Below are 55,843 nucleotides of genomic sequence, written 5' to 3' on the forward strand. Positions count from 1 at the left end.
TCCTCAAGGCCTGTGTGTCCTATCGCCTTCCCCTCGTTGGCCTGATGCTCTATCTCCGCTACGACAGCATCGGGGATGACGACCTTGACCTTCTCGTTGAACGTTGAGAGGAACTGCGTCAGGCGACCGTCAACTATCACGCTAGTATCAGCAACGAACACTCTCATTCTTCTCACCCCTTCATCCGGACAGCCCTCTGACTAAAGGTTCATAAAGGTTTATGCCGTAGGATTTAGAGGGAGATACGAATGGGCAGGCTCATATCGGTTGCCTCAGGCAAAGGGGGGACCGGAAAGACGACCACCACCGCAAACCTCTCAATAGCTCTCGGGAAGATGGGCCACAAGGTCTGCGCCGTCGATGCCGACCTCACCATGGCCAACCTGAGCCTCGTAATGGGAATAGACGACGCCTACACAACGATACATGATGTACTAGCAGGAAAGGCCGGGATAAACGACGCAATTTACGCGACCACCTACGAGAACGTTTATCTGATCCCAGCGGCAATAGACTGGGAGCACGTCATAAGGGCCGACCCGAGGGGCCTGCCCGGGACGATAAAGGCTCTCAAGGACGCCTTTGACTTCGTGATAATCGACTGCCCTGCCGGCCTACAGATGGACGCGATGAACGCTATGCTGAGCGGAGAGGAGGTTCTGCTCGTCACCAACCCGGAGATCTCGTGCATAACGGACACGATGAAGGTCGGAATAGTCCTAAAGAGGGCCGGATTAGCTGTTCTCGGATTCATCCTGAACCGCTACGGGAGGAGCGACAACGACATACCGCCGGATGTGGCGGAGGAGGTTATGGAGGTTCCCCTTCTAGAGGTCATCCCCGAGGATCCGTCCGTCAGAGAAGCGACCCTTGAGGGTGTTCCAGTCGTTGAATACAGGTCAAACTCCGATGGAGCAAAGGCCTTCATGGAGCTGGCCGAGAGGATAACGCGCATAGCCGGCTTCAAGGCAAGAGTGATGGGTTAGTGTTCCGAGGGATAGGGGAGGGTTCAGGAGTCCAATCCTCTCCAGCTCATCTGAACAAACGTTCAGAGAAACCCCCTTTCTCTCGTAACCACACCATCGCGAAAGGGAGAAGTCTTTTCTTCCCCGAGGCAAAGCCCTATCGGTGAAAAGGATGTGTCTTATAGCGGGAGGAATCGGCTCAAATCTCAGGGAAAAATTCATCACCATGATTAACGCCGGAAAACATCGCGGCCCTGATAGCTTCGGTGTTTGGACTGATAAAGGTGTGCTCAAATCAGATGACTTTTCAGAGGTTTCTGAGATACCCAAGGGGGGTATTGGCCTTATCCAGTGCAGGTTGGCCATGACAGGTTCGAAGACCTTCACACAGCCCTTCATCAACGAGTTCGCCCTTACTCACAACGGAGAGGTATACAACCACCGTGAGCTTCGTGACTGGCTAGAGGGTAGGGGGGTCTCCTTTGAGAGTGACGTGGACAGTGAGGTGATTCTCGGACTCATAGAGCACCTCCTCGGGGAGGGCCTCAAGATTGAGGAGGCAGTGAGAAGAGCTATGTCGATGCTTGAGGGCGACTACGCGGTCGCTCTCTCGGACGGGGAAAGTATATACCTCTTCCGCGACCCAGTTGGGGTCAGGCCGCTCTACTACTCCCCCAGCGGTTTTTTTGCGAGCGAGAAGAAAGTTCTATGGGCGATAGGGGAGGACGCCATACCTGTAAACCCGGGAGAACTAGTCACATTATCCAAAGAAGGGGTTAAGATCAGGAGGGTCTTCTCGCTTGAGAATCTGAGGAGGAAGCCCTTAACGGGAGAGCGCGCCGTCAATGCAGTTCTTAGGGCTTTGAACTGCACTGTTAAACACCGCATTGGGAGGAAAACAGGAATCCTCTTCTCGGGTGGACTCGACAGCTCACTCGTTGCACTTCTCGCATCAAAGTACTCCCAAGTTATCCTCTACACTGCCGGAGCAGAGGGAAGCCCTGACCTTGAGTGGGCGAGGAAGGCCGCCGAGACCCTCGGACTGCCCCTCAGGGAGTATATCTTCGACCTTGAGGAAGTTAAAGAGGTCGTTCCAAAGGTAACCTTTGCCATGGAAGAACCAAACCCAATGAACCTCGCAATAGGCATCCCACTCTACTTCGCCACTAGAACTGCGGGAGGAGAAGGGACAAAGGTTCTCCTAAGTGGCCAGGGAGCGGACGAGCTCTTCGGCGGCTACGCAAAGTACCTTGAAAGGCCGGAGCTGATGGACGAAGATCTGCGGGAGCTTGCCGAGAGGAATCTTGCAAGGGACGATAAGATAGAGATGCTCAACTCGGTCGAGGGACGCTTTCCATTCCTGGGTCTTCCGGTCGTTTCGGCCGCAATCAACATCCCGGTAGAACGTAAAATCGAAGATGGCGTTAAGAAGATGATCCTTAGAAAAGCCGCTGTCAAAGCCGGTCTGCCGGAAGATCTCGCCATGAGGGAGAAGAAGGCCGCACAGTATGGGAGTAACAGCCAGAAGCTTCTCAAAAAGCTCGCAAGGAGGGAAGGACTGACCTTGCGTGAATACGCTGAAAAGGCCTTTCAGGAGGTATTTAAACGGGACTAAACTCTCCTGAACATTGTTTAATGATCCGGCCCTCCAAGGAGGTTTCCAACATTTTCTGCTGACCAGGCAGGGAACGAAGACAAACGGTTTCGTGAAAAAGGCTTAAATGGACTCCTTCCAAGAGAGAAACGGTGGAAGAGATGTGGAGGTGGATCATAGTAGGATTTATAATGTTCATCATGCTCACCCCGGTTCTCGGTTCACAGACCTACGTGGGAGCAACAAGCGATGGACTGGTCATTCTAACCACGAACAATGAGGCCGATCTGGCGGTTGCCTACAATGTGGCTGCCCTTCTAAATGCGAAGGTTATCGTCAGTCCCTGGGGGACCTACGACCCGAAGGTGAGCGCTGAAATCCTGAGCGCTAGACCGGATAGGGTGATAATAATTGGCGGCCCAGTGGCGGTTCCGGAGGACTACACCGCGGATCTGAGTGGTTTCGGAATCTCCTACGAACGCTGGTATGGTGAAACAAGATATGGGACGAACCTACAAGTGGTCGAACATCTCCGGGAGGAGTTTCCAGAGGTTCTCAACGACGTTAGAACGGTTGTCGTGATAAACGGACGCGACGGACTCGCACTCAAGAGTTACACAGATGAGTTGCTGATCGGAACAGGAGCACCATCCCTCCTCATCCTAACGGGCTCAGGAAAAGTTGAGGAGACGATGAAAGCCCTTGATGAACTTGGAAAAATCGAGAAACTAGTCTATCTAGGCACCACGAAAAATGGAAAACCCCTCCTCCCTCTGAACAAAGAATGGCTGAGCGACTTCGCGAGGGGTCGCTTTGGAAGCCAGTTAGCGGTTGAGGAGAAAGCCATCTCACCCGGCCCCATCGAACTGGGGGAGCTGATTGAGGAGGTCAGCAACAAAACCTCGGAGGCCGGGAAACTCCTGGACGGTCTTCAGATTCCATCCGCCCGGAAGAGGCTTCAGGATGCAAAGAGCTTTTTGAAGATGGCCATGGACGCCTACAGCTTGGGTGACTACTACCGCGCCTACGAAATGATAATGAGAGCTAGCTGGAACGCCGACTTCGTTATAGCCAGCGCTTATAGGGAGATGATGACCGTTTACCAGGGCTCGGCAGCACTGATGCTCAGGAGAAAGCTCACCCGCTTCCAGGTTATGGTCGAGTTTCTGAAGATGCAGGGTTACAACGTGAGCGATGCGGAGGCACTCCTTCAGCAGGCACTCAACGCCCTCAACCAGGGAAACTACTCGGAGGTTCTCAACGATCTGCTGCCACAGATAAAAAGAGAATTGGCCATGGAAGTACGCATGGGGCGTGTAAAGTTAAGGCACGCTGAGAACGGAGTCCCCAGTGGATCAAACGGCCATGGATCCTCACACGGGGGACGGAACGGGAGGCCGTAACCCTTTTTAATGCCCTTCCCTATTTTTCCCGGTGAAAATGAGGATTCTCATGGTTGGACACTACCCCCCGCACAGAGGGGGCGTTGCAAATCACCTTGATAGCCTTGTGAGGGAGCTCAGGAGGAGGCATGAGGTTCACGTCCTGACCTACGGGCCTATCAAACCGAGGGGCTTCGAGAGGGAACTCGTTCATCAGGTTCGCGTCCCCCCTGTTTACGGCCTCAGGGGGACAAGCTTCGCGTTCTTGGGTTCAAGAGAGATAGTAAAACTACACCACGAGTTCAACTTTGACCTCATCCACACCCACTTCGTTGGAACTACTAGTTTCACGGGCGTTCTTGCAAAGGAAAGAACAGGACTACCGCTCGTCGTCACGGCTCATGGGAGTGACCTTGAGCATACCGCAAAGCTAACCTTGGGGAGGGTCTACGTCAAAAAGAGCCTGAGTGAGGCGGATGCCGTTATAACAGTCAGCCACTGGCTAGCGAAGAAAGTGATGTCTCTGGGAGCGAGCGCGGTTAGGGTGATACCAAACGGCGTGAGGGAACTCGAAGAGGTTGATTCCGGAAAACGGGAGGTGATAACATTTATCGGTGCCCTCAGGAACTACAAGAGTCCGGAAACCTTCATCGAGCTTGCAAAGCGCTTTCCCGAGCGGAAGTTCATAGTGGCCGGAGATGGACCGCTTAGGGAAAGGCTGGAGAGGAGCGCGCCGCCAAACGTCCGCTTCCTTGGATACCGGGGTGATGTGGAGAGTATCCTCTCACAAAGCGCCCTTCTTGTTCTTCCATCAAGGAGAGAGGGCTTTGGCCTCGTAATCCTTGAGGCGAACTCGCTAGGTGTTCCCGCCGTGGGAAGAAGGGTGAGCGCGATACCCGAGCTTATCAGAGAGGGCAAGAACGGGTTAACCTTTAAGAGCTTTGAGGAACTAGTGGAGGCAGTAAGAACCCTCCTGAAGCCAAAAGAAAACAGAAAAAGCGGAAAAATCGGAAGAAGAGTCGCCTCCACATATTCTTGGGAAGATGTCGCGGAAGAAGTTGAGAGGGTATACCTCTCGGTCCTGGAATAGTTTTTTTAACCGCTTTTCAGAGCTATCTCCGGTGAGAGCATGACGATAGTAATAAACATGCGCGACGGGTTGGACGAGATGAAGATTAGCGTGGCGGCGAAGCTCATACTCGATGGAAAGCTCGTCGCCTTTCCGACCGAAACTGTTTACGGCCTCGGAGCCGATGCACTCAACGGGGAAGCCGTTAAGAGGATATTCGAGGCGAAGGGGAGGCCCGCAGACAACCCACTCATAATCCACATAGCCGATTTCAGCGACCTCAAGATACTCGCTAGGGAAATCCCAAAGGAGGCGAAGCTTTTAGCGGAAAAGTTCTGGCCCGGGCCGCTCACGATGGTTCTCCCGAGGAGGGAAGAGGTCCCCCACGTCACCACCGGTGGATTGGATACCGTTGCAGTTAGAATGCCCGCTCACCCCATAGCACTCGCCCTTATAAGGGCCAGCACCATGATAGCCGCCCCCTCAGCCAACATAAGCGGGAAACCCAGCCCAACCCTCGCGGAGCACGTTGTTGACGACTTCTACGGCAGGATCGAAGCCATAATAGACGGTGGAGAGACGAAGGTGGGTGTTGAGTCGACGGTGCTGGATTTGACCTCGGAGAGACCGACCCTCCTCAGGCCCGGTGGCCTGCCGCTCGAGGATATAGAAAGGGTCATCGGTGAAGTAGAGATACACCCTGCGGTGAGAGGCAAGCTCGTCAACGTTGCAAAGGCACCCGGGATGAAGTACAAGCACTACTCTCCGAACGCTCAGGTTGTGGTGGTGGAAGGACCGAGGGAGCGCGTTAGAGCGGGGATAGCTGAGCTTGTGGAGCAATACCACTCAAAGGGGCTCCACGTTGGAGTTATGGCAACTGAAGAGACGGAAGCAGACGAATTCTTTTACCTGGGAAACACCACTGAGGAAGTAGCCAGAAACATCTTCAGGGCACTCAGAGAGCTTGACAAGAGGGGAGTTGATGTCATCATCGCCGAGGGAATTGAGGAGAGGGGCCTTGGTCTTGCAGTGATGAACAGGCTGAGAAAAGCGGCGGGATACAGGATAGTTCGGGCATAGACAACGCTTAAATAGTAAGGGAACGAAGATGGCCAAGAGGGGCTTGAATCACAGGGGTGAGCGGTTTGGTCGCGCTGACAGGTTTTGAGGGGCCGGAGGAGCTTGAGGAGCTTGCATTCCAGAAGATAAAGGAAGGTAAGATAAAGGATGGGTTAAAACTGATTCTTCGGGCGGCTAAAAAGTATGAAGAAATAGGGAAGAGGGAGGACGCCGCAAGACTCTACAAGTATCTAGGCTTCGTGCTCATCGAGAGGACAGGCTCCCCCGAGAAGGCACGTCCATCCCTCCTAAAGAGCGCATACTTTTACATAGACCTCATCGAGGAGGAGATTGACAGGCCGGAGGTGGACGTTAACCGCCTCGATGATTTCTGCTTCAGTGTGCTAGAGATATTCCTGGCGGTAAACGATGTCAAAAATCTGAAAAAATACGCCGAGGAGTTCGCTGCAATATATGAGGATCTCGGCTCCGCCTACGAGGAAGGCGACGATGTAACCATGGCCATCAGGGCTTACGAGTCAGCCTACCACTACAGCGTTATCATAGATGAAAAGGGGAGAATGCGCGCCATGGCAGAGAAGCTCATCACACTCTACGGTCAGGTGGCAGAGGAAAAGCTCCAGAGGGGGGACATAGCCGGGGCGGCTGAGGAGTTCTACAGACTCGCGTGGTACATACAGGCCATCTTCGGCTATGACATTCACTTCATGGAGATGATGGACACCGCCGCCAAGAACTTCGAGAAGGCCAGCAAGGTCTCTTACTCACAGGGTGACCTTGACGGAACAACAACATACCTCGTCAGGGCCGAGTACTCTTACCTCCTCGCGAAGAACACGAACAGAGCTAAACTCATAGGTATAAACACGGCCAGGATGCTCAACCAGGTTATAGGAACCCATAGGGCTAAGGGAAATGATGAATCAACCGCCGTGAAGATAATAGAGCTTGCCGAGGCTCTTGTTGGAATAGGTAAAATCGAAGAGGCCCTACGAGCGTACCGAGCGGCACTCGAGACGAAGAGCGATATCAAACTTCGGGTGAGGTTCAGACTGGCGCTTCTGAAGAGGTACTGTTCTGAAAAAGGGAGTCCGGAACTCCTCCGTGAGGTTCACTCCATCGAATATTACATGAGAAAAGATAACTATGTACGTGCACTCAACCTCGCGGAAAAGGCAATAGAGAAGAGGAAAGAACTCGCAGAAGTCCTCCAAGGCGTCTACGAGGCAGAGGGCATTTACCAAGAAACCCAGTGAGCAAAAGAGAGAACGGACATCAGCCCTCCCTTTTAACTTCAACCCTCGGAATGGGAACGTGGTACGGAAGGCGAAGCTCTTTAGCGAGGATCATCAAGAGGGGTGCCACCTCACTCGTTATGAAATTGACGACCTCGGCGAAGGTTATGGAGTCGACCTTCTTCTCATCCTCCCAAAGGTTCAGTATCTCATCTACCTGCTCCTTGTTAGATGGCAGGTAAAGAACTGCACCGTCAATGACACCTTGGGCTATCTTGGGGTTATATTCGATCTCGTAACTGAAGATGACCTCGACCCCGTTTATCTTGCCCGTTGGTGTCCTCATCTCACCCAGTCTAACTTCCTGTATAGTGGGTGAAAGTCTGACCTCAATCTGACCCGATGGAACGAAGGGAGAGGTCTTCTTAAGCTCCACCCTTGAGATGTTGAACCCAAGCACCGGCATTCCTATCACCACCTCCACTAACCAGCGCCACGTATAAAACTATCGGTAGGGCTTTAAGATTTCCGGCGAGGTTTCACCGATGGTGAGAGAAAAGACCGTTAGGATATGGGATGATAGGGAAGTCGTTTATACTCCAAGAAGATGGCGCTACCTCCGGGAGAAGCGCGAGAAAGCGCTCAGGATAATGGAGCGTTTGACCCAATTCGATCCAATCCTCTACGGCAGCGTCGCGCGAGGGGACGTCAGGAAGGACAGCGATGTGGACATATTCATCCCGGTGAAGGCCCCGAGCTACCTCATTGAGTTGGCTTTAGAGGATCTCACACGGCGAAGAAAGATCGTCATGGCAACGCCCTGGCACCTCATCAAGGGCGTCATCGAGATAGACGAGGAGACGACGGTTACCTTCCCGCTGATCGACCCCACTGACAGGGAGCTAGAGTTCTATCGCTGGGGAGGGGCAATAGATCTGAGGGGCATCAAAACCAGCGAACGCGTTCCAGGCGTCAATAAAAAGCTCATCCTCCTTTTCCCAACGGAAAAAGGGCACGTCGAGCGCGAGGTCGTTGGGAGGGAGAGCGAAGTCGCGAAAATCCTTGGGGTTAGTGTTGATATCGTCACCGAGCGCGTTCACGTCCTAACAAGGAGAGACAAGATCGGAAGGACTGGGATATACATAAACGAGGAGGTTCCTGACTGGATGAGCTTTGAAGAGGCTCTAAAGACCATAGCCGACCGCGACCCAAACGTGAGAAGGAAGGTTAAGGAGGGGGGAGGGGTTTAGAAACCGTTAAAATAAACAAGATGAAGAAGGGGTAGTGCAAATCAGGAACCACCTAACACCATCATCCCCTCGAGTTGAAATAATCCGATATTGTCGCGAGACTGAACTTGAGATAATCCTCGAAACCCTTCATGTCCAGTATTATGAATGGCGCTTTCTCCGGGTCAGTTATCAATCTCGATGTGATACCACGCCTATTCATGTCCGCGAGTACTTCCGCTACCGCACTTTCATTCAACTCCAGCTTTTGTAGAAGCTCCTCATATTCCCTCCTGGCAACACCCGCTGTGAGTATCGTGTAGAGTACACCAAACTTCTGTGCATAATACCCCAAGTTGGCCGGGCGCTTTGTCTTTGTTACGAGATACTGAAAGACCTCTATTGGAGCCTTGAGAACATCATATATTGGCTCAGCACGGGAATTTCTTTCCGTGTCCTGGATCGTCAGACCATACCTTTCAAGTTCGCTGAAAAATCTGAGAGCATCATCTCTCAACGCTGTTTTCACGAGGAAGTTCGAGAACATTGGAATGGTCGGATGCTCAGAAAGCTCCATGTAGTCCAGGTCGAAATAGCTATATCTCCCGAGTACTCTTACATTCTTTACCGCCTTGAGTATTGGGTCCTCCTTTTTGGCATATCTACCGCCTGTTATTGGTGTGTACTCGTATTCTTTGAGAACGACCTCAAGCGAGAAGTGGTTCGGTGTATACCAAAGCGACCCGTAAAGTATTATCCACAGCTTATCGCCGTATTCTCTGGCGAGTTCCTCAAGCTCCGCCTTGTGCTCTCTGAGACGTTTGAGAATAAGCTCGTGCCCAGCTTTCAGTCCCCTTTCGCTTGGGCTTGCAAAAGCTTTCCTAGCGTACCCTGTCCCTTTTCTCGAGATATTCACCAAATTGAGTCGTTGGAGGATAGATAGAACCTGTGGTTTTATGTTCACGCTCTCGTACTCATTTGGGGCCGTTGGTCCGGTCATTGGGTTGTAATGGACGCGGACTTCTACGGGGAGATCCCTTGAGATATAAACCATTCCAAGTGCGTTCAAGACCTCATCAGCAAAGTTTTCAAGACCGTACTCCTCAAGCTCTTCAATTATACGGTTGATTTCTCTCTCCGAGGCACCGACAAAAACCTCCGGTGGTTTTTCTTCCTTTGTCCTGGAAGAGTAGGGATAATCCGGTGGTACACCAAGGTCTCTCCGAAGTTCGTGTTCAAAAGAGTCTATGTCAAGTACTTTTATCCTCTTTCCATCGACTACAACCTCATCAACCTTTTTTGAGTGTCTCAGGACGATGATATATCTGTAATCGTAGTTGTTCATAGCCAGTTTTTTTGCATCTCTGGCCACATCACCAGTGTCCACGATCTCAACGCCGATAGTTGTGTTTCCTTTCCTTCCCACGACATCGGCCCGGCCCCAACCACCCTCTGGTATGCGGGCTGGTGCTTCAGAACTTGCGGTAAATCCGTAGAAACGAAGTAGGTTTACTACGCTCTCTTTTACAACATCGTGCCACGTTTTTCCGGCACTTTCAGGATTCATGATAGGTCACCGGTCTACTTTTCTTTCCTGGTGGATATAATCTTTTCCGTTGCCAGATATTGTTCAGAATTTTTTTATCCAGCAGGCTATGGTTTTATCTCACCTTTTTGCCTTATCATATCCCAAGTAAAAGGCCGGAAAACAGATTGAGCGCTCTATGTGCTTATGAAGGAATAATATCCCTCTTGAGAAGATCGTGTTTCTGGGGGTAAACGAGTTCGTGTTTGAGGAGACAAAGAGAATACTGGATGAACACGGCCTCCTGCCGAACGACGCCATTATACTCGCGACTGCAGATTTTTCAGATGCTCTGCACTCATAATGCTCAATTCAGATTTTATCGAGACATGCGAGAAGAAGACATCAAACCAATAACATCTCCCAGGACTCTCAAGAATGAACTTAAAAGAAAGGGGAATAAACTCAGTCCTGGCAACAGCGTTCCTTCATATTGGCAGGCAGTATCTCCTTGAAGCCCGTGTACTTCCACAGAGCCTTCGGGAGCTTCACGATGCCCTCTTCCGTCTGGTGGTTCTCGAGGATGGCAACTATCGCCCTCGAAGTTGCTATCGCCGTCGAATTGAGCGTGTGGAGGAACTTCGGCTTCTCGTGAGTCTTGTCGCGGTAGCGGATGTTAAGCCTTCTTGCTTGCCAGTCGGTGCAGTTACTCGCTGAAACAACCTCGCGGAACTTGCCCTGGCCCGCCATCCATGCCTCGATGTCGTACTTCTTTGCCGCAACGTAGCCTAAATCGCCGGTGCAGATATTGACAACGCGATAGGGTATCTCCAGGGCCTGGAATATCTCTTCCGCGTTCTGAAGGAGCCTTTCGTGCCACTCCCAGCTCTCCTCCGGGCGGGAGTAGACGAACTGTTCGACCTTGTGGAACTGGTGGACGCGGAAAATTCCCTTCGTGTCCTTTCCTGCCGTTCCCGCTTCCTTCCTGAAGCACGGTGAAACGCCGACATATAGAAGTGGTAAATCCCTGCCCTCTATTATTTCGTTGGCGTGAAGGCCGGCGAGTGGGTGCTCTGCCGTCGGGATGAGGTAGAGATCCTCCCCCTCGACCTTGTAGATGACGTCTTCGAAGTCGTCAAAGCTGGTAACGCCTTCCTCAACAAAGCGGTGGACCATGTAGGGTGGAATAACCGGAGTAAATCCCTTTTCAATGAGCTTATCGAGGGCAAAGCGGATTAAAGCGAGGTCAAGGAGGACAAGCTCGTTCATGAGGTAGTAAAAGCGCGCGCCGCTGACCTTAGCGGCCCTCTCGAGGTCTGCTCCGCCGAGAAGTTCGAGCATGTCAACGTGGAGCTTCGGCCTCCAGCTCAGAAGCTCGTAGTCCATCTTTCCTAGGCTCTGCTCTTTGAAGCTCTCAAGGAAGCCCTCCCAAACGTGAGCCTTGCCCCAGAACTTTATCGGGACGTTCTCCGTGTCGTCTTTTCCAACGGGGACGGTCTCATGGGTTATGTTGGGCAAACGCCAGAGGTAGTAGTCAATTTTTTCCCTAAGTTCATCGACTTCCTTTTCGAGGGTCTCGATCTGCCCCACTATCTCATTGCTTTTGGCCAGGAGATCCTCTATCGGCTCCCCAGCCTTCTTACGCTTGCCTATCTGAACGGCAAGCTGGTTGCGTTCCTTTCGAAGGGCGTTTATCTTCCTGAGGTTCTCGCGCCACTCCCTGTCGAGTTTGAGGATTTCATCTATCCAGGCGAGCTTATCGGTTTCGCCACGCTTGATGAGGTCATTCCTGACAACTTCGGGGTTTTCACGGATGAGCTTTATGTCCAGCATCGCTCTCACCTGGGGGAAGAAGGGGAAGAACTTTAAAAAAGGTTTTGATGGCTTTCAGCCGAAGAAAGTAACCTCAACCTCCTCCCCTGCTTCGAGTATCTCCACATTTTCAGGAACCTCTATGAAGCCGTCGGCATCGACGAAGCTGGTAACAGCCCCACTACCCTTGAGTATCGGCACCGCGTTATCTCCCTCTATCCTGACCGGTAGGAACTGCCTCCTACCCTTGACGGAGAAAACCTTGTGGGCGAGCCTCTTCCTGACCTTCCTGACCTCGCTCTCCCTGCCAATTAGCTTCCTGAGGAGCGGTGCAACAAGGAGCGTGAAGTTGGTGAGGCAGCTCGTTGGATAACCGGGAAGACCAAGGACGGGCTTTCCATCGATGAGGCCTATAACCGTCGGCTTTCCTGGCTGTATTGCTATACCGTGTATCTTGACCTCACCAAGCTCTTCAACGATGGAGTTCGTGAGGTCTCTCACCCCTCCACTCGCGCCCCCGCTGAGTATAACGATATCGCAACGTTCCAAACCCTTCTCGATGAGGGTCTTAAGGCTCTTGCGGTCATCCCTTGCTACTCCAAGGAAAACCGCCTCCCCCCCAAGCTCCCTCACCGCGTCTGTTACCGCCCTTCCGTTTATGTCGTAGATTTTACCGGGGGCTAGTTCCCTGCCCGGAAGAACGACCTCACTACCTGTGCTTATCACTGCCACCCTCGGCCTTCTGAAGACGGGGACTTCCAAGATGCCCACCGCCGAGAGGAGAGCAGTCTCCTTGAAGCTCAGCCGCGTGCCCTTTCTGAGGAGGAGTTTACCCTTTGGAATGTCCACACCTGCCTTCATGACGTCCATAGCAGGGTATGCAGGCTTGAAAACTAAAATCTCATCCCCTCTCCTCTCGACGTCCTCGAACTGGATCACCGCGTCGGTTCCCTCTGGAAGGGGAGCACCTGTGGAGATGTAAACTGCTTCATCCTTCTCGGGCTTCACATCGAGGGAATCGCCTGCATGAACCTCACCGATAACCTTCAGCCTTACCGGATCACTCTCGCTCGCCATGAAGGTATCCTCCGCCCTAACGGCGTAGCCGTCGACGGTTGCCCTATCAAAGGGCGGAACATCGATTGGGGAAACAATGTCCTCAGCCAGGACCCTGCCGAGTGTCTCCCCAAGCGGAACCTTCTCGACCTTTGGCTCGAGAGGAAATGAGTTTATCGTCTCAAGCGCCTTCTCAAGTGGTACAACCTTAAGGAATGCCATGCCATCACCCTAAGAGAGAGGGATAGTTCTCTATAAATGGGTTGCGTAAGCAGGAGTGTTTACTTCTTTCTTCTGAAAGCCTTGTCCTTTAGGGCGGGGATGCAAGGGTTCTAAAACCAGCCCGCAAACAGGAAAGCAAACCATTTTAAAACCTAAGAACCATACCATACTTTGAGATGAAACGCTCAGTAACCATCAAACTCCAGCCCTCAAAAGAACAAGAGAAAACCCTCTTCAAGCTAGCCGACATTGAGGCTAAAGTCTGGAACCGAGTAAACTACCTCCGCAGGCAAAGAATTCTTCAAAGAACAAATCATTGACTTCAATAAGACTGAAAAGATTGTTTATGAAGAATTAAAAAAGGAAATCGGTTCTGCGACAGTCCAGCAAATTTGCAGGAAGAACGCTGAAAGCTGGCGTAGTTTCTTCTCACTCTTAAGGAATAAGCGGGACGGAGAACTACCAGAATGGTTCAAACCAAGACCACCAAACTACTTGAAGGACGACGGGAAGAGAAAACCATTAATCGTCCTCAGGAACGACCAATACAAGATTGACGGGAATACGCTCATTCTAAAAGGTCTCGGAAAATTCAAACGCCTCGAAATTCAATTCAATGGTAGAATACACTTGAGGGGCAAGCAAGGACGCTTAGAGATAACCTATGACACCGTTAAACGTAAATGGTATGCTCACGTTAGCTTTACCGTTGAAGAAAAGTTAACCAATGGTGAGTGGGTTAAAGTCCCAAGAGAACCATTAGGCAACCTCTCTGCTGGCATTGACTTGGGAGTGAACAACTTAATGGCCGTTTACGTGGAAAACGGTGAAAGCTTCCTCGTGAACGGAAGACCGTTAAAAGCCATTGACTTCTACTTCAGGAAGGTTATCGCTGATTATCAGTCAAAACTCAACAAGTCCGGAGCGAAGAAGAGCCGGAAGCTTAAGAGAATGCACGAGAAGGCCAAACTTCAAGCCAAACACTACATTAACACGGCGGTAAGACAGACGCTCGAAAGACTGTATCACCTTGGAGTTTCGAGAATTGCGATTGGCCACCCTAAAGGCATCAGTAGAAACTCTGATAAGGGAACGAGGCAGAATTTCCTCCTCTCTCACGTCTGGCGGTTCAATATGGTAATTCAGCGTCTCAAGGAAGTCTCGGAAGAGTATGGTATTAGTGTTGTGGTTGTGAATGAGGCTTTTACTTCGAAGACTTGTCCCGTCTGCGGGAAGCCCCACGAGGAGGCGAGGTTTGTTCGGGGATTGTTCAAGTGTCCTACGACGGGGCTTATCTTTAACGCGGACTTAGTTGGAGCGTTTAATATCTTAAAGAAGGTGGCAAAAACCATAACCCCGAACTTGGGAGGTTTGTATGCTCAAGGGAGGGGTAATTGGCTCAAGGCCGAGCCAGAGGGGTTAAAAACCCGTTTTAGTTTGGGTTTTAATGAAGCCCCTCAAACCTTCCCGAGTTTGGCGAGGGGTTAAACCGTTGGAACCCTTCGCCTTTCACGGCAGGGAAGAGGTCAGAGGTGATGCCTATGAACATACTAATTTTTGGCCCTCCAGGGAGTGGAAAGTCCACTCACTCGATGCACATCGTGGAAAAGTACGGCTTGAGTTATGTCTCCTCAGGGGACATAATACGGGGCGAGATTGAGCAGGGGACGCCTCTCGGGAGGGAGATGGCGATTTACCTCTCCAGGGGGGATCTGATACCGGACACGATAGTCAACACGCTTATTATCTCGAAGTTGAGGCGCCAGAGGGAGAATTTCATACTCGACGGCTATCCCAGAACGCCGGAGCAGGTCCTCTCCCTCGAGAACTACCTCTACGACCACGGCATCAAGCTTGACCTGGCGATGGAGATTTTCATCACCAAGGGGGAGAGTGTTGAGAGAATCTCCGGGAGGAGGATATGCCCGAACTGCGGTGCCGTCTACCACGTGAAGTATAACCCTCCAAAGATTCAGGGGATATGCGACCGCTGTGGCTCCCGGCTCGTTCAGCGGCCGGACGATAAGGAAGGTGTTGTAAAGAAGAGGTACACGGTATATACCAGGAACATGGAGTCGATAATCAAGTTCTACCGGAAGACGGGGATATACGTGCGCATTGACGGCCATGGCAGCATAGATGATGTGTGGAAGAGGATTGAACCCCTTCTCGACTACATCAAAGCTCGGGAGGACTCTTTCCGAGGACGTTGAGGAGTTCCCTCACATCCTCGTCTTGCACCAGCTCTCGCACCAGCTCTTCCACGGATTTTTCCTCTTGCATAACCCTCGCGAGAGCCTTGTCCTCCGGGTCGAGTATTCTCACCTCAACTGGGTACTCCCCCATGAGTATCGTCCTTGAGAAGGATATGGTCTTCCCCTTCAGTGCCTTCTTCAAGGAGTCCTTCTCCGCTTGGGAGAGCCGTTTGAGGGTCTTGAGAACGACTTTGATTTCCTCTGTGCCGTTTGACGGGACGCTGAGCGTGAGCGTTGAGAACTCAACTCCCCACTCCCTCAGGGTGATGATAAGCCCCCTTCCAAGCCTCTCTAGTTTGTTTTCAAACTCTTCCGGTCCGTTCACGATTAGGCGCTCCCCGGGTGATTTCTCTTTTTTGGAAGCTTCCCTTATTCTCAGGTCATCAACGGTAAATTCTACAGAGTACAACCTCCCGAAGGAGGAATTTGCTTCATCGATTAATTTGTCCAGAATTCCCTCCGCGGCGTCTTCGATGTCGATTGGCAGGAATCCCTCATGCTTTGAGGCTGCAATCTCAAAACGGAGGTGCAGGGTCCTCTCAGCCGGTTCAACCAGCACGGAGATATCATCAACTTTAACACCGAGGGCCTCAAGTGCCTCAGCGAGCTTAGATGCGAACAGCTTATCCACAACCGGGTAGTACTCGGAGGGTTCAACCTTCAGCAACCGGAACACTTCCATCTTCAGCTACGTCGAAATCACTTTAAGGGTTTCCATCGAAATCCAGAGGGTGGTTTCATGAGGGTGAGATTCTACGCGACCTTTAGGGAGATAATAGGCAGGAAAGAGGTGGAGGTCACCGGTGTGAAAACGGTTGGAGAACTTCTTGATTACCTGGCAGAACACTACACTCCAGAGATTAAGAAACAGCTCCTCGAGACCCCTCGCGTTGGCCCAGATAAACCCATAGATGGTATGATACTGGTGAACGGCCACAACGTCCTCCACATTAAAGGCCTTGAAACGAAACTCAGCGAGGATGACGACGTCAGGATATTCCCACCCGCAGGTGGAGGTTAAAGAGAAGAAAGGAAAGGTCAGCTTCCTTCCCATATGACGTACTGCTTCTCCGCTAGGAATATCGGCTCTATCCTCTCCCTGACGATGACAACCTTATTCTTTCCGTACCTCTGGTAAAGCCCCTGGATGAACTTTTCGAAGACACCGGCGGGCATCGCGGCCTCCGCCGTTATCGTGTTGTTGCCGGCCTTGACGCTCAACTCTTTGACGGGCACGTAGGTTATGATATCCATGTGCGGCTCTAGGTAGAAGTCATCCTTGTGGATGTCCTTTCCGTTGGGGGCTATGTAGTAAACAATGCTGGCCCGGAGTGTAAACTCGACGTTGCTGTAGCTCTTTCTGAAGGCGGCTTTAAGCTCGAGGTTCCCACTCTTCCCCTCGGGGAGGATGTAGCTCGGATCGGCCGATTTTCCGTTCACCTTGGGTTCGCCGTTGAGGACACCAACGGGACCCTTCTGTACGAGGATGAAGTTGTACCTCGTGGCGTTCGGTACCGTGAGATTAACCTCAACCGGGGTCTCGTTGAGGTAGTTTATGTACAGATTCTTGACGAGCACCTTCTTCTCCATGAGTTTCGTTCCGTTGTAGGCGTTGAAGATCAGGGTGGCGTTCTTTACATCCCTTCCAAAGGCGGAAATCCATATCCTAAGCTCTTGCTTTCCTACAGGTAGCTTCCCGCGGGTGAGGGTTGTATAGACCGTCTTCCACGTGCCGTTCTGGAGGGCGTCTATCCTGTAAACGGCAAAGGGTTCGAACTTGTATATCGAGACCCCTCCGTCGGTATGGACGAGCTTGAAGTTGGCAAAGAGCTTCTGGGTGTCCCACTCGTCGGGTGAAAACGGTATGTGGAAGGCCAATCTGACGAAGTTGCTGAAGGCCACTTTCTTGTAGGCCAACAGACCGTAGTTCTGGAAGACGTATAAGACGTACGGGATGTCGCCCCTGCCCTTTATGATTACCCCATGGGTCAGGTCAATGGTAAGCATTGGCTGGTAGGCGCCCTTGGAGCTTCCGACGTAGACCACCGTCTTACCGCTCTCGTTTACGAACTGTATATACTGCCTTGGAATTACCTGGAACATTGGAATCGTTTTGTATTCACCGTAGGTTATGGCACCACCGAGGTAGCTTATGGCATTGAACTTGTATATGTCCTGTTGCCATGTTATCAGGTAGTTAAGCTCCCAGGCCTCGAAGTCCTGCTCACTCTTTGTTCCATATTTGGAGAAGAAGTCTGCGACAATGTATCTTCTGTCGTAGGCATGACCACCGTCGGTCGCGCTCCTCCGGTGGCTCAACAGGCTCGACTCAATCCAGTAGCCGTAGTCCCACCAGCTTGCGGCACTGTCAAGTGGGTTGGAGTTTTCCCTGAGCCAGTGAAGGGCATTTACCCAGTCGGCCGGAACGGAACCCCCTGCCTCGGCATACCTGTGGGCTTGGCCGCTCAGGTACTGGGCGCCGACTATGGGTAAGGGCACGAAGAGAAGCACGAGCAGAAGGGCGTACATTGCCTTCGTCCCGGTGCTCTCCTTCATCTTCTCAACATAGATGAATATCTCCCCAACCGCTATGCCTGCAAGGAGCATTATCGAGCCAGACGCTTGGAAGATGAAGCGCACCGCGGTCAGGAGGAGGTAGAGGGAGCCGAAGTAGTATGAGATGATGAATATCTCTTTGTAACCGCTTACGTCGTTCTTAACGAGTTTTAAGCCGAATCTGAAGAGGATTATTGCAAAGCCGAGGAGGGAGAGCAGGAAGATTATGCCGTCGTTGCCTCTAACGCTGTAGTACCCTGCTATGTCACTCCATTTTGTCCTTGCAAGCTCTGCAACCGTCTGGTAGAGGGGGGTTGACTGGCTTCCCTGCCCAAGGAACTTGAAGAGATCCCTTCCAAAGTAGGCGTAGAACGCTAGGAAGCCGATGATGGCTATGATAACGAGCATCCCGAAGCGGTGCTTCTTGTCGGAGTAGTTGAGTCCGAGCCTTTCGCCGTAGAGCATTAAGGCAACGAGAGCCAAGAGTGTCGCGAATGCCTCGAGGGAGAAGATAAGGAAGGGCCTTATCCCAACGAAGTCCGTGTATGACACCGCAAGCCCGAGAAGGAGGGAGAGGCCGTAGATGCTGAAGTAGTCAACGGTGAAGCGCTTCAGCCCCTCAAATTCACCGAAGGTGAAGTACACGACGATCGCCGTACCAGCAACGAGGAGCAGTACTCCAACGCCGAAGATGCTTCCTGTCCAGACCCCCATGTAGAGGACGCTGGAAATCAGGAACAGCACCGCTCCGGTTATCTTCTTCCAGTTCCAGTCTCTCTCATCGAGGTAGACTAGCAGGAGGAACACTGCAAAGAGGAAGAACATCATGAACGGCCCTCCACCGCGGTTGTTTCCCGACATTGTCTTGGTGAAGCTGGCGTAGGAGAACATCATAAAGGCCGCTCCCCAAATGCCGGCCCAGTCTGAGTGGATCTTTTTTCCAACTAGGTAGACCCCTATGACCGTCATCGCCCCTACGAAGGGAGGCCATGCCTTGAACGCTCCCATAACACTAGTCCCAAAGAGGGCATGGGAGATCTTGTAGAAAGTCGCTTGGACGGTGTAAAGACCGAGGTAACCAGTGACCTTTAGTCCAGTTGGAGGGTCAGCGTAGGCGAAGTACCTCGGAATCCACTCGTGGATGGCCTGTTTGTACATCTCGTAGTGGAAGAAGGTATCGGGGTCGAGGAAGGTCTTGTAGTTGGAGGTGATGTCCCTCAGGGCGTATCCCCAGTAGGCAAGCAACAGGGCTATTATAGGGAGGCCGTAGGCCTTGAAAAGGCGGTAGTAGCGGGACAGCTCCGCGTTCCCGTCTTTCTTGCTTTTCTTTCTCTTCCCTCTCTTCTCTTTGACATCGGTTTTCATAACCACCACCTCATTCCACAGTAACTGACTTTGCAAGATTCCTTGGCTTGTCGGGGTCGTTGCCCCCCAAAACCGCTAGGTGATATGCAAGGATCTGGAGCGGGACAACGTAGAGTATCGGGCTCAAGAGTTCATCAACCGAAGGCATCTCAATGAAAACGCTCGAAACGCGCCTTAAATCCTTCCGCTCACCGAGGGAAATCACCAGTGCACCCCTAGCGCGGGCTTCCTCGATGTTACCTACCATCTTGTCGAAGGTCTCTCCGCCCGGTGCTATCGCAACAACCGGAACACCGTCCTCGATGAGCGCGAGAGGACCGTGCTTCAGTTCTCCAGCGCTCAGGCCCTCGGCGTGGATGTAGCTTATCTCCTTAAGCTTCAGCGCGCCCTCAAGTGCCGTTGGAACGCTTATCCCTCTACCTATATAGAAGAAGTCCCTCATATTAACTAGGCTACCGGCAAGCTCCCTGATGGAATCCCCATGCTTGAGAACCTCTTTAACCAGCTCCGGAACCGCCTTGAGACCATTTTCAAGCGCGTTGAGGTATTCCCCTTTGGCGGTTTCAAGGACCCTTGCTAACTCGATGGCAAGCATCGTGAGGACGGTCAGCTGAGTGGTGTAGGTTTTGGTCGCGGCGACGCCTATTTCCGGGCCGGCATGGGTGTAGAGCGTCAAATCCGCTATTCTCGTCGCCATACTCCCAACGACGTTGACTATCGCTACAACTTTGGCACCCTTCCGCTTGGCCAGCTTCATGGCCGCGAGCGTATCGGCCGTCTCACCACTCTGGGTTATCGCTATCACGAGGGTGTTCTCATCCACAAGGTTCTCGAACTCGTATCTGAACTCGCTGGCGTCTTCGACTATTGGGACCTTTTTTGCAAGCCTCTGAAAGAGGTACTTGCCGACGAGGCCCGCGTGGTAGGAGGTTCCCATCGCTACGATGAAGATTTTATCATACTTCGCTATCCCCTCGGCAACCGCCCTGATTAGATCGGCGTTTCCGTGGATGGCATCCCTTATCGCCCTCGGTTGCTCGTATATCTCCTTGAGCATGAAGTGCGGGAACCCTGCCTTTTCGGCCATCTCAAGGGTCCAGTCTATTTCGTGAATGGGCTTCTCGACGGGTTCACCCGTGTAGAGGTTCTTCACAACGTAAGAGTCCTTAGTGAGGATGGCGTACTCCCCGTCATCGAGGAAAATCACTTTGTTTGTGTACTCCAGAAAAGCCGGGACGTCGCTGGCCGCGAAGTTTTCCCCGTTTCCGATTCCAAGAACTAGCGGACTCTCGTTCCTGACAAAGTAAAGCCTGTCCGGTTCGTCGGTATATATTATCCCGAGGGCGAATGAGCCTTTCAGCCTGAGGAGTGCAGTTCTCATGGCCTCCTCAAAGCTTTTGCTTGACTTCACTTCTTCCTCTATGAGGTGGACTATAACTTCAGTATCGGTGTCGCTCTCGAACCTGTGTCCTTTCCTCAGGAGCTCCTCCCTCAGCTCGCTGAAGTTCTCGATTATACCGTTGTGGACGAGCGCTATCTTCCCCGTGCAGTCTGTGTGGGGATGGGCATTGATACCGTTCGGAACGCCGTGGGTGGCCCAGCGCGTGTGGCCTATACCCCTCCTCCCAGGCATTTTGAGGAATCCGAGCTCCTTGGTAAGCTCGTCTATCCTTCCAGCACCTTTCTTGACAAAGAGCCTGCCGTTATCCTCTGTAACGATTCCAGCCGAGTCATACCCTCGGTATTCGAGCCTCTTTAACCCTTTGACGATTACCTCACAGGCAGGCCTATCTCCGATGTATCCAATTATTCCACACACGGCAACCACCCGCTTTTACTCCCTTCCTCGATAAACCGCGAGAGTTAAAAGCCTTTCTCAGGGAGACTTTTCCGGGATTCATATATCCTTTGGTTCAGCTTTCAATGGGAAAAGCCTTTATAGCCCCTGTGGATACCATTCTCGGTGGACCGATGGACAGAAAACTCGACGAGTACCTGAAAAATACGACGAACAAAGTGAAGCCTAAGGAACCATCCCATAAAAGGAAAAAACGCCTCAAGTCAACCAGCCTCGAGTCCTTTCTGCCGGAGGAGTACGTCAACTACTTCAGGGGGCTTCACATTGGCTCAAAGCGGATAAGGAACGCGAAAATAGATGAGTTATAACCCCTCTCCAATTATTGCCCTTCCCCCCAGCTGGAAGACAAAGGCCCTTTTATCACCGTTCAGATTCGCTTCCACGCGCTTTCTGAACCTCCAGTACTGGCTGTCTGGCACGCTAACCCTCAGCGTCGCCCTTCCAAATCCTTCCTTTTTCAGGAAGTCGTTTATCCTAATGGGGTGGAACGGGACGATTCCGGCAACATGATATGTTCTCTTAAGATAGGAGCTCTTTATCTCCTCATCTCCGGTCGCTAAAACGCGCCTCTTTTCGCGGAGCAGCATCCTAACCTCAACGGGGAGCAAATGGAACAGCTCGTTTATTAAATCTGCGTAGTCAACGGCCTGTGGTATCTCGTAGAGGTATTCACCAGGCTCGTCAGTCCACTCCACGATGTTCTTAAGGTTTGGGTCGCTTTCAACCCTTTCCTCTGCTGGGAGGATAATCGCGCTTCTCTCGGCCTCTGCAAGGGGCTCTGTGTAGAATGTCAGCCTGTTCAGGGCACCAAAGAGGTCAATGTACTCAAACTCTCCCCTCCATGGAACCCTCCTGCGCCTTATCTGCGGCGGCAGGTCAAAAATGAAGGCGTCAGTCTTCCTGGAATAGGTCTCATAGACTCTCAGCGGACTTGGGAGCAGGTCTTCAAGCTTACGCTCCGGCATCTCTGGAGGCCGAGCAGGGTCGGAGAAGATCACCTCAGCATCGATCCCCTCAACTGTCTCGGGCGAGAGCGAGTCTGCGTTTATGAATTTGATGTTCGAGACGCCATATTTTTTCGCATTTCTCCGTGCGAACTCAACCTTGAGGGGGTCGATGTCGATTCCATACGCCCTCTCAACCTCCATCGCGTAGAATATGAGCTGGATCCCAATACCACAGGAGACGTCGGCGATGCTCCCAACTCCAAACTCCTTAAGGCGCTTGGCGCGGTACCTTGCAACAATCTCGTGTGTGGCGTAGCGGAGACCTTCTAAATCCATCCAGAGGTCGTCGCGCGAGAACTTGTTCTTGGCCTTAATCCTCGCCTTCGCTATCTCGGCTATACTCTCCCAGTTCTCACCGAGTTTTGCACGGAGCTTCTTCTCATCAAAGCCACGCCTTATGAATTCAGTGGCCTCTCCGATTTTCTCCTCGGTGATGTCCTCGAGCATGTTTTCGCCTTAAGGGGAGAGTCTTAAAAATGTTGCCCGCAATTTCGTTAGGGTGATAAAATGGACTGGAAGAAAACCGCCTTTGTGCTCATACTCATAGCCTCTATGGTAGGCTCCTTCTGGTATCTCTACAGCTTCGCCTCGAGGCCCGTTTTTCACAACTACGTCAGTGATGAAGTCTGGTACGTCCCCGCGAGCAGGAACGTCCTCCACAGGCTCGGTGTCGACCTCACTTACGTTAACTCGACAACAGGTTCCAGGGGTGTCAACATAATCTTCGCGAACGAGAGTGATCAGGCGGAGTATGCCTACACAGTGGGGGAGATAGCGTTTGAGTACAACGCCACCTACGAGATGACTTACTACAACTTCCCTGGCCTCTACTTTGAGATCCCACCTGGAAACTTTAAGCCGTTCTTGAAGGCCCTTGCGGAGACCCTTCCAAACGGCTCTTACTACGTCGTTCCCGGTTTCTGGTATCCCGACAAGGAAAACATCCAGAACTACCTCAACACAGAGCACCCGTTCTTGGGCAAGGATTTCATAATGACGGCGATGCTCTTTGGGGATAAACCAATAAACTGGCGCATTCCAAGCATAATCGCCTTCGTTCTTCTCCAGCCCCTTGTTGCCCTCGCGGCCTACAGGATAAGCGGTAGTTATCTGGCTGCCCTGATAGCACTCGTCTTCACGGTGGCGGATCCGACGCTCGATGCCATGTCGTTCGTTGCCATGCTTGACATGTACGTTGCCCTCTTTGTTGCTCTCTTCGTCTTTCTCTTGGCCTATGACAGAGACCGCTGGGCCGCCTTTGCCGTCGGTCTTGCCAGTGCGACAAAGCTGAGCGGGGGCTTTGGTTGGCCTGTCCTCTTCATCAGGGCATTTAAACAGGAGAAGAGCCTTCCGAGGTTCCTTGCGGTCGCCTTCCTTCTCCCGATAACGGGCTTTCTCATACCGAACATACCCGCGATGGTAGCCATCGGACCCTTTGAGTGGCTGAACCAGTTCCTAGGGAGCTTCAGCTGGCAGCTCTCCAACAAGGGTGGAAGCCCTGTTTCCTCACCGGTCTGGTGGTGGTTCATTGACAAGAACCCCTTCCCACTCCACTTCAACCCCAACGTATTCGCCCAGACCGATCCTGTGCTTTTGCTCTCGATGATAGTCTTTATCCTCGCCCTCCCGTGGCTCTACAAGAGGAGGAGAGGAATCCTTGAGCCGTTCGGGGTCTTCTGGTTCACTGTGCTGTTCTTCCTCCTCCAGTATGCCCTCGGAGGAACGACACAGTTCACTTTCTACACGACCGCGCTGGTTCCCCCCGCGGCGGTCGTTATGGGTGTTGCCCTCAATGAACTCCTTAAATGGGAGGCATTTACAACGTCTCTCAGAACGTACTTCGAGTGGATTCTTGAATTAAAGAACTGGGTTGGGGGGCGCTTTTAGCCCCCTCACACAGCCTTCCAGAAGGGATCCTTCTGGGCCTTCACCTTGGCCGTCATTTTGAGGGCCTTTATGTCTGTCTCATCAAGCTCGTTCTTGAGCTGCTTGGCGAGCAGGATGACGTCGTTCTTGCTTACGTCAACGTAGAGCGTCTCTCCGGGGTGGATGTGCCTGCCTACCATCGCACCCTCGATTGCCACCGCAACGGCGTCACCCTTCTTGGCCTCCTGAACGAAGTCGCTCTTGCTCTTGATGGACTTTATGACGCCAGCTTTCTCCCCGTTCTGCTTGATGAGAACTACGCCGGGTCGTATTCTCCCCTCAAGGACTTCAACGCCAACTATTGCCGGCTTGCTCCTCCTGAAGACGTAGCGCTCGTCGGGATAGAGCCTTATAACGCCAGGGAATGTGACGTTCTTTAGTAAATCGCGCTTCTTCTCTTCCTCTTTTGCTAGGATCCATGCCTCATAGTCCTCTATGAGCTTGTAGATGATGTTGCCGGTGAAGATGGGTATGCCCTTGGCTTTCGCCACCTCTTCGGCGTCCTCATTGACCTTCACGTTGAAGCCGAGGACGACGCCGTACTTCTCTTCCTCCTCGTGAACGCTCAAAGCTTCCATGACGTCGGTCTTGCTGATGTTCCCGATGTCGGCCTTCCTTATTGGGATGTTCTTCTCTCCCAGCTCCTTGCTCAGAGCCTCAAGAGCGCCGAGGGTGTCGGCCTTGACGATGATGCCGACCTTTCCGGCACTTATGACAACACTCCTTATCTGGCTCAGGATTTCCTGCTTCGCTTTCTCAAGTCCCTCATACGAGCGGGCCGCTATTGCTGGTGAGCCTGCCAATGCTTCCTCGAGACCGGGTGCAGCTATCTTTATACCCGCCGCGGCAACAACCTCATCCACCTGGTCGAAGCGGAACCTTGGATCGCGTATCTCGTCGAGGGGCTTGGGTTTGAGTAAAGCGCGAATTTTTGTCACTATAGCTTTGTCCTTTCCGCCGACGACTATGGTGTCGTCCTTTCTCAGCGTTCCGTCGTAGACTATGACATCGATGGTAGTCCCGAGGCCGAGTTCCTCGCGAACCTCGAGGATTGTACCACGCGCAGGGCCCTCTACCTCTGTCTTAAGCTTCTCCTCGAGATACTTCTGACTCAGGCCGGCGATGAGAACGAGAAGCTCTGGAACACCCACTCCGTACTTGGCTGAAATCGGGACTATGGCCAGCTCTCTTGTGAAGTCCTGAACCCTGTCAAACCTATTCGCCTGGAAACCCATCTCGTAGAACTTTCCTATCAGCTCCCAGAGCCTCGTCTCAAGCTCCCCTTGCGCCCTCTGGTCCTGCTTCTTGATGTTCACTAAGAAGGGTTCGTCCTCCTCAACCTTCCAGCCCTTTATCCTATCTATCTTGTTTGCTGCCACAATGAACGGCGTCCTGTTCTTCCTGAGTATCTCGATGCTCTCTATCGTCTGCGGCTGGAAGCCCTCGTTGGTGTCTATAATGAGGACCGCAAGGTCGGCCAAACTCCCACCGCGAGCACGCAGGCTGGTGAAGGCCTCATGGCCTGGGGTGTCTATAAAGAGCAATCCAGGGAGCTTTATCTCGCCCTTCCAGAGCTTGATGAGCGGGCCTGCTAAGGTTCTAACGGTCTCTATCGGGACCTCGGTAGCACCTATGTGCTGGGTTATTCCGCCGGCCTCTTTACGTGCTACGTTAGTATTTCTAATACGGTCAAGTAAAGTAGTTTTGCCGTGATCCACATGTCCGAGAACCGCGATGATGGGCTGCCTAATCTTCTCCACCATTTTCCTCACCCCTGACCCTAACTCATGTGGGGGCTTTTAAAAGGTTCGGCAATTAAAAGCGAGGAAGACTTAGAAGTCGCAAAACCTGCAAAACCACAGTAAAAAGCAAAGGAAAAAACTCAACGTTCCAGACAGTTCATTTTATCCATGTACTCCTTCTTTGCCTTCGCGTGGGTGTGATAGAACCAGTCAGCTGCTTTACAATACTCAAAGAGCTCCTCGGGCTTGAAGTACAGGTTTATCTCCCTCTCGGCACTCTCGGGGCTGTCGCTGGCGTGGACGACGTTGTAAATGGAATCGCCTATGTCGAGGCCGTAGTCACCGCGTATACTCCCGGGTTCGGCGTCCTTTGGGTCGGTAGCACCGGCCATCTTTCTGACCACACTTATCGCGTAGCGTCCTTCAACGACCATAACAACGCTTGGGGCCTTGGTGATGTAGTCTATCAGGCCCTCGAAGAACGGTTTGCCTTTGTGCTCCGCATAGTGCTTCTGAGCCAGCTCCCGGGTTATCCAGAGCATCTTCATCCCGACGATCTTAAGCCCGCGCTTCTCAAATCTAGAAATTATTTCGCCTATTAAACCCCTAACAACCGCGTCCGGCTTGAGGATAACAAGGGTTCTTTCTATGTGCTTCTCCACCATTGGCAACACCACTTTGAGATGGAAGGGGAAGTTAATAGGTTTTTTGGAAATCCGGGCTCTAGAGAAACCCACTGAAACTATCGAAAAGAGGAGAAAATGTAGAGAGAAATAAAAGCTCACCCGACTTTGACATAAAATGTAACTGCACCCCAAGTGGTGTGAGTTCCCCACAAGTCGAGGACGTCTCCTGCTTCACGAAAAGCCGCCTGAAACTTTACGTTCACAATGGCATGCCACTGACCGTTGTGGAGAACACTCTGACTAATACTGGTCTCGGAGGCTACGTCTGTTTTGAATGAATACTCTGCATCTAACGAATTTGTATCAAACTTTAAGAGCCATGTTGCTATTTGGGTTGATCTATCCACAGCTGGGAGCATCTCGAAATTTGGAATTGTTGAAGTAAACGTAACTGCAGGGATAGGGTATCCAAAGGTAATTTGAACGGTAGTGTGACCATTTTGATGTCTTACGGGATCAGCTATCATTAGTTCCGGATTCAAGGAGGGGTCAATGTTCCAATTGTGAATGATCTTTGCTGAGTATGCTACATAATCCCTATAATTGGTGTTCCCTTCTACCTCTTTTAACCCGCACCCGGGATCGATCTCGTATCTGCCTTCGGCAGGTGCACTTTTAGGTGGGGCAACCAAGAAGTATTCCCTGTTGGGATTATTATCGTCTTTAAGTCCATACACAGTAGCTAGTGCATAGATATTTCCATAGGGTGCATCGTTCACTCTTATTGTTACATCCCCTAGAGGCTTCCAGTACGGCGAACTCTCGCCGCTGTAAACCTTCACGTTGCCGTTGCTGTCCACGGTTTTAACTTCCCATCCCCTGGGAACGCCGATCTTCTCCTTGGGGATTACGTCGGGCTTGAACTTCGGTGCCCTTTTGTTCCACTCCAAAAGCTCACTTCTAATTTTGTCTGGTAGTATGGGGGTGTTCCTGCTCGTTGCCGTGATCAGAATATCAACCCTTCAATTCTTGGTTACCTTTATTCCGTAGCCCGTTATGACTGAGCCTTTTGGCAGTTCTGGAGCGGCATATACATGCCACTTGGCGTTTGGGGCGCTTTTCTCAACGAGCTTGGGAATTGTCTGTTTCAGGAACTCTGGGCTTAACGGCAGGCCGTTCTTGGAGTAGAGAACGTAGGCAGTATAGTTGTTTCCAGCAATCTTCTGTATTGCTGGGATGCTGTACTGGACACTCCGGTTCGTTGGATACGCTGAAACAACAAAAAGGCTCCCAACCAGAACTCCGAGTATAAACCATACCACCTTTTGACGCATCCGACCCCCCCAACGGGTTGTCGTCTAAAGAAACGACGTCATAGTATTTAACTCTTTCGCTCTCTCGAAATTAAGGAATGACGGGAATATTCATTGAACTAAAATTACTAAGAAAAGAAGGAAATCACTTCCTTCTCTTGGCCCTCTGAAGGCGGGCCTCCTCGAAGGCCTTGGTCCACTTGAGTTTTCTCGGATTTCTAACCATGAAGTAGAGCTTCTCGCACTTGCCGGAGCAGAAGAACAGGACTCTGCCGTCGTTCCTGACGTACATCTTGCCGGTTCCCGGCTCGAACTCCTTTCCGCAGTAGGAGCAGACGTTCCAGCGAGCCATTTCAACGCCTCCTTCTGATTTCTCTGGCCTCACGCTCGGTCTCCCTGAGTATGACTATGTCACCGACGCGGACCGGCCCTTTGATATTTCTCCTGATGACGCGGCCCTTATCGCGCCCCTCGAGAACGCGAACCTTAACCTGGGTAACGCCACCTGTGACGCCGGCCCTTGCAATGATCTCAATAACCTCTGCCGGGTATCCATCATCGCTCATTTCTTACACCCCTTAAAAGCTACCTCTCGGTGATCAACCTCAGTGAAGGATGAGAAGGAGCTCACTTGAGGAGCTCCCTGACCTTCATGGCGATGTCATCAACGAGTTCGCGCCCCTTGCCGGGTTCGGCTATGGCAACGCTGGCCGAGGGAACCTCAAGCCCGGCGGCAGCGCCAAGCTCCTTCTTGCTCGGGACGTATATGTATGGTATCTCCTTCTCCTCACACAGCGGTGGGAGGTGGGCAACTATCTCCTCTGGGTCAACATCCTCAGCTATGACAACGAGCTTGGCCTGGCCCCTCTCAACGGCCTTGGTCGTCTCGTTGGTACCCTTCCTTACTCTCCCGGTGTCGCGGGCAAGCTCAATGGCCTCAAGGGCCTTTTCAGCAAGCTCCTGCGGAACCTCAAACCTGACATAACCTGGCTTAGCCATTCTTCATCCCTCCGGAATCCTCATCGTTCATCGAATTTTGCGTGCTGAGTTCTTGGAGAGAATTTAAAAGGGTTTCGATATCGGAAGCAGCCAAACTCGTCATCCCCAGCGGGGCGGTGGGATAAATAGAAGGAAAAACCTCATCATATTGAGGCTTGTCGGTTATCAACTTCACTTTGACTCTTTAGCGTAGCCGTGGTATATTTCGAGGTTTCTCCTAGCTCTCGCACGTGGTATCTGATGGCCCATCAGAGCGATGATCTCGTTGGCCTTCGCCTTTCCGTGGTGGATCATCTTCCTCTCGGTCTTTATCTTCTCGACCTTGAAGGTGTAACCATCAACCTCAATGACTTCTCCAACGACGAACTCCTCATTCCTAGGAACCTTAACCTTAAAGGCCTGCGTGAGGCCTTTCGAGAGGTATATCGACACCTTTATGACCTTTGGATAGGTCAGACTCTCACCCCAGAGGGTTTTGATTTCACCTATTCTGCCCCTCTCAACGCGTTTCTCCCCTTCAAGTTCTATCCCCGTTATTCTAACTTCATCCCCTTCGGTTTCCACTATGTCGCCGACCTTTATTTCCTCCCCTTCTGGGAGTTCGGCGAAGGTCTTGAAACTCCTCTCGTGTTTACTGACTATGAGCGGAACCTTAACAAGCTTCGGTAATGTTACATGCCAGACGTTACCGCATTCGTTGCACTTAAGGGTAAGCTCCCTTCCCCTCTCCTTGATGACTTCAACGTCATCGCTACCGCACTCGGGACAAACAAACCACTCTTCCATTTCTCTCACCAGAGGAAAGAAGAGGGGAGGCATTTATAAAGGTGCCCCAAGTGGGGACTATTCAATTAACAGCCCCAATTAGCTCTAAGATTCTGAGGGCATAATATGTTGCCTGTAAACTACCATAACCTTTGTCACCCTTATAGTATAAGAAGCCCCCGTATTTGTACTTTAAAGAGCGAACGAAGCTTATCAAACTCTGAACATCCTTCGGGCAGTAACCCATGTAAGCTAGTGCCCTCACCGCTCCGCGAGTATTGTAGAGATCGGGGCCACCCCAGCCCCCATCATGCTCCATACTGAGTATGAACTTAGCGGTCGTTTCATTCGTGTAATTGTAGCCCAATGCATGGAGCAGTAGTACTGCGTTCTCCGTCCGGTAAAGAACTACTGCCGTGTTGTTTGATAGTGGTCCAAATGTTCCATTGGCATGTCTCAGGGAGAAGATTTCGTTAATCAACTCTGCTTTTGTTTTTGAACCCAACCTAACTCCTATTGAATTTCCAAGTTTTACAAGGAACACCCATCCTGTGTCCATTAAGAGATCTTTCCTCTTGTGGGCTAGATAAAGTTCCATAAGTTTAGCTGTTTCATTTTTTAGATATTCCATGTCGTTTGGATCAATAGTGAGATTCAGTTCTTTGTATGTGAGATAGACTGCATACAAAGCCGTTGGGTTATCCTGGCTGTAGGGCCATCTGTTCCAAAGGGCATATTTTAAGTACTTCCCCAATCGAGTTTTATTAATTGGTATCCCAGTTTTTTCGGCAACATAAACTCCCTGATAAGTGGATATGGAACCACATGAGTTTTGAGATGGAAAAGCAAAGCCCCCAAGGGGGCTCTCCCAGCTGTGTATAAATTCTATTGTCTTCTTGTCCGGTCTTTTACCGAGTAATGCAATCGTCTTTACAGCATAATAAGTTCCCTGGAATTCCCCGTAGTCCTTCCCAAAGAGGTTAAATCCTCCATCAGGTAACTCCTGAGAGATAACATAGTTGTAGATCTCCCTTGAAATGTTGCCATTTAAGAGATCATACTCACGGAGTAGCTGGGTGAGTTTGGCCACTATAAAGAGTGGCGGCCTACTTTTAATTATCTCCCCAACGTTTTTGGAGACGTTGTCAATAAAGGAAGCGTCATCCCGGTACTCTTGCGTTTTGGTATAGTTAACCCCCATTATATTCAGGCACTTAGTATCTTCAATAAAATTAAATAGAAAACCCATCAGCTGGAGTCCCCCGTACTCCTCCAGTGGCGTTAGGTTCTGAAATTTCTCCAGACAATATTCCTTGGTGCTCTTGAGACTGCTCAGATTATAACCGAGGACATGTAAAATCTCAACGGATTGAGGTGTGAGATCCATGCTCTGATACATGAAAGAGCCATTTTTCTGTTTCAGATTTAATATGAACTCCGTGATTTTTTCTGGATTTTTAGGGGAGGAGTTTAACATTGAAAGTGTCATAACTCCATAGTAAACTATCCAGAACTTAGGGACTAAATTTTTGTCAAAACTCTCGGTTGTGTTTTCAAAAAGGTTGTTCTCATTCTCGTGAAGCCAGTTTACAGTCTGAGCTTTATTGTACGGGGTTGATTGATAGCCTTAAGTGCCGACACAAAATAATACGTTGAAATAATGTCTGGAGTTATAGTATCATCGATATCAGTAAAACCACCCATTGGACATTCGCTGAGATGGAGTCTCTTGGACATGTAAGTAATCCATTCTTGGCCAAGAAACGCGGAGATGTTAACGTGCATGGGAGTACAGCTAAGCTGAATTCCATCAGTTTTGCTCGTGGTTAGTTTGACCATTCCCCCACCGTTTACTCCATTAGAGTACACCTCCCAGTATATCCCCAACAACAGAACCACGACTAAAAAGGAAGAAAAAAGAAATTTTTTCATGTTTCATCACTCCCTACTCTTGAGGATATTGGCATTTTCAATGTAGTATGTATAGTACCCGGCCGCCCCAAAATAGAAGGAACCTGAAGTGCTGTCTCCTATTTTCCATATGCCAAGAGTTGCAGTTGCTTCTATGTTGTCAAAGTCTACTCCAGCATAGTCGGTGTTGTAAACGGTTCCACTGTAGTCGGCACTACTGGAAGTCGTGGTAAAACCTACCCCTGGTGGGGCTGAGATATAGACAGAACCGCTAAGGGCAACAAACGTCAACCCAACCCCCAAGGTTATTTTCTCTGCTGGATAGCTCTGGGACCACCAGTAATCGTACGGCTGAATCCAACAGGCTGCCGACGAGTAGCCTCCCACCGTTACTGAGGAAAACTCGTCTTTTTCGATGCTTAACGATGCGTACGCAGAAATGTAAACATCGCCCTGATGGGGTATACTAAAGGCCTTTCTCTGTTCATAGTCAGAGTCTGGCCCAGACCATTGACTTGCGGTTTCACTGTTGGCAGAAACGGTGCCCTTGAATGCAACAGGTCCCGGGGCAAGTTGGTGCCTGAGTGAGAAATACCTGTTTACCGCCATGAAAACCTCCTTCCTGTCCATCCCCGGTGTGTTGGGGATGTGAACCATTCCGTTCCTTACAGTTACTGGAATCTTTTGGCCGTTCACGGACACGGTGTACGTGTGGACCCCACCTTGCTTGCCGTAGCTGGTGGCACTCACTCCTTGGAGCATGGCTCCAACCAACAACAGGGCTATAAACCACACTATTTTCCGTCGCATTCGCCCCCCCTAATGGGTGGTCACTACAGCGTGATATATACAAGTATTTAAAGCTTTTCCTTCGAAGTTACATTGTACATCCAATGTACATTGTTCAAAATTTACTACTTTGCTGCTGAGGTCATTCCTTCAAGAACACGCGGTACGTCCTGCCCTCCCTCACGCGGGTTATCAACCCCTTCTCCTCCATCTCACGCAGGATTATGCTCACTTTGGCCTTCGAAACGCCCAGCTTCCCTGCTAGCTCGCTTTGGAGAACCGGTCCTTCCTTCAGAATCGCCAGCACCTTCTCCTCATCGGTTCTAAGGTGGGCAAGCTCCTCACTCCTCTTCCTCCCGCAGTATAAAATGTATCCGTAGACAGCTCCGCCGCCGATTATAAGACCCACTATGAACAGTCCTTCATAGAGAAGTGGCGACGGTGGCTTTGTAGGAGTTATCTCCCCGGAGAAGCCAACTATAAAGTAAAACTCATCTCCCGCGTTTACGTCCTGCCTGCTCCACTCAAGGAGAAGCCTCGTCGGAGAGCTTTCCACCCTGTCAGGGGAGGGTATTATAGGTGAAAGGACGGCGTATCCCTTAGGCACGACCAGCTGAACGCGGAACAGGCCAACAGGCTGGCTGAACCTGACGTAGTATGTGAACTGCTGCTTCCCCCCACTCTTTGTTATCATTCCCCGTGTCATGAATGTAAGCTCTATCTTAGCGCTCTCACCAGATCTTAGTAAGGGGAAGTTCATGTAAACGGCGTTTGTTCCACCCAAAACTTCACTTACTGTAACGTTTACTGGGACCGTCGTGTTTCCAAGCTCCATAACTGCCTTCGGGTCCTCAACAGGGTAATCCGTGTATATAACGTATCTCGTCAGATTTGTGTAGGAAGTGAGATCTATCTCAACCGTCTCCCGTATGTTGTTCTGGTTCAGGACGTTAAAATACACGGCGTAGGCGTTTATGTCGTAGCCGTATGGCTGGGCGTGAGCGGGAGGCAGAAAAAGACCCAGAAGGAGGAAGAGAAGGACTAACCCGATTAGAGCTGACTTCCTTCCTTTGGGTTCTTTATTTTCAACAGCGGGCATACGTCCATACACTCCCTGCAGTGGGTGCAGAGGTCGTAGTTAACCACTATCTTCCTGCTCCGTGGGTCTATGTCCAGCGCCCCCTCCGGGCACTTTCCAACGCAGACACCGCAACCAACGCACTCGTAGGCGCGCTTGACAAGGTAGTATGCCTGCACACCCTCATTGAAGTCCTCGGTGTAAGCTCCGTCCTCCCTGAAGACAACGTCACCCGCTCTTATGTAGTTTTCGCTCTCCTCAACCTCGCCGAGTATCGGGGCAACCTTGCGAATCCTGTTGAGGTTAACAACGGTGTTGAAGTGGACGGTGAAAACGCCCTCCTCAGTTTCCGCTATCGAATATCTAACCGGTTCCCAAGAGCGCTCCTCCGGAACCTCAACGTCGAGCTCTTTCGCTATACCCTTCTCTCCCTTGCTGAGCTTCTTCCAGCGCCAGAAGCCGTAGGTTATCCACTCATCTGGCACCTTGAAGCGCTTCTGCCAGCGCTTGAGTTCATCCTCCCACCTGCTCCAGAGTTCGGGCTTCTCCTCCTTCAGCGTATATATTTCAGCCAACGATGCACTTGGGCAGAGGAAGCAGCCTATCCTGTCGAGCCTGTCCTCGTAGAGCGGGTTGTACTTAAGCCCACGGGAGAAGATGTATAACCAGACCTCGAGGGCGCGCCAGTGGAATATGGGCGATGCTCCGGTCTCGTTCGGCACCCAGGGGTTCCTCCATACGCGAGGTTGCTTGAACCTCTTTATACTCTCGTACTTCCTCTGGCCCACGAACATGAGAACCCCTTTCGGGTAGTTCTCCTTTATCGCCATCGTTATCGGACCGAGTTTGGTGACCTTGCAGCACCAGCGGTAATCTCTCCCGGGGGGTGAGAAGACGTGTATTGCCCTCCAGAATGCATCGCCGGCATTGGCAACGATGAACTTTATCCCCTTCGGCTCAAGCTCCTTCCTCAGTTCCTCGACGTACTCGATCGTCTCCGGGAACTCTATGCCAGTGTTGTTGAAAAACACCGTGAATTCGTTTCCAAACTCCTCCAGAGCAAGCCCTAGAACCACCAGACTGTCTTTTCCTCCGGAGAAAGCAACGGCAACTGGAAGCTCTGAGTAGCGAGCTATGGTCTTCCTCATGAAGCGCCTTGCCTCCTCAACCTTCCTCTCCAGCTCGATGCTGTTGGCGTGGAGGACGTCCCCCATCGTTGCTTTCCTTCCCTCGCGGTAGTTGACCGACTTCTGACGCCTAACTTTCACGCCTGTGCCGCGCTCCCTGTTCACCAACTCCTCATAGTCCTTCTTTGCTATGCCCGTGGCGATAACCTCACCGCATTCGGAAACGAGTACGACGTCATCTCCCTTCTGTATACTCGGTTCGGCCTCGATTATCCCGACCGGAAGGAGGTTGGAGCCGTTCCGGATGGGTCCAACCGCACCTTTGTCAACGATTATCCATTTATTCATATTCTTCTTAAAGCGCTTCCAGAGGGCGATTGCACCTTCAACCTTGAGGCCTGGTCTCCACCTCAGCTCAAGGGGATCGAAGCGCATCCAGCCGAAGACGTAACCGTCGAGGATTATCTCGTAGACGTCGTCCTCGCCGGGCGTCTTGTTGAGGAGGACTATCTTGCCGTCGAAGAGCTCACCGACATCAACGCCATAGTGCTCATTGAAGACCGAGCGGATGAACTCGATATCCTTCTCAAAGGCGAAGCGCAGGTCGCCGGGCGGTGTTATGTTGAGCCTGAAAACCTTTTCCTTTCCGTGAACCGCACAGCTATCGCCAATGAGCGGGACGTTGCATTCCTCGCACCAGTGAATGTAAGCCTTACCAAGGAAGACTGGTCTCCCCATCTCTTTCACCTGTGGCGAAAAGGGAGCGGGGGTTTATAAGTTGGGCGGTTGAAAAGTTACTGTTTCTATATAATATCCAATGATGTCTTTCTATTATCATAGAGTTCATAAAAACAATAGCTATATAGAGTTTGAAAGTTTCTCAGTGATTGTGGTAATGAGCTTTACCACTGCAGTTCTGTTAATCATTGGGCGTTTCCTCCTGCTGATGCTTCTGTTGAGCGTTAAGGTGATAAGACCTCACCAGAAGGGACTCGTGGAGCTGCTCGGAAAGTCCAACAGAATTCTCGAACCGGGAATACACTTCATAATCCCTTTATGGAGCGCGCCAGGGTCGTGGAATCGAGCGCGGGCACTATCTCGTGGAGCTTGAGGGAGATAAAGGGTAGCCCTTCTGATGGGAACAGGAGACCGAACATATGAGACACCGTTGAAGTCCTCCGCGTTGACGGGGTCAAACTGACAGTCAGGAGGGTATAAAGGAATCTCCCACGATTCCTCCAGCGTTTTTCAATCCCTATCCTCTTTTGAACATCCGACCTAGAGGTACTTAAACTCCCTGACGTATTGGCATCCCGTTGCCCAAAGGGTTTAAATCCCCGTTGGAGAAAGGGACACTATGCCACCGATACTGGTCGTAAGCTCGGGCGTGCTGGCAATTGAACCGTGGATGAATTGACTGTTCTTCGGTTAGCTTTGATTGGCTGATTGCTTGCGTCCGGTTTGGTTGGACCATCGCTACCGTTATAAACCCACTCTCAAAGCCCCTTGAGGTGATAAGATGATTGATAAGGTTTACTGTTCCGATGTCAGGCCCGAGATGGAGGGCAAACGTGTTAAACTCGCCGGATGGGTTTACCGAAAGAGGGAAGTTGGAAAGAAGGTCTTTATAGTCCTCCGCGACTCCAGTGGAACCGTGCAGACCGTATTTAAAAAGGAGCTGGGCGAAGTGGCCTACTCTGAGGCAAAGAATGTGGGAATTGAGTCCAGCATTATCATCGAAGGAACCGTCAAGGCCGACCCACGCGCCCCGACTGGAGCAGAGGTGCAGGCTGATAGGATCCAAATCATACAGAACGTTGACTTCTTCCCGATAACGAAGGACGCCAGTCACGAGTTCCTGCTAGACGTCAGGCACTTGCACCTCCACTCACCCAAGGTCACCGCGATAATGAAGACCAAGGCGGCGATGATGCAGGCCGCGCGCGAATGGCTCACCCAGGACGGCTGGCACGAGGTCTTTCCTCCAATACTCGTTACAGGAGCCGTTGAAGGCGGAGCGACCCTCTTCAAACTCAAGTATTTTGACAAGACGGCCTACCTCAGCCAGTCTGCCCAACTCTACCTCGAAGCGGCCATCTTCGGCCTCGAGAAAGTCTGGTCTCTCACGCCGAGCTTCAGGGCCGAGAAGAGCAGGACGAGGAGGCACCTCACCGAGTTCTGGCACCTTGAGCTTGAAGGGGCATGGATGGATTTGAACGACATCATGAAGGTAGAGGAGGAGCTCGTCAGCTACATGGTGCAGAGGACACTCGAACTCAGGAAGAGTGAGATTGAGCTCTACCGCAAGGATGATCTGAAGACCCTCAAGAACGCCGTCCCGCCCTTCCCAAGGATAAGCTACGACGAGGCGATAGACATCCTCCAGGGCAAGGGCGTTGAGATAGAGTGGGGCGAGGACATGGGTGCCGACGAGGAGAGGATCCTCACCCAGGAGTTTGAAGCCCCGTTCTTTGTCCACGGCTATCCAAAGGGCATCAAGGCCTTCTATATGAAGGAGGATCCGGGCGATCCAAGGAAGGTCTTAGCGGCGGATATGCTCGCGCCGGAGGGTTACGGTGAGGTGATCGGCGGTTCCCAGCGTGAGGACAGCTATGAAAAGCTCGTCGAGCGCATAATCGAGGAGGGAATGAACCCGAAAGACTATGAGTGGTACCTCGACCTCAGGAAGTATGGTTCAGTCCCACACAGCGGCTTCGGCCTCGGCCTGGAGAGGCTCGTCGCATGGGTCCTCAAGCTCGACCACGTCCGCTGGGCCACGCTCTTCCCGAGGACGCCGAGCAGGCTGTATCCGTGAGCTTGCTTTTTCTCACCCTTTTTGTTTCGCAGTACTGAGGTCTCAAAAAGGAAAATTAGAGCATTATGGTCTTAAAATCTAAAAAGAACCGTCGTTGTGCGAGAATCTATCTGGCTCCAGAATTAGGAGCAGCCTATCCCCCTTCTTAGCGATACCCATTAAATACTGACTTTGTTGAGATTCTAGTGCCCGAGGAACTTTTTCAATTTGTTCTTCACTCAAGGACACGACATCAGAGACATCATCCACAACAAAGCCCACAATGTCATTCCCATTATCAATGAGAATTATTTTTTTGTCTTTAATAGACCCCTCTTCGTAGTACCCAAGGATCTTTTTCAAATTCAATATCGGGATCACCTGCCCCCTTAGATTTACAATACCTTCCACTTCCTTAGGTGCCTGCGGTACCTTTGTTATTGGCATCATCTCCTTGATCTCGCGAACTTTCGAAATCTCCATGCAGAACTCCTCTGATCCGATGGTAAATGCAACGAACTGGTGCTCCATAAGTCCACCCCCAAAATGGTAGGAAAAGTTTAAAGTCCCTTGGCCAGGAGGGTCATGAGATACTCCATCCTTTTTTGTAGTTCATTTGTTGCCCGGGAGATCTCTTCGAGGGCAGCATTCTGTTCCTGAGCAGAGGAGCTAACTTCTTCCGCAGCTGCAGTATTCTCCTCGGCACTTGCGGCGAGAGAATCCACAGCATGGAGAACTTTCTGAACCTCATTCTCCGCCTCTTCAACCTTCTGTTTCAGTTCTTCCATCTGTGGTCCAAGCTCAGACACGAGTTCGTTGATGTTGGTCATATACGCGATGGTCTCTTCGAGGATACTACTTGCTTCTTCTACTACATTAACACCATTCTCAGCCGCGTTGGCAGCTTCATCAACCCTTTCAGTCATTGTCTCAATTATTTTTTTGATATTATTCGCGGCATCCTTACTTTCCTCTGCAAGTTTACGAATCTCCTGAGCGACAACTGCAAAACCTCTACCTGCCTCTCCGGCACGGGCGGCTTCTATGGCTGCATTCAGAGCCAAGAGGTTTGTCTGCCCGGCAATACCAGTAATAACATTGGTTATCTCACTGATCTGTTTTCCCATCTCCTTCACGGCCTGGATAGTTTGTGTAATCTGTGTCATAACATCCTGGATCTTCGTAATCTCCTGAGTTGCAAGTCTACCCCTCTCTTCTCCCTCCTTGGAGATGGAAACGACCTCATCCACGGCCGCACTTACATGGTCTGTGGCTTGGCCTGTAACTGCAACGGCATCCTGGACGACATCCATTGCGTCTTTGATTTCAGAAATCGTCTCCTGTTGGCGCTGGGCCTCAATGCTGACTTGGCTTATGGCCTCAGTTACCTGATTAACTGCTTCAGCGATATCTCTTATATTTTGAGAGAGGGAATCTATCTTTGACTGGACTTCATGTGAGACCTCGGATACGGTATGCACAGTAGGTCCAAGGGCTCCTTTGAGTTTTTCTAAGTTCCTGATAGCATCGTTGATTTTCGTTTGAACATGGGGATCAAGATTTTCTTTGGAAACTTCGCTCAGAATACGAGACACTTCATCAAAAGCTTCGTTAATGGACTCTTCCAAGCCGCTCTCTCTTGAGGAATGACCAAAGTTTGAATATGTTGCTTGCTGCATGACATTTCCCTCCGGTTGTAGAGTGCAGGGTGTTATACATACCGTTTTATTTTAATAAATAATTTTTGTGTATATGTCTGTGTAGGTTATTGTGTATGTGATGGTTAGTCTGAAGTTGGTTACGCCGTAGAGTTTTTTTTCAATGTCACACAGGCGAACAAGTTTTTGGAAAAAGCTTGACCAAAAGAGTTCCTTTTCTCACAGATAAGCGGTAGCATTAGCGTGCACTTTCCAGGTTCCCGCTGTGAGGGTTGCCCAAGAAGATGCTTTTAAACAGTTTGCGTTCTATTCTGGCGTCCGGAGGACGCCTTGAGAAGAGCAAACACTGAGAAATGATAATTAATGGGTAAACCCCTCTGAAAACCTGGCATCCACAGAATAACACGCGCTTTTTCTGCCATCCGTCGGGACACTTGAACGACAGTGAGAGCGGCGCTTTGCGAAGCAAGCAAACTTTGCAGTACAAGGTTTTTGATCAAAGGGCGAACTTCCCGAAAAATTCAAGAATGAGTTTGCATGTCTCCTCAAGTCGCAAGCTCAAAGCGGGTTTGCACCTGAAAACGCAATCTAAAAAAGGTTTCAACTTCCCCTTAACACCCGGAGGGTGTTATTCTAACAGTGAAACACTGTAACCCTACAAGTGAAAGAGCAAACCCTTCCCAAAACTGGGAATTTCTAAAAGTGACATGCAAACCTTGATCAAACTTCACGAAGGCGAAGTTTGTTTTCTGGCGGGCCCGGCGGGATTCGAACCCGCGACCTCCGGCTTAGAAGGCCGGCGCCCTATCCTGCTAGGCTACGGGCCCTCGCTCCTAAGGTGCCGGGGTGCTCTTATAAAAGTTGCGGTGAAGAAAAAGGAGAAAGAGAAGGAAGCTCACTTCCTCTTCTTGAGAAGGAGTGGCATTGCCGCGAGGGCGACTATGAGGGCCGGCCCACAGATGCTGTGTCCGCCACTTGAAGTGGTGCTGGTGCCTGAGGTGGTGCTTGCTGGAGTCCCGGTTATCTCGTTAGGACTCTTTCCCTCGACCATAAGCTCGGTCCACTGCTCGAGCCACTTCTTGTAGTTCTGTCCTATCTCCTTGGGACTGAGCTTGACCTCCTTGGTAACGTTGAGGGCGTAGTTGAAGCAGGCGGGTGGTTTAACGTACTTGTTCACCGGATACATCCACTGGGTCGTTGGGAGTTTCTCCTGAGCCTCTTTGCTTATAAGGAAATCAATGAACTTCTTTGCCAGTTCGGGATGCTTGGCGCCCTTGACGATTCCCGCACCTTCAATCTGGACATAGGCGGTGCCATTAAGGAATAGGGCACCTATCTTAGGTGGAATATTCTTGTCTTCACAAGCATCGTAGGCTGGGTCAGTGGCGTAGCTGACAAAGAGCGGAGCCTGACCCTTGTCCCACATTTCCCAGCCGGCATCCCAGCTCTTGACTATCTGAACACCGTTCTCCTTTAGTTTCTCCCAGTAATTGAGCCACCTGTCTCCGTAGGCTCCTATCGTCCACAGAAGGAACGCCATCCCAGTGGAGCTTGTCCTCGGGTCCTCGACGATGAGCTTGCCCTTCCATTCGGGCTTGAGGAGGTCCTCGAAGGTCTTCGGTGGGTTTTTAACGATGTCCTTCTTGTAGACGATGGCTATGGCTCCGTAGTCGTAGGGAGTGAGGTGGAAGCTCGGGTCGAAGTCGTTGATTATCCACTTTGGAATAACATTGACGTCACTCGGCTTGTAGGGTTCAAGCACACCTGCCTGTATGGCTTTCTGGAGGTAGCTGTTGTCTATTCCAACGACAACATCTGCCTGTGGGTTACCCTTCTCAAGGATTAGCCGGTTAAGGACTTCGCCAGTGTCGCCTATGAGCACAAGGTTCACCTTGACGCCGTACTCCTTCTCGAAAATAGGGATTATCTGCTTCATCCAGGGTTCTATACTGTTATAAGAGTAGACGGTCAGGGTTTCCTGCGCTTTGACGGGCTTAATCGCCCCAATTGCCCCGAACAGGAGCAGTGTAAGTGCAAGGATGGCGAGCTTTTTCATTGAACCACCTCCATTAATCGGTTGTGAATTTCAATAAACAGGTGATGAAGTGACTAAATAAATCTTTCCTTCCCAGAAATGTCCAGAAATTGAGGTTACTATGACACCTAAGAAGAACCACCTTTTCCATCCATCTTTATGACGTAGTCGGCGGCGTTCTGAAGGGCGACGGAAAACCCCGGTTCGGTACCTATAACTATTGTCTCCTTTCCCTTCCGCTTTGCCTCGTTTATTATTGGTAGGAAGTCGGCGTCGCGGGTGGCTAGGGATATTACCTCCACATCGGAGTTGTATATAAGTTCCATGGCTTCTATCGCTACTCTAACGTCGGTGTCGCCTGCCACTATTATCGGCTCAAGTCCCTGGTTCACCACGGCTTCTATGAGGCCCTGAGGCGCGTACTGGTTGAGAACAACCTTTGCGACTCGTATCTTCCCTATCCTTTCGAGGGCCTCTATGACATCCTCGAGCTTTATGCCAAACTCCTTGCGGAGAATGTTTGGACCATCGATTATTAGCCCTATACTCTTTCCTTTAACGGGACGTTCTTCTTTTGCCCCTACTTCTTTGTTACCCCTATGGAGAACCTTGAATATCGTTTCCCTCATTGGGACTCACCCTCCGTGTTCAGGATTATCGTATAGTCTGCCGCGTGTTTTAGTGCGGCGGAGAATCCCGGCTCTATACCGAGCACTATGGTTTCCTTTCCCTTCTCCTTTGCCTTCAGGATGACGGGGAGGAACTCCGCGTTCCTCGTGGCTAGGGCTATCGTGTCTATATTAGGGTTATATATCTCTCGCATGGCCTCGACCGCGAGTTTGACGCCGGTTTCGCCCGAAACAACGATGGCATCAAAACCTTGGTTGGAAACAGCTTCTATGAGGCCCTGAGGCGCGTACTGGTTGAGGATGACTTTGGCAACGCGCAGGTCTCCCAGCCCCTCGAGCGCTTCCACTATATCCTCGAGCTTTATGCCAAACTCCTTGCGGAGAATGTTTGGACCATCTATCAGGAGTGCTATCTTTTTACCCCTGCGTATTTTGCGTCGCATCATGCCAATGCTCCTCATCCCATCCTTTGTAATCGAGATTATACGCTCCCAATTGCTGCCCACCATGATAGTCACCGTTGAAATTGTTGCTGATTATACTACGGTACCTACGGGCTAACCCTATAAAAAGGTGATTCTCCCGGATGCGGAAGATTTTAAACTCTAAATAACAAAATATACACCATCTGTAAAAGGTATGGAACATTGGGACTGGTGAAGGACCGTGTTCGGGACTCTTTGGAATCCCCCTGAAAACACTGAGGGGAATGCTGGGAGCTCTCATCGCCGTATCAACGGCAGTTTTGGCGGTTCTGATAGTCTATCAGCTCGCCCGATGACGTTAACGACGGCGGACTCACGGGAGTGGTGGCGGGTATAAGCACCGTGAACCTACTGGGCCAGACCCTTGGAAGGCTGAGAAGGCACGCCCTTAAGGCCTGCTTTGGACTCATGTTCTTCAACACGTTCACGACGGCCCTCGCAGTATCGTTTCAGGCTCCATCCGGAGGGCACGGCCACATTCCTAGCAATGTTCCTAGCTGTTTATGTGCTCCTTGCACTGCTAGACTATGGGGGGATAAGAATCCTAGAGGGGGGATACGGGTTAAATGCCCCTAAAGTAGCCTCTTGTAGTAGTACCAGAGTCCGCGGACGATGTCCCTGACTTCGATCATCGTAAAGGTCTCGGTCCTGTCTATGAGTTTAGCCGTCTCCTCCCAACTGTGAGCTTGGAGAACGCGGTATATAAGTAGCTTTATCTGCCTTTCGTCAAGGTAGGGCTTCATCCAGCCGTCGAGGAAGTAGAGCTTGACTATTGGCTTTACCGCGTCGAGAACGGTATCGTAGGTAAGGATCTTGCCGGTGAAGGCGTCGAGCCTCTTCTTCTGAACCTCCGTGAGGTAAACCGTGTAGTCCACGGCCTCGCCGAAGGGAGTCTCGAAGAGCCAGCGCGCTATTTCCGGCTCAAGCTCGCGGTGCGTATCACTTAACCACTCGGTTAGCCTGATGCGGAACTCGTCGTGAGCCTGGCGGATGAGCTTCTTCGCCCTCTCGCTTATCGGTTTGAGAACTATCGCCGTAAATTCTCCGCTGACCGGGTTTCTCGCTGGGCTGAGGTGGACGACAGCGAAGCCGTTCTTCACCCAGAAGCGCGCCAGTTCCTCGCTGGCACCGAAGCCGGAGCCTATCCAGTCGAGGCCCTTCTCGAGAGCTTCCTTTTCTAGGAGTTCAAGGGCCTTGCTTCCCAGTCCCATGTCCATGGCATCTGGGTGCGTCGCTATCCTCACGATGCGGTAGCCCTTGAGTTTTGCGAACTCCTTGAGGGTGTGGTGCTTGACCATCATATCGGGGATTATGTTTCCTCTCGGCTTGTAGCCCTTGGCCATCTTTTCTATGACCTTCTTTGGAATGCCACCCTCCTTCGCTATCTGCACCGCCGTTACTATCTTACCGTTTTTCAGACGAAGAACCCTGGCCTCGTGGTGGGGCGCATCGGCCAGAAGAGCGACGTCACTCGGCCTGTTGCGGTAGTGTGCTAGGATGTAAATTCCAACGAAGTTCCTCAAATCCTCCCTGTCGTGCTCGAACCAGTCGTCTAAATCCGGCTCCTCAAAGAAGACTTCCTTGTTCTTGATCAGCTCGTAGTCCCCCTCGGTTAGCTCAACTGGTTCAGCATCGAGGAGGAGGACGTCGAAGAGCCACTTCTCGATGGGGTCATGGTCCACATATCTAATCGGTTCGTCCATGTGAAGCTCCCTGAACTCGCGCTTCTCCCTCGCTTTCTTTAGGAACTTGACGGAGAAGCCCCTTCCGGCGCCCTCATAGCCGTGTATCGTAGAAGAATAGATAACGCGTGGCTTGCTAAGGTACTTGTGTAATATAGGAACGTGGATTCCAGCTGCCTCATCGAGTACATAGAGGTCTGCGCTCTTCCTGTGGCCCTCTGCCGGTGGGTAATAGCGCAGGCCTATTTTCCTCGCGTAAAGCTCCTTTATGAGGCCTTTCTCCTCGACGACATGCGGTTTGAAGCCGAGCCTTTCTAAAGCTCTCTTCGCAAAGCTGAACAGAGCCTGAACGTTCTCCGGTTCGGGTGCAGTGACGACTATGCGTGTTCGCTTTCCAAGGGCTAAAGCAAGCCCTATGGCGGCTATCCCGACGGAAACGCTCTTGCCCCTCCCTCTATCCGCGGTAATAACCAGCATACCTTCCTTCTCAACGAGGTCTTCGAAGGCCTTCAGAACCTCGACCTGTCCTTCGGTTAGGGCCATTTCATAAAGCTCTTTTGGAAAGAGAATTTCCTCGGGAATCTCAACGCCCCCCCTACCCCTGATCTTTGCTTGGCTTTTGTTCCGCTTTGGCTTTTTCCTAATCTTCCCATTCTCAGTGATTATGTAGATCTCCCCGTATTCGGTGAACTTCCTTATGAGCCGCCTGTTGAAACGTTTCTTCACGTCGTCTATTGTGTACGGTGGCGTGACGAGGCTCTTGTGAAAGCCCGTCCACATACCTTTCCACTTCTTGAACGGATGTGCGAGAATGAATATCAACCCTCCTCCGCGGACGGTCTCGATGATTCTACCGAGGTCGTTCGGAGAGTAGTCGTAGCTCATGTCTAGGACGAGGAGGTCATAGGTCCTCCCGAGTATGTCACGGGTGTGTTTGAAGATTACTGCCTTTACCTCTGCGCTTCCCCCGGCCAAAACATCGAAGTGTCTCCTGAAGGCCTCATAACGCTTTCTTCCAAAGGTGTCTTCACCGAGGGCATCTGTGGCATAGAGAACCTCTATCGCGCTCTCGCTCTCGTCCCTCAGGTGCTTCTTCATAAGTTCGTCGAGAGCATCACTTAGAACCCTAGCCGAGGCTCCGGCCAGAATTCCCGCTACCTCCGCCTTTCTGGGGGTGTCCCCCTCGATTAAAATCATCCGTCTGTGGAACTTCTCAAGAGCCTGCGCTAAGGCAGTCTCGGTGAGCTTGAGAACCTCCTCATTCACCTTCTCGCTTTTAGCGTAGTCTCTCACTTCCTTATCGAAGCGGACCTTGACGGTCATCTTTCCTCCCCGGATAAAAGGAAGAGCGGGGATTTAAAAAGGTGGTGATTGAGGGGCTGACCTCCTTTCCGCCGTGAAGGGCGAAGGGTTCCAACGAGTTAAACCAAACGCGGGAAGGTTTACGGGCACTCATCCACCTACTCCCGTTGCCGGTTTCGGTTCAGCCCGAGGGCACGGTCTCGTGCCCATTACCCCTACCGCAGAGCGGATTGGGTTATTGCTTTAGCGGCCACTCAATGAGTTTCAAACTGCCATAACTGGCAGTCTTTCGAAGACGCTTAACAGCGTCAAACCCCCCAATGCTGGAGGGTAACGTGAAATCCCTCGTCTCATCGGGTTGTTTTTAAGTGGCCTCTTCGAGGCCTTATTAAGTTGCAAAAACTTAAAAGGGTTTCGATGGTTTAAGGGTTGTAAATGCAGGAGCGTAAGGATACAGTCCCTCCATAAGACGTTTTCGCTGTTGGAAGTATTGAAGAACAGGGAATCATCAGCCCGTCAGTACTTTATCCGCGGGTTGTATTCGAGGAGCATGAGGCCGTTCTTGAATATCCGTATCGTCCCGCTCTCGGAGAGGCTTATAGCCATAGCCTTCGTGAGCTTCGTTATTCCAGCCGCTGCTATGTGCCTGCTCCCGAGGCCTGGAGGAAGCATGAGGTCTATCACCTTCGGCTCGACTTGGAGGTACCTCCCAGCGGCCGTTATCCTGCCGTTCTCCCTGATTACAAATGCACCGTCGAGCTGGGCGAACTCCTTTATTATCTCCTTGCTGTCCCTGTCCAGGACGTTTACCTTGTGACCCTTGAAGGGGTTTGGAACCAACTGGCGGGAGTGGTGGAGGACGCGCCTCGTATCCCCTATGACGAAGATCGTCCCCACTGGAGTCCCCTCGCGCCCCTCGATGCTGAGTTCGATGGCTATCTCAAGTAAGTGCTGAAGGACGTTCTGATTCTGGGCAAAGAATCCCTTCATGGCCGAAAGGCTCTTTTTGACGGTTTTCATACCTATGGACTCCTTGGTAACGTAGACGAAGGAATTACCCTCGCAGAGGATGCGATGCTCTATGAGGAACGCGGATATCAGATTCAGGATGTTGTTAATGTCTAGGTTCTGGGGGATGGAAATCCGCTTAACCCTCTTGTTATCAACATCAAAGGTTGATCCAACTATCACGACGGTCACGTCCACGTCGGGGAGAGAGCCTTCATCAACGTCCTCTAATATCACGAGTGCCTTACTCCCGAGTTCTTTTGTTATATCAACCGCGCTCCTGATAAGCACATCGGGTATGGTGTCCCTCATGGTCATCACCACTCCTTACTCTCTGGGATATAAAAATCTACTGGCCCGCTTCACTTGAGAAACGTTTTAAACCTGGAATCCTACCGTGGTTGGGGATGCGATGAGGATAGTAGTTGCAATCACTGGAGCGAGCGGTTCAATCTACGGTTTAAGGCTCGTGAAGGTTCTGCGCGGGCTTGGGCATGAGGTAATAACCCTCGCCTCCAACACCGCTATCAAAGTGATAAAACACGAGACCGGGATCGACTTTAAGCCGGACTACCATGAGGACAACCTCTTCGCGCCGGTTGCCTCGGGTTCCTTCAGGTTCGATGCCGTTGTGGTAGCGCCTTGCTCGATGAAAACCCTCGCCGCGATAGCAAACGGCTGCGCGGATAATTTAATAGCTAGAACCGCCGATGTCGCACTCAAAGAGCGCAGGAAGCTCGTTCTGCTCGTCAGGGAGACGCCGTTTAACTTGATACATCTGCAAAACATGGTGAAGGTTACTCAAGCCGGTGGCATTGTCATGCCAGCATCCCCAGGATTTTACACAAAACCCAAGACTTTGGATGATATGGTAAACTTTATAATAGGAAAAATCCTAGACGTTCTTGGGATAGACAATAAAATCTACCCGAGATGGGGGAATGATGATGGTTCAACTTGATGACCTCGACAGGGAGATACTGAGGCTCCTCAAAGAGGACGCCCGTCTTACAATATCTGAAATCGCGGAGAGGTTAAAGAGACCGGAATCAACGATCCACTTTAGAATAAAGAAGCTCCAGGAGAGGAATATAATTGATAAATACACCATCATCCTCGGTGAAAAGCTCCGCCCCCAAACCCTCGCGATGGTTTATATCCAGGCCGAGACACCCATAATCGAGGAGTTCCTCGAGCGCTACATCCAGTACCTCATGAAGACCCTCTCGATGCTCCCCAACGTCCTCGCCGTGGCTAGGAGCGGAAAAGATGGCGTGGTTGCTATACTTGGTGGTGAAAACTCCGAGCACATCGAGAGGTTTGTCAATGAAACCATACGCGTTCTTCCGACTCTCAAACGTGTTGAGGTCTTCCCCATAGACAGCTTTGCAAAGGGTGATGGGCTGGCCGGCTTCCTGGTGGGGGTATGATGGAGATAGAGGTCAAGTTCCGCGTTAACTTTGAGGAAATTAAAAAGAAGATAGAACGTCTTGGAGCCTCTTTCGTCCAGGAAGAACTCCAAGAGGACGTTTATTTCTCCGTTCCCCTTCCAGAACTCCTCAGGGTCAGGCGCATATCAAACCTTGGAAAGGCGTTTCTAACATACAAGCTCATAACGGACCCAGGGAGAAACGAGGAGTTTGACGAGCTTGAAATTGAGGTTTCCGACTTCTGCACCACCGTTGAGATTCTCAGGAGGCTTGGTTACAAAGAGGACGTTGTTGTGAGAAAGCGCCGCCTCGTCTACAGACTCGGCAAGGTCACCTTCGAGCTGAGCAAAGTTGAAGGACTTGGGGGCTTTCTCGACATAGAGGTTATCTCCAACGATGTTGTTGAGGCAAAGCGCAAAATCTGGGAGACCGCTGAAAAGCTCGGTCTGACCGAAAAGGACGTCGAACCCAGGCTCTATCAGGAGCTAATTCGGGAGAAAACGGGGTAAAAAGTTCAGGAATGAAAAAATGGGAATTCTTCTGATTCAGCGCGCTGTCGCGACTATCTTTACGATGTCGTTGAACTGGAGTTGATAGTCCTCACCAACGCGTCTGTGGGTTCTCGCGTTCACCGCGTAGAGGAACGTCCTCCCCAGGTCAGTGTGCACCTTGTAGGCCAAATCGCGTGGCGTTGAACCCTTCGGGAGAAGGTGGACGTGCGGTAGAACGTTCCCGAACTGGTCGGTTAGCTTGTGTTCATCCTCCACCGGGTAAACTGGGATGAGTTCCAGAAGTTTGAACGTGGCCATGTTTATAACCTCCTGCACACCCGTTGACCCGAACCTCTCCAAGACGCGCTCTCTGATGAGTTCCAGCGCCTTCTCCTGCTTTAAACTCATCCTCTTCAGGATTTTAAAGTCAGAGCTGCCCGGAACGTAGTCTATAAAACCGGCCCTGGCCGCCTTTCTGAGTGTAAGCTCCGCGGCTGCGCTCGTTGGGATAACGATGTACCCCCTGCTCTTTCCTTTCTTGATAAGCCTCTCTACTTGGGCATCTGCTGCGGCGTCGGCCTTGTTGGCGGCAATGATGATCGGCTTGTTCACCTTCCTGAGCTCGCGGACGAAGCTGAGGAGGTCTTCATCGCTCCACTTGGTTGGGTCGCCCTCAAGTCCGAGCTTGTGGATGGCCTCAAAGGCGTCTTCCTCCGTCACGCCGATTCCGGTAAGCTGGTCCGCTATCGCCTGGGCGAGCTTTAGGTGCTGGAGCTTTATCCTCTTCGAGAACTTGTCCCAGTTCTTGTGGAGAATGCCGTAAATCCAGTAGTCTATCTCCCTCTCAAGGAACTCGATATCCTCCACAGGATCGTGATGGTCAGTGGGCTGGCCTTCCTCGTCCGTCTTTCCCGTCGCGTCAACTACGTGGATCAAAGCGGAGGCCATTCTCAAATCGTCAAGAAACTTGTTGCCGAGGCCTCTACCCTCGTGGGCACCGGGTACGAGACCGGCAACGTCGATTATTTTAATGGGGATTAGAGCTTTCCCATCCTTGTACTCATAGTTCTGCGGGTTTGGATTACATCCTAATTCCCTGCAGGGATGCTCGGTTATCGCGTAGGTAACGCCAACGTTCGCATCTATCGTTGTGAACGGATAGTTCGCGATATCAACGTCAACGAGCGCAGCCGCTGAGAAAAAGGTCGATTTTCCAACGTTTGGCTTTCCAACAACTCCTATCTCCATACTCACCACCGGGCTAATTTCGGGGTAGGGTTTTAAGGGCTTTTGGATTATCCTCTAAGGGTGATATTATGAGAGTGGCCATCCCCTCCGATGGGGGCTTTGAAGGAAGCGCGGTTCCGCTGGATAAGGCTCAGGGTATTGCAGTTGCCGAAGTTGGACCCGATGGAGTCAAAGAGATACGGGTTATAAAGCCCGGGAAGGACGTTGTCGAGGAACTGAGGAAAGAGAAAATAGAGGTTCTTATATCTCCGGAAATTTCCAAGGAGATGGCAGTAAAGCTCTCCAATTTCGGGATAAAAACATTCACGGGGTTTAGTGGAAGGGTTAGGGATGTTCTAGCAGGAACTATGAAAGGAATGCTCAAAGCCGGCTTGGACGTTATGAAATTGGGGAAGAACTTTATGAGGCGAAAACTATAACTTCACCCTTCTCCTAAATCTTTTGGTGAAACCTCATGCGAGTGACTATTCTCGTCGAGGATTATTCTGGCTACGAAAGCCCTTACTTGGCCCAGCACGGGGTGAGCTTTTTGATAGAGAAGAACGGCAGGAGGATACTCTTTGACACCAGCCAGAGCGCTGGACCGGTTCTTCACAATATGAATCTCAGGGGAATTGAACCTTCCAGCATAGACTACGTTTTCCTGAGCCATTGTCACTACGACCATACTGGTGGACTCCTTGAAGTTCTCAAGGCGATTGGAAAGCGCGTTCCTGTTGTGGCGCATCCCTTGATCTTCAGGAGACACTTCGTAACGAAGCCGTACCTCAGGGACGTTGGTATTCCCTTTAGAAAGGAGGAGATAGAAGAACTCGCGGAGCTTTATTTGACCGCAGAACCCGTTGAAATTGTTGAGGGACTCTACTCAACGGGGGAAATAATGAACAGGGAGGACTTTGAAAGGGCCAGTATAGGCGTTTACACATTGAGAAATGGGAAAATAGTTGAGGATGAACTCCCCGATGATATGAGCCTCGTTGCAGAGACGCCAGAGGGTCTCGTGGTGGTAAGTGGTTGCTCTCACGCCGGAATAGTGGGCATAGTGAAGCATGCGGCCAGACTCACCGGTGAGAAAAGAATTAGAGCTGTAATCGGTGGCTTCCATCTCATAGACGCAAGTGAGGAGAGGATAAGTAGAACAGTGGAGGAGTTCGAAAAGCTGGGAGTTGAAGAGGTTTACACCGGCCACTGTACTGGATTAAGGGCCGAAGCCGCTTTCCTCGGGGCCTATGACAAGCGCTTTCACAAGCTCCACTCTGGGATGGTGATCGATTTTCAGGACTGAGGTGATCAGATGGGTGAGGAGTCAGAGAAGCCGCGGATAACGGTGATAGCCTACTCAAAGGAGAAGTTCATGAGCAGAAAGCTCTCCAGCATAGAGGAAGCCGTTGGGATAGAAGGGTACGACGTCGTCTGGGTGAACGTGGACACCGTTTCCATTATCCCCAAGCTTAAAGAGTTTCTTGGCATCCACGAGGTTCTCGTAAGGGACTTCAAGAGAACGGGAAGGCCGCGGGTGATGGTCTTTCCAGAGTACCTTTTCATCCTGCTCCATCAGATATACGAGAAAGACGGCGGGCTGAAGAGGGAACGCATAGGCCTTTTCTTAAAGGACAATCTCCTCATTACGATTCAGGAGATTCCGGGGGATGTCTTTGATCCAATAAGGGAGAGCATCCACGAGGGAGAGGGACTCTTCCGCGAGCGCGGTGCGGATTACCTCCTCTTCGAGCTCCTCGAGGCGATAGTTGAGAACTACGTGCCGATAATAGAGCGCATAAGCTCCAAGATGGAGGAGCTTGAGGCGAGGATACTCTCAAAGGGCGACGAGAGCATCCTCCGTCGGGTACATGGAATAAGACAGGAAATACTCTTCATGAGGAGGACGGTTTTCCCGCTTCCCGAAGCCTTCAGGAAGCTCGAGCTGGAGGGTAAGGGATTCTTCAAGGAAGGAACCCTTCCCTGTATCGATGAACTTCATGGTCATGTAATGGAAGTCCTTGAAATCCTTGAGGGACAGCGTGAGCTTGCCAACAGTCTCGTTGAGCTCTACTACCCCACGCTATCGATGAAGACCAACGACATCATAAGAATCCTTACCGTCGTCTCGACGATTTTTATCCCCCTGACCTTTATAACCGGCCTTTACGGTATGAACTTCCGCTACATGCCCGAACTCTATTGGCGCTACAGCTACCCCGTGGTTTTGCTCGCAATGCTGGGAATAGCGGTTGGCATGCTGGCTTACTTCAAAAGAAAGGGGTGGATTTAAAGGTCCTCCAGGCCGAGGGCGACCCTCACCGCCTTCTCCGCTATCACATCCATGGGGTCTATCAGGGGGACGCTAAGGTCTTTCTGCCGCAGTGCTACGCTCACCTCGGTGCAGCCCGCTATTATCCCTTCGGAGCGCTTTTCCAGTTTTTTTGCAACTTCAAGGAGGAGCTTCCTCCCCATCTCGACCTTCCCTACCTTGACTCCCTGGTATATTGCCTCCATCACCTTCTGCTGATCCTTTTTGTTGGGCACCGCTATCTGAACGCCGTGTTTGAGGAGTGCCCTGTGGTAGACAAGCCCTTTAATGGTCCCGTCCGTAGCAAGGAGGCCAACTTTCCTGAGGCCCCTTTCACGGACCACCTCGGCGGTCTCCTCTATCATGCTGACCAGGGGGATGCTTATCGCCCTTTGGATCGTCTCTGCGAAGAAGTGTGCGGTGTTGCAGGGCATTATGATGAAGTCAGCACCCCAGCTTTCGAGCTTCTTAGCACTGTCTATGAGCTCCGGCCTCGGATCTTCTCCGTTCTCGAGGATAAATGCGGTCCTGTCCGGTATCTTTGGGTTGTTGTAGATAATTATCCTCGGATGCTCCTGGTCACGCTTCGCTGGCGTCTTCTCGACTATCCTTCTAAACAATTCTGCCGTGGCCAGCGAACCCATGCCGCCGAGGATGCCTATAATGCGCTCGGTCATCTCTTACACCAGGTGGAATGTTGATGGAAAACCTTTTTAAGCTTCCGATCATGGCAGATATCATCATGTCTTAAAACGACATGTTAGGGTGAGGAATATGCTGAACTACAAGCGCGTAACCCCTAGGAGAATACATGACATAAAGGACAGAAAAGCCTACATGGTAGGTGGTGGTATAGCTTCCTTAGCGGCGGCGGTTTTTCTTATAAGGGATGCCAAAATGCCCGGCGAGAATATCTACATAATCGAGAAGACCCCGGTCAACGGCGGTTGCCTCGACGGCTCCGGCGACCCCGAGAACGGCTACCTGCTCAGGGGCGGCAGGATGTTCGAGGAGCACTACGAGGTAACATGGGGCCTCCTCGGGAGCATCCCATCGTTCGATGACCCGGAGAGGACAATCCTCGATGAAGTCGTCGAGTTCAACAGGGAGTACGTTGGCTCCTCCAAGTGTCGCCTCGTTGGAACTCCCGGAAAGAAGGTGGACTTCAGCAGGTACGAGCTAACCCTCAGGCACCTCAACGAGATCAACGAGCTTATTATGACACCCGAGGAGAAGCTCGGCGGAGTAACAATAGAGCAGTGGTTCTCAAAGGACTTCTTCGAGACCAACTTCTGGTACTTCTGGGCCACGATGTTCGCCTTCCAGCCCTGGCACAGCGTGGCTGAGATGAGGCGCTACATGCTTCGCTTCATGCACCTCGTTCCCGGTCTCAACAGGATAGAGGGGGTCAAGAGGACTCCATACAACCAGTACGACTCGATAATCCTGCCGGTGCAGAAGTGGCTCAATGAGAGGGGAGTCAACTTCATAATGGGCACGAAGGTCGTTGATGTCGGGATAACCGAAAGGGACGGCAAGAAGTACATCACTAGGCTTTACACGGAGGGCCAGAACGGTGATGATACAATAGAGGTCGGCGAAAAAGATCTGGTCTTCATAACCCTCGGCTCGATGGTTGACAACTCCACCTACGGCGACCTCGACCATCCGCCGGTTCTCAACAGGGGTGAGGGTGATAGCTGGAGGCTCTGGAGGAAGCTCGTCGAGAATGACCCGTCCCTTGGAAACCCCGACGTCTTCGCTGGCGACGTAGACAAGACCAAGTGGGAGTCCTTCACGGTGACCTTTAGAGGGGACGAGTTCTTCAGGATGCTCGAGGAGTTCACTGGCAACAGAACCGGGACCGGCGGCCTCGTCACCTTTAGGGACTCCTCCTGGCTGATGTCCATCGTGGCCTTCAGGCAACCGCACTTCAGGAACCAGCCAGAGGATGTAACCGTGCTCTGGGGCTATGGTCTCTTCGTCGATAGAGAAGGTGACTACATCAGGAAGCCGATGAGCCAGGCAACGGGAAGGGAGATATTCCTCGAACTGCTCTACCACCTCGGCTGGCTTGACAAGAAGGACGAACTTATGGATAGTGTCATAAACGTCCGCACCGCCATGATGCCCTACATCACCGCCCACTTCATGCCCAGGAAGCCCGGCGACAGGCCGCCCGTCCTCCCCGAGAACTACGCTAACCTTGCCTTAATGGGCCAGTACGTCGAGGTTCCAGGGGAGTGTGTTTTCACCGTTGAATATTCGGTCAAGTCCGCCATGATGGGAGTCTACGGCCTCCTTGACCTCGGCAGGGAGGTTCCACCGGCCCACACCCCCTACCAAGAGGTTCCTGTTCTCCTGAAGGCCGTCGAGACGCTCGTCGACGACGACAAGAAGGAGCTGTTTAAGTACACCATGGAGCTCTACTTGGCAGGGAGGCTGTGAGTTCCTTTTTTCTCCTTCCCTTTGGTTCTTCGTCGGTTTGTCGCAAAATCGATAAATGCGTATCCCTAGAAATGGTCACTCGTCCAGCCACACTGAATCGTCGCCGTAATAGTTCAGCTTCACCACGAAGAGCCTGAACGGCTTGTCCTTCTCATTGACAACCCAATGAACCGTCTTTGGCTTGATGAGGAAGATATCGCCGGGCTTTGCCGTGTACTCCCTCTCGCCTATCCCGAGCCCTGCCTCACCGTCCATGATGTAAAACAGCTCGTATTGTCTCTCGTGATAGTGCCTCCTAACCGTCTGCCCTGGCTTGACTTCGACTATCTGAGCGTACGAGCCTTCGGGCAGTTCGCCCTCGAAGAGCGGGAGCTTTCGGTAAGTGCCCCGGTCGATGAGGTTCTTGATTCCGGCTTCCATATTTTCTCCTTTGGCTGAGAGAATAAAAAGGTTCCTAAGCCTGTTGTTTGAGCTGGAGAACATCAAGGAATGCAACGAAGAGGCCTGGAAGAATTATTGCCCAGGGGCTGATGTTCCAGCCGAAGGCTATCAGGAGCAGTCCGAGGAGGATATACGTTGTGATGGCTGTCAGCCCTGCTTTGGGAGTGTCCATACGTTTTCTAAGGTATAAATAGAGGATGAGGGGTATTCCAAGGGCTATGGCCATTCCAATCCACGCGTTCATCTTTATCACCTTCACGGGCCTGATCCACATCTTCAGAGATTACAAAGGGAAAATCATCGAGCTTTCACAGCGTTTTCATTTTGTTTTTGTATTCCCGTGGGACAAATATAAGAAAGACCGTCGTAAAGGCTCCTCCAATTCCCGCAAGCAGAAAGCTCTCCCACGCAGGGAACACCAGTGCCTTTGCAAAAGCCGCCATGCTGAACTCCCAGAGCGTTCCAAGAAGCACTCCAGCGGTAATAGAGTGCCTGGAGTTCCTTGCAAACCGAACCAGGGCAACCGGAATCCAGTAAATCAGCACTGCAACGGTAAAAGCCATTGCCGCGGCAACTTGGAAAGTGTAGATGTCCTTTAGATAAATAAAGTATCCCGCTAAGAGGAACGCCAAAACCAGTGAATGGAATTTTAGAGTGTTCACGTCTCCATTACCGATCATCTTCATGTTATCCGCATCCTTTGGGGGCTTGAGACCCCTTTCTAAAGACAGTTATGAGTGTCTCTTATAGGGCTTTCCGCTTTACCTTACTCTTTAGATACCCTGCCCAAACAAGTTCGGCAGTCATTATTAAAAGAGCCGCTAGCATACCAACTTTGGCATACTCCCAAGCTAAGAACCCAGTTCCGGACAGGAGCAGTGTTACCGCTATAAAGACTATAGCACCCGTTATCTTTGCCCCTATGTGTCCCCTTCTGGGTTTTTCGTATAAGTACACAAGCCAAAAAAGCAGAATCGAAAAAACGGCAGACAAGAAGTTTTTGATAAAGCTTTCGTTCATTTTTTCACCTCCTCAGGGCCCTGGAGTCCAGCCTTGACAGTACGATCCCCACTGATAGCATGATTCGTAGATACAGAACGCACACCAAGTAGCAATGCATACAATGTTATCCCCGCATATCCCACAACATTCAGCGGCTTTGATGATGTCAAACTTACAACAATACCAATGACATTGACCCAGAAATCCACAGTCAGAGTTACTCTGACATTCTTGACTACATGAGTTGGAGTCTAGTTTCTTTAATTTCCCATTGAGGTATACAGCATTGGCCTTAGCGATATTTCCTGTAATAGCATACTCCACCCCAAAAATTTTCACTCCCTGCACTGGTTTTGAGAATTCGTAGAGTGCTATCACGTGTTTCTTGTCCTTCAGGGGAATTCCCATGGCGAG

Annotated in this window: 56 protein-coding genes, 1 tRNA gene and 2 pseudogenes (2 of these 59 running past the window's edge); 22 read left to right on the forward strand and 37 right to left on the reverse strand. The window is 51.3% G+C overall.

The window, feature by feature from the left end:
* Nucleotides 1-167, reverse strand: partial view of a PINc/VapC family ATPase gene (locus MV421_RS06455; RefSeq protein WP_297420208.1) — the 5' portion only. Its footprint begins 1,642 nt before the window's first position; 167 of the gene's 1,809 nt are visible here — the first part of the coding sequence; the start codon lies at nt 165-167; its stop codon lies beyond the left edge, outside the window.
* Between the two features lie 81 nt (nt 168-248).
* Between MV421_RS06455 and minD the strand changes: the two genes are divergently transcribed.
* From minD to MV421_RS06485, 6 genes are all read left to right on the forward strand, one after another.
* A complete protein-coding gene (gene minD / locus MV421_RS06460; RefSeq protein WP_297420211.1) occupies nt 249-986 on the forward strand; it encodes a cell division ATPase MinD in 738 nt (245 codons plus the stop codon).
* A gap of 151 nt (nt 987-1,137) precedes the next feature.
* Nucleotides 1,138-2,580 carry an asparagine synthase (glutamine-hydrolyzing) gene (gene asnB / locus MV421_RS06465; protein WP_297420243.1) on the forward strand — a complete coding sequence of 481 codons (1,443 nt, stop codon included), beginning with the start codon at nt 1,138-1,140 and terminating at the stop codon, nt 2,578-2,580.
* Nucleotides 2,581-2,711: 131 nt separating this feature from the next.
* Nucleotides 2,712-3,962, forward strand: a complete 1,251-nt coding sequence (locus MV421_RS06470; RefSeq protein ID WP_297420215.1) for a hypothetical protein — start codon at nt 2,712-2,714, stop codon at nt 3,960-3,962.
* Nucleotides 3,963-3,999: 37 nt separating this feature from the next.
* The gene (locus tag MV421_RS06475; RefSeq protein WP_297518160.1) at nt 4,000-5,031 is read left to right on the forward strand and encodes a glycosyltransferase family 4 protein; all 1,032 of its coding nucleotides are present in this window, start codon (nt 4,000-4,002) and stop codon (nt 5,029-5,031) included.
* A gap of 39 nt (nt 5,032-5,070) precedes the next feature.
* A complete protein-coding gene (locus MV421_RS06480; protein ID WP_297420218.1) occupies nt 5,071-6,090 on the forward strand; it encodes an L-threonylcarbamoyladenylate synthase in 1,020 nt (339 codons plus the stop codon).
* 65 nt (nt 6,091-6,155) lie between these two features.
* Nucleotides 6,156-7,346 (forward strand): hypothetical protein, encoded by a 1,191-nt coding sequence (locus tag MV421_RS06485; RefSeq protein ID WP_297420221.1) that lies wholly within the window; start codon nt 6,156-6,158, stop codon nt 7,344-7,346.
* 19 nt (nt 7,347-7,365) lie between these two features.
* Here the strand turns inward: MV421_RS06485 and MV421_RS06490 are convergent, their stop codons facing one another.
* Nucleotides 7,366-7,791, reverse strand: coding sequence for a hypothetical protein (locus MV421_RS06490; protein WP_297420250.1), 426 nt, complete (start codon nt 7,789-7,791; stop codon nt 7,366-7,368).
* A gap of 79 nt (nt 7,792-7,870) precedes the next feature.
* On the opposite strand from MV421_RS06490, the gene MV421_RS06495 reads away from it, so the two are divergent.
* Nucleotides 7,871-8,575: a nucleotidyltransferase domain-containing protein gene (locus MV421_RS06495; protein ID WP_297420225.1), complete on the forward strand. Its 705-nt coding sequence runs from the start codon at nt 7,871-7,873 to the stop codon at nt 8,573-8,575.
* A gap of 61 nt (nt 8,576-8,636) precedes the next feature.
* On the opposite strand, the gene MV421_RS06500 is transcribed toward MV421_RS06495, so the two are convergent.
* Nucleotides 8,637-10,121 carry a hypothetical protein gene (locus MV421_RS06500; RefSeq protein ID WP_297518018.1) on the reverse strand — a complete coding sequence of 495 codons (1,485 nt, stop codon included), beginning with the start codon at nt 10,119-10,121 and terminating at the stop codon, nt 8,637-8,639.
* A gap of 196 nt (nt 10,122-10,317) precedes the next feature.
* Between MV421_RS06500 and MV421_RS06505 the strand changes: the two genes are divergently transcribed.
* The gene (locus MV421_RS06505) at nt 10,318-10,443 is read left to right on the forward strand and encodes a hypothetical protein (RefSeq protein WP_297420234.1); all 126 of its coding nucleotides are present in this window, start codon (nt 10,318-10,320) and stop codon (nt 10,441-10,443) included.
* Between the two features lie 101 nt (nt 10,444-10,544).
* Here MV421_RS06505 and serS read toward each other — a convergent pair whose 3' ends face one another.
* Both serS and glp read right to left on the reverse strand, forming a co-directional pair.
* Nucleotides 10,545-11,912 carry a serine--tRNA ligase gene (gene serS, locus MV421_RS06510; protein ID WP_297420253.1) on the reverse strand — a complete coding sequence of 456 codons (1,368 nt, stop codon included), beginning with the start codon at nt 11,910-11,912 and terminating at the stop codon, nt 10,545-10,547.
* A gap of 54 nt (nt 11,913-11,966) precedes the next feature.
* Nucleotides 11,967-13,169 carry a gephyrin-like molybdotransferase Glp gene (gene glp / locus MV421_RS06515; protein WP_297420237.1) on the reverse strand — a complete coding sequence of 401 codons (1,203 nt, stop codon included), beginning with the start codon at nt 13,167-13,169 and terminating at the stop codon, nt 11,967-11,969.
* 176 nt (nt 13,170-13,345) lie between these two features.
* On the opposite strand from glp, the pseudogene MV421_RS06520 reads away from it, so the two are divergent.
* Both MV421_RS06520 and MV421_RS06525 read left to right on the forward strand, forming a co-directional pair.
* Nucleotides 13,346-14,657, forward strand: a pseudogene (locus MV421_RS06520) (RNA-guided endonuclease InsQ/TnpB family protein).
* Between the two features lie 53 nt (nt 14,658-14,710).
* Entirely contained in the window at nt 14,711-15,382 is a 672-nt protein-coding gene (locus tag MV421_RS06525) for an adenylate kinase (RefSeq protein ID WP_297419136.1), read from the forward strand.
* On the opposite strand, the gene MV421_RS06530 is transcribed toward MV421_RS06525, so the two are convergent.
* A complete protein-coding gene (locus MV421_RS06530) occupies nt 15,348-16,106 on the reverse strand; it encodes a hypothetical protein (protein WP_297419139.1) in 759 nt (252 codons plus the stop codon). The genes MV421_RS06525 and MV421_RS06530 overlap by 35 nt on opposite strands.
* A 57-nt stretch (nt 16,107-16,163) precedes the next feature.
* Here MV421_RS06530 and MV421_RS06535 point away from each other — a divergent pair, with 57 nt between their 5' ends.
* Complete coding sequence (locus tag MV421_RS06535) at nt 16,164-16,445, forward strand: ubiquitin-like small modifier protein 1 (RefSeq protein ID WP_297419142.1); 282 nt, start codon at nt 16,164-16,166, stop codon at nt 16,443-16,445.
* A gap of 17 nt (nt 16,446-16,462) precedes the next feature.
* On the opposite strand, the gene MV421_RS06540 is transcribed toward MV421_RS06535, so the two are convergent.
* On the reverse strand, nt 16,463-19,345 hold the full coding sequence (locus tag MV421_RS06540) for a peptide transporter (protein ID WP_297419310.1): 2,883 nt from the start codon (nt 19,343-19,345) through the stop codon (nt 16,463-16,465).
* 10 nt (nt 19,346-19,355) lie between these two features.
* Nucleotides 19,356-21,164 (reverse strand): glutamine--fructose-6-phosphate transaminase (isomerizing), encoded by a 1,809-nt coding sequence (gene glmS, locus MV421_RS06545; RefSeq protein ID WP_297419145.1) that lies wholly within the window; start codon nt 21,162-21,164, stop codon nt 19,356-19,358.
* A gap of 152 nt (nt 21,165-21,316) precedes the next feature.
* Between glmS and MV421_RS06550 the strand changes: the two genes are divergently transcribed.
* The gene (locus MV421_RS06550) at nt 21,317-21,511 is read left to right on the forward strand and encodes a PCNA-inhibitor (protein WP_297419313.1); all 195 of its coding nucleotides are present in this window, start codon (nt 21,317-21,319) and stop codon (nt 21,509-21,511) included.
* Here the strand turns inward: MV421_RS06550 and MV421_RS06555 are convergent.
* Nucleotides 21,506-22,657 (reverse strand): methyltransferase domain-containing protein, encoded by a 1,152-nt coding sequence (locus MV421_RS06555; RefSeq protein WP_297419148.1) that lies wholly within the window; start codon nt 22,655-22,657, stop codon nt 21,506-21,508. The two genes, MV421_RS06550 and MV421_RS06555, sit on opposite strands and share 6 nt — an antisense overlap.
* Nucleotides 22,658-22,717: 60 nt before the next feature.
* On the opposite strand from MV421_RS06555, the gene MV421_RS06560 reads away from it, so the two are divergent.
* The gene (locus MV421_RS06560; RefSeq protein ID WP_297419151.1) at nt 22,718-24,097 is read left to right on the forward strand and encodes a dolichyl-phosphate-mannose--protein mannosyltransferase; all 1,380 of its coding nucleotides are present in this window, start codon (nt 22,718-22,720) and stop codon (nt 24,095-24,097) included.
* A gap of 5 nt (nt 24,098-24,102) precedes the next feature.
* Here MV421_RS06560 and infB read toward each other — a convergent pair whose 3' ends face one another.
* The 13 genes from infB to MV421_RS06625 form a co-directional block, all read right to left on the reverse strand.
* Nucleotides 24,103-25,896 (reverse strand): translation initiation factor IF-2, encoded by a 1,794-nt coding sequence (gene infB, locus MV421_RS06565; RefSeq protein ID WP_297419316.1) that lies wholly within the window; start codon nt 25,894-25,896, stop codon nt 24,103-24,105.
* Nucleotides 25,897-26,018: 122 nt separating this feature from the next.
* Nucleotides 26,019-26,543, reverse strand: coding sequence for a nucleoside-diphosphate kinase (gene ndk, locus MV421_RS06570; protein WP_297419319.1), 525 nt, complete (start codon nt 26,541-26,543; stop codon nt 26,019-26,021).
* A 116-nt stretch (nt 26,544-26,659) separates the two neighbouring features.
* Nucleotides 26,660-27,454 (reverse strand): hypothetical protein, encoded by a 795-nt coding sequence (locus MV421_RS06575; RefSeq protein ID WP_297419154.1) that lies wholly within the window; start codon nt 27,452-27,454, stop codon nt 26,660-26,662.
* A gap of 72 nt (nt 27,455-27,526) precedes the next feature.
* Complete coding sequence (locus MV421_RS06580; RefSeq protein WP_297419157.1) at nt 27,527-27,838, reverse strand: hypothetical protein; 312 nt, start codon at nt 27,836-27,838, stop codon at nt 27,527-27,529.
* Between the two features lie 124 nt (nt 27,839-27,962).
* On the reverse strand, nt 27,963-28,169 hold the full coding sequence (locus tag MV421_RS06585) for a 50S ribosomal protein L24e (protein WP_297504148.1): 207 nt from the start codon (nt 28,167-28,169) through the stop codon (nt 27,963-27,965).
* Nucleotide 28,170: 1 nt separating this feature from the next.
* On the reverse strand, nt 28,171-28,383 hold the full coding sequence (locus tag MV421_RS06590) for a 30S ribosomal protein S28e (protein WP_297419160.1): 213 nt from the start codon (nt 28,381-28,383) through the stop codon (nt 28,171-28,173).
* Between the two features lie 61 nt (nt 28,384-28,444).
* Nucleotides 28,445-28,816: a 50S ribosomal protein L7Ae gene (rpl7ae, locus tag MV421_RS06595; RefSeq protein ID WP_297419163.1), complete on the reverse strand. Its 372-nt coding sequence runs from the start codon at nt 28,814-28,816 to the stop codon at nt 28,445-28,447.
* Nucleotides 28,817-28,987: 171 nt separating this feature from the next.
* Nucleotides 28,988-29,602, reverse strand: coding sequence for an HVO_0476 family zinc finger protein (locus tag MV421_RS06600; protein WP_297419322.1), 615 nt, complete (start codon nt 29,600-29,602; stop codon nt 28,988-28,990).
* Nucleotides 29,603-29,663: 61 nt separating this feature from the next.
* On the reverse strand, nt 29,664-31,070 hold the full coding sequence (locus MV421_RS06605; protein ID WP_297504151.1) for a hypothetical protein: 1,407 nt from the start codon (nt 31,068-31,070) through the stop codon (nt 29,664-29,666).
* Nucleotides 31,071-31,168: 98 nt separating this feature from the next.
* The gene (locus tag MV421_RS06610; RefSeq protein ID WP_297419172.1) at nt 31,169-31,468 is read right to left on the reverse strand and encodes a hypothetical protein; all 300 of its coding nucleotides are present in this window, start codon (nt 31,466-31,468) and stop codon (nt 31,169-31,171) included.
* A 51-nt stretch (nt 31,469-31,519) separates the two neighbouring features.
* Entirely contained in the window at nt 31,520-32,302 is a 783-nt protein-coding gene (locus MV421_RS06615) for a hypothetical protein (RefSeq protein ID WP_297419175.1), read from the reverse strand.
* A 121-nt stretch (nt 32,303-32,423) separates the two neighbouring features.
* Nucleotides 32,424-33,380, reverse strand: a complete 957-nt coding sequence (locus tag MV421_RS06620; protein ID WP_297419177.1) for a MarR family transcriptional regulator — start codon at nt 33,378-33,380, stop codon at nt 32,424-32,426.
* Nucleotides 33,332-35,224, reverse strand: coding sequence for a phosphoadenosine phosphosulfate reductase family protein (locus MV421_RS06625; protein ID WP_297419180.1), 1,893 nt, complete (start codon nt 35,222-35,224; stop codon nt 33,332-33,334). Before MV421_RS06625 ends, MV421_RS06620 begins: the two co-directional genes overlap by 49 nt.
* A 157-nt stretch (nt 35,225-35,381) precedes the next feature.
* On the opposite strand from MV421_RS06625, the pseudogene MV421_RS06630 reads away from it, so the two are divergent.
* A pseudogene (locus tag MV421_RS06630) lies at nt 35,382-35,566 on the forward strand (SPFH domain-containing protein); the annotation flags it as partial.
* Between the two features lie 439 nt (nt 35,567-36,005).
* On the forward strand, nt 36,006-37,301 hold the full coding sequence (gene asnS / locus MV421_RS06635; RefSeq protein WP_297419183.1) for an asparagine--tRNA ligase: 1,296 nt from the start codon (nt 36,006-36,008) through the stop codon (nt 37,299-37,301).
* A 78-nt stretch (nt 37,302-37,379) separates the two neighbouring features.
* Here asnS and MV421_RS06640 read toward each other — a convergent pair whose 3' ends face one another.
* From MV421_RS06640 to MV421_RS06675, 8 genes are all read right to left on the reverse strand, one after another.
* A complete protein-coding gene (locus MV421_RS06640) occupies nt 37,380-37,811 on the reverse strand; it encodes a chemotaxis protein CheW (protein ID WP_297419186.1) in 432 nt (143 codons plus the stop codon).
* 29 nt (nt 37,812-37,840) lie between these two features.
* Nucleotides 37,841-38,959 (reverse strand): methyl-accepting chemotaxis protein, encoded by a 1,119-nt coding sequence (locus MV421_RS06645; RefSeq protein ID WP_297419189.1) that lies wholly within the window; start codon nt 38,957-38,959, stop codon nt 37,841-37,843.
* Between the two features lie 729 nt (nt 38,960-39,688).
* Nucleotides 39,689-39,765, reverse strand: a tRNA-Arg gene (locus MV421_RS06650).
* A gap of 68 nt (nt 39,766-39,833) precedes the next feature.
* Nucleotides 39,834-40,994 (reverse strand): thiamine ABC transporter substrate-binding protein, encoded by a 1,161-nt coding sequence (locus MV421_RS06655; protein WP_297419192.1) that lies wholly within the window; start codon nt 40,992-40,994, stop codon nt 39,834-39,836.
* A 107-nt stretch (nt 40,995-41,101) separates the two neighbouring features.
* A complete protein-coding gene (locus MV421_RS06660) occupies nt 41,102-41,602 on the reverse strand; it encodes a TIGR00288 family NYN domain-containing protein (RefSeq protein WP_297419195.1) in 501 nt (166 codons plus the stop codon).
* Nucleotides 41,599-42,111 carry a TIGR00288 family NYN domain-containing protein gene (locus MV421_RS06665; protein WP_297419198.1) on the reverse strand — a complete coding sequence of 171 codons (513 nt, stop codon included), beginning with the start codon at nt 42,109-42,111 and terminating at the stop codon, nt 41,599-41,601. The genes MV421_RS06660 and MV421_RS06665 overlap by 4 nt, the downstream gene beginning before the upstream one ends.
* Before the next feature lie 548 nt (nt 42,112-42,659).
* Entirely contained in the window at nt 42,660-45,092 is a 2,433-nt protein-coding gene (locus tag MV421_RS06670) for a tRNA(Met) cytidine acetyltransferase TmcA (protein WP_297518023.1), read from the reverse strand.
* 495 nt (nt 45,093-45,587) lie between these two features.
* Nucleotides 45,588-46,391 carry a diadenylate cyclase gene (locus tag MV421_RS06675; RefSeq protein WP_297419324.1) on the reverse strand — a complete coding sequence of 268 codons (804 nt, stop codon included), beginning with the start codon at nt 46,389-46,391 and terminating at the stop codon, nt 45,588-45,590.
* A 100-nt stretch (nt 46,392-46,491) separates the two neighbouring features.
* Here MV421_RS06675 and MV421_RS06680 point away from each other — a divergent pair, with 100 nt between their 5' ends.
* The 3 genes from MV421_RS06680 to cyaB are packed head-to-tail and all read left to right on the forward strand — an operon-like array spanning nt 46,492 to nt 48,018.
* Entirely contained in the window at nt 46,492-47,040 is a 549-nt protein-coding gene (locus MV421_RS06680) for a UbiX family flavin prenyltransferase (protein WP_297419327.1), read from the forward strand.
* Nucleotides 47,021-47,509 (forward strand): Lrp/AsnC family transcriptional regulator, encoded by a 489-nt coding sequence (locus MV421_RS06685; protein WP_297419204.1) that lies wholly within the window; start codon nt 47,021-47,023, stop codon nt 47,507-47,509. Before MV421_RS06680 ends, MV421_RS06685 begins: the two co-directional genes overlap by 20 nt.
* Nucleotides 47,509-48,018: a class IV adenylate cyclase gene (gene cyaB, locus MV421_RS06690; RefSeq protein WP_297419207.1), complete on the forward strand. Its 510-nt coding sequence runs from the start codon at nt 47,509-47,511 to the stop codon at nt 48,016-48,018. Before MV421_RS06685 ends, cyaB begins: the two co-directional genes overlap by 1 nt.
* A gap of 36 nt (nt 48,019-48,054) precedes the next feature.
* On the opposite strand, the gene MV421_RS06695 is transcribed toward cyaB, so the two are convergent.
* On the reverse strand, nt 48,055-49,248 hold the full coding sequence (locus MV421_RS06695) for a redox-regulated ATPase YchF (protein ID WP_297419330.1): 1,194 nt from the start codon (nt 49,246-49,248) through the stop codon (nt 48,055-48,057).
* 68 nt (nt 49,249-49,316) lie between these two features.
* Between MV421_RS06695 and MV421_RS06700 the strand changes: the two genes are divergently transcribed.
* The 3 genes from MV421_RS06700 to corA are packed head-to-tail and all read left to right on the forward strand — an operon-like array spanning nt 49,317 to nt 51,520.
* On the forward strand, nt 49,317-49,667 hold the full coding sequence (locus MV421_RS06700) for a hypothetical protein (RefSeq protein ID WP_297419210.1): 351 nt from the start codon (nt 49,317-49,319) through the stop codon (nt 49,665-49,667).
* A gap of 35 nt (nt 49,668-49,702) precedes the next feature.
* The gene (locus MV421_RS06705) at nt 49,703-50,533 is read left to right on the forward strand and encodes an MBL fold metallo-hydrolase (protein WP_297419213.1); all 831 of its coding nucleotides are present in this window, start codon (nt 49,703-49,705) and stop codon (nt 50,531-50,533) included.
* A 9-nt stretch (nt 50,534-50,542) separates the two neighbouring features.
* Nucleotides 50,543-51,520 carry a magnesium/cobalt transporter CorA gene (gene corA, locus MV421_RS06710; protein ID WP_297419216.1) on the forward strand — a complete coding sequence of 326 codons (978 nt, stop codon included), beginning with the start codon at nt 50,543-50,545 and terminating at the stop codon, nt 51,518-51,520.
* On the opposite strand, the gene MV421_RS06715 is transcribed toward corA, so the two are convergent.
* On the reverse strand, nt 51,517-52,215 hold the full coding sequence (locus MV421_RS06715) for an aspartate racemase (protein WP_297419219.1): 699 nt from the start codon (nt 52,213-52,215) through the stop codon (nt 51,517-51,519). The two genes, corA and MV421_RS06715, sit on opposite strands and share 4 nt — an antisense overlap.
* A 97-nt stretch (nt 52,216-52,312) precedes the next feature.
* Here MV421_RS06715 and MV421_RS06720 point away from each other — a divergent pair, with 97 nt between their 5' ends.
* Nucleotides 52,313-53,986, forward strand: coding sequence for an oleate hydratase (locus MV421_RS06720; RefSeq protein ID WP_297419222.1), 1,674 nt, complete (start codon nt 52,313-52,315; stop codon nt 53,984-53,986).
* A 75-nt stretch (nt 53,987-54,061) separates the two neighbouring features.
* Here the strand turns inward: MV421_RS06720 and MV421_RS06725 are convergent, their stop codons facing one another.
* The 5 genes from MV421_RS06725 to MV421_RS06745 form a co-directional block, all read right to left on the reverse strand.
* Nucleotides 54,062-54,406 (reverse strand): cupin domain-containing protein, encoded by a 345-nt coding sequence (locus MV421_RS06725; RefSeq protein WP_297419225.1) that lies wholly within the window; start codon nt 54,404-54,406, stop codon nt 54,062-54,064.
* 34 nt (nt 54,407-54,440) lie between these two features.
* On the reverse strand, nt 54,441-54,671 hold the full coding sequence (locus tag MV421_RS06730; protein WP_297419227.1) for a hypothetical protein: 231 nt from the start codon (nt 54,669-54,671) through the stop codon (nt 54,441-54,443).
* 64 nt (nt 54,672-54,735) lie between these two features.
* Complete coding sequence (locus tag MV421_RS06735; RefSeq protein ID WP_297419228.1) at nt 54,736-55,113, reverse strand: hypothetical protein; 378 nt, start codon at nt 55,111-55,113, stop codon at nt 54,736-54,738.
* 58 nt (nt 55,114-55,171) lie between these two features.
* Nucleotides 55,172-55,447 (reverse strand): hypothetical protein, encoded by a 276-nt coding sequence (locus MV421_RS06740; RefSeq protein WP_297419230.1) that lies wholly within the window; start codon nt 55,445-55,447, stop codon nt 55,172-55,174.
* Between the two features lie 12 nt (nt 55,448-55,459).
* Nucleotides 55,460-55,843, reverse strand: the 3' portion of a protein-coding gene (locus tag MV421_RS06745; protein WP_297419232.1) for a hypothetical protein. It continues 291 nt past the right edge of the window; 384 of the gene's 675 nt are visible here — the last part of the coding sequence; its start codon lies off the right edge, out of view — the gene reads right to left on this strand; its stop codon occupies nt 55,460-55,462.

This window comes from Thermococcus sp., from assembly GCF_027023865.1.
Taxonomy (GTDB): domain Archaea; phylum Methanobacteriota_B; class Thermococci; order Thermococcales; family Thermococcaceae; genus Thermococcus.

What these genes read in the sequence shown, in the direction of transcription:
- minD (WP_297420211.1), top strand. Translation starts at nt 249, where the DNA reads ATGGGCAGGCTCATATCGGTTGCCTCAGGCAAAGGGGGGACCGGAAAG.
- asnB (WP_297420243.1), top strand. Translation starts at nt 1,138, where the DNA reads ATGTGTCTTATAGCGGGAGGAATCGGCTCAAATCTCAGGGAAAAATTC.
- MV421_RS06475 (WP_297518160.1), top strand. Translation starts at nt 4,000, where the DNA reads ATGAGGATTCTCATGGTTGGACACTACCCCCCGCACAGAGGGGGCGTT.
- MV421_RS06480 (WP_297420218.1), top strand. Translation starts at nt 5,071, where the DNA reads ATGACGATAGTAATAAACATGCGCGACGGGTTGGACGAGATGAAGATT.
- MV421_RS06490 (WP_297420250.1), bottom strand. Translation starts at nt 7,791, where the DNA reads ATGCCGGTGCTTGGGTTCAACATCTCAAGGGTGGAGCTTAAGAAGACC.
- MV421_RS06495 (WP_297420225.1), top strand. Translation starts at nt 7,871, where the DNA reads ATGGTGAGAGAAAAGACCGTTAGGATATGGGATGATAGGGAAGTCGTT.
- MV421_RS06500 (WP_297518018.1), bottom strand. Translation starts at nt 10,121, where the DNA reads ATGAATCCTGAAAGTGCCGGAAAAACGTGGCACGATGTTGTAAAAGAG.
- serS (WP_297420253.1), bottom strand. Translation starts at nt 11,912, where the DNA reads ATGCTGGACATAAAGCTCATCCGTGAAAACCCCGAAGTTGTCAGGAAT.
- glp (WP_297420237.1), bottom strand. Translation starts at nt 13,169, where the DNA reads ATGGCATTCCTTAAGGTTGTACCACTTGAGAAGGCGCTTGAGACGATA.
- MV421_RS06525 (WP_297419136.1), top strand. Translation starts at nt 14,711, where the DNA reads ATGAACATACTAATTTTTGGCCCTCCAGGGAGTGGAAAGTCCACTCAC.
- MV421_RS06530 (WP_297419139.1), bottom strand. Translation starts at nt 16,106, where the DNA reads ATGGAAGTGTTCCGGTTGCTGAAGGTTGAACCCTCCGAGTACTACCCG.
- MV421_RS06535 (WP_297419142.1), top strand. Translation starts at nt 16,164, where the DNA reads ATGAGGGTGAGATTCTACGCGACCTTTAGGGAGATAATAGGCAGGAAA.
- MV421_RS06540 (WP_297419310.1), bottom strand. Translation starts at nt 19,345, where the DNA reads ATGAAAACCGATGTCAAAGAGAAGAGAGGGAAGAGAAAGAAAAGCAAG.
- MV421_RS06550 (WP_297419313.1), top strand. Translation starts at nt 21,317, where the DNA reads ATGGACAGAAAACTCGACGAGTACCTGAAAAATACGACGAACAAAGTG.
- MV421_RS06555 (WP_297419148.1), bottom strand. Translation starts at nt 22,657, where the DNA reads ATGCTCGAGGACATCACCGAGGAGAAAATCGGAGAGGCCACTGAATTC.
- MV421_RS06560 (WP_297419151.1), top strand. Translation starts at nt 22,718, where the DNA reads ATGGACTGGAAGAAAACCGCCTTTGTGCTCATACTCATAGCCTCTATG.
- ndk (WP_297419319.1), bottom strand. Translation starts at nt 26,543, where the DNA reads ATGGTGGAGAAGCACATAGAAAGAACCCTTGTTATCCTCAAGCCGGAC.
- MV421_RS06580 (WP_297419157.1), bottom strand. Translation starts at nt 27,838, where the DNA reads ATGCGTCAAAAGGTGGTATGGTTTATACTCGGAGTTCTGGTTGGGAGC.
- MV421_RS06585 (WP_297504148.1), bottom strand. Translation starts at nt 28,169, where the DNA reads ATGGCTCGCTGGAACGTCTGCTCCTACTGCGGAAAGGAGTTCGAGCCG.
- MV421_RS06590 (WP_297419160.1), bottom strand. Translation starts at nt 28,383, where the DNA reads ATGAGCGATGATGGATACCCGGCAGAGGTTATTGAGATCATTGCAAGG.
- rpl7ae (WP_297419163.1), bottom strand. Translation starts at nt 28,816, where the DNA reads ATGGCTAAGCCAGGTTATGTCAGGTTTGAGGTTCCGCAGGAGCTTGCT.
- MV421_RS06600 (WP_297419322.1), bottom strand. Translation starts at nt 29,602, where the DNA reads ATGGAAGAGTGGTTTGTTTGTCCCGAGTGCGGTAGCGATGACGTTGAA.
- MV421_RS06605 (WP_297504151.1), bottom strand. Translation starts at nt 31,070, where the DNA reads ATGACACTTTCAATGTTAAACTCCTCCCCTAAAAATCCAGAAAAAATC.
- MV421_RS06615 (WP_297419175.1), bottom strand. Translation starts at nt 32,302, where the DNA reads ATGCGACGGAAAATAGTGTGGTTTATAGCCCTGTTGTTGGTTGGAGCC.
- MV421_RS06620 (WP_297419177.1), bottom strand. Translation starts at nt 33,380, where the DNA reads ATGCCCGCTGTTGAAAATAAAGAACCCAAAGGAAGGAAGTCAGCTCTA.
- MV421_RS06625 (WP_297419180.1), bottom strand. Translation starts at nt 35,224, where the DNA reads ATGGGGAGACCAGTCTTCCTTGGTAAGGCTTACATTCACTGGTGCGAG.
- asnS (WP_297419183.1), top strand. Translation starts at nt 36,006, where the DNA reads ATGATTGATAAGGTTTACTGTTCCGATGTCAGGCCCGAGATGGAGGGC.
- MV421_RS06640 (WP_297419186.1), bottom strand. Translation starts at nt 37,811, where the DNA reads ATGGAGCACCAGTTCGTTGCATTTACCATCGGATCAGAGGAGTTCTGC.
- MV421_RS06645 (WP_297419189.1), bottom strand. Translation starts at nt 38,959, where the DNA reads ATGCAGCAAGCAACATATTCAAACTTTGGTCATTCCTCAAGAGAGAGC.
- MV421_RS06655 (WP_297419192.1), bottom strand. Translation starts at nt 40,994, where the DNA reads ATGAAAAAGCTCGCCATCCTTGCACTTACACTGCTCCTGTTCGGGGCA.
- MV421_RS06660 (WP_297419195.1), bottom strand. Translation starts at nt 41,602, where the DNA reads ATGAGGGAAACGATATTCAAGGTTCTCCATAGGGGTAACAAAGAAGTA.
- MV421_RS06665 (WP_297419198.1), bottom strand. Translation starts at nt 42,111, where the DNA reads ATGGTGGGCAGCAATTGGGAGCGTATAATCTCGATTACAAAGGATGGG.
- MV421_RS06670 (WP_297518023.1), bottom strand. Translation starts at nt 45,092, where the DNA reads ATGACCGTCAAGGTCCGCTTCGATAAGGAAGTGAGAGACTACGCTAAA.
- MV421_RS06675 (WP_297419324.1), bottom strand. Translation starts at nt 46,391, where the DNA reads ATGAGGGACACCATACCCGATGTGCTTATCAGGAGCGCGGTTGATATA.
- MV421_RS06680 (WP_297419327.1), top strand. Translation starts at nt 46,492, where the DNA reads ATGAGGATAGTAGTTGCAATCACTGGAGCGAGCGGTTCAATCTACGGT.
- MV421_RS06685 (WP_297419204.1), top strand. Translation starts at nt 47,021, where the DNA reads ATGATGATGGTTCAACTTGATGACCTCGACAGGGAGATACTGAGGCTC.
- cyaB (WP_297419207.1), top strand. Translation starts at nt 47,509, where the DNA reads ATGGAGATAGAGGTCAAGTTCCGCGTTAACTTTGAGGAAATTAAAAAG.
- MV421_RS06695 (WP_297419330.1), bottom strand. Translation starts at nt 49,248, where the DNA reads ATGGAGATAGGAGTTGTTGGAAAGCCAAACGTTGGAAAATCGACCTTT.
- MV421_RS06700 (WP_297419210.1), top strand. Translation starts at nt 49,317, where the DNA reads ATGAGAGTGGCCATCCCCTCCGATGGGGGCTTTGAAGGAAGCGCGGTT.
- MV421_RS06705 (WP_297419213.1), top strand. Translation starts at nt 49,703, where the DNA reads ATGCGAGTGACTATTCTCGTCGAGGATTATTCTGGCTACGAAAGCCCT.
- corA (WP_297419216.1), top strand. Translation starts at nt 50,543, where the DNA reads ATGGGTGAGGAGTCAGAGAAGCCGCGGATAACGGTGATAGCCTACTCA.
- MV421_RS06715 (WP_297419219.1), bottom strand. Translation starts at nt 52,215, where the DNA reads ATGACCGAGCGCATTATAGGCATCCTCGGCGGCATGGGTTCGCTGGCC.
- MV421_RS06720 (WP_297419222.1), top strand. Translation starts at nt 52,313, where the DNA reads ATGCTGAACTACAAGCGCGTAACCCCTAGGAGAATACATGACATAAAG.
- MV421_RS06725 (WP_297419225.1), bottom strand. Translation starts at nt 54,406, where the DNA reads ATGGAAGCCGGAATCAAGAACCTCATCGACCGGGGCACTTACCGAAAG.
- MV421_RS06730 (WP_297419227.1), bottom strand. Translation starts at nt 54,671, where the DNA reads ATGAACGCGTGGATTGGAATGGCCATAGCCCTTGGAATACCCCTCATC.
- MV421_RS06735 (WP_297419228.1), bottom strand. Translation starts at nt 55,113, where the DNA reads ATGAAGATGATCGGTAATGGAGACGTGAACACTCTAAAATTCCATTCA.
- MV421_RS06740 (WP_297419230.1), bottom strand. Translation starts at nt 55,447, where the DNA reads ATGAACGAAAGCTTTATCAAAAACTTCTTGTCTGCCGTTTTTTCGATT.